The sequence below is a fragment of the Sedimentibacter saalensis genome (assembly GCF_007830175.1).
GTDB classification, from domain to species: Bacteria; Bacillota; Clostridia; order Tissierellales; family Sedimentibacteraceae; genus Sedimentibacter; species Sedimentibacter saalensis.
In genome coordinates this window covers 1-50736 of sequence record NZ_VLKH01000014.1, presented here as the reverse complement: position 1 = coordinate 50736, position 50736 = coordinate 1, and the positions used below count along the sequence as shown (strand labels likewise).

42 protein-coding genes, 12 tRNA genes and 2 rRNA genes are annotated in these 50736 nt (G+C 37.6%); 5 read left to right on the top strand and 51 right to left on the bottom strand.

The features are described 5' to 3' along the window. Window positions 1–110: 110 nt before the first annotated feature. Window positions 111–1250, bottom strand: a complete 1140-nt coding sequence (locus LY60_RS16990) for a M20/M25/M40 family metallo-hydrolase (protein WP_145086679.1) — start codon at window positions 1248–1250, stop codon at window positions 111–113. Between the two features lie 235 nt (window positions 1251–1485). Between LY60_RS16990 and LY60_RS16985 the strand changes: the two genes are divergently transcribed. Then, window positions 1486–4479 carry a transglycosylase domain-containing protein gene (locus tag LY60_RS16985; protein ID WP_212633504.1) on the top strand — a complete coding sequence of 998 codons (2994 nt, stop codon included), beginning with the start codon at window positions 1486–1488 and terminating at the stop codon, window positions 4477–4479. Window positions 4480–4568: 89 nt separating this feature from the next. On the opposite strand, the gene LY60_RS16980 is transcribed toward LY60_RS16985, so the two are convergent. The 20 genes from LY60_RS16980 to LY60_RS16885 form a co-directional block, all read right to left on the bottom strand. Further along, complete coding sequence (locus tag LY60_RS16980) at window positions 4569–5603, bottom strand: molybdopterin-binding protein (RefSeq protein WP_145086672.1); 1035 nt, start codon at window positions 5601–5603, stop codon at window positions 4569–4571. Window positions 5604–5654: 51 nt separating this feature from the next. After that, window positions 5655–6740 (bottom strand): DVU_1551 family NTP transferase, encoded by a 1086-nt coding sequence (locus tag LY60_RS16975; RefSeq protein ID WP_145086669.1) that lies wholly within the window; start codon window positions 6738–6740, stop codon window positions 5655–5657. Continuing rightward, on the bottom strand, window positions 6730–7536 hold the full coding sequence (locus tag LY60_RS16970; protein WP_145086666.1) for an electron transfer flavoprotein subunit beta/FixA family protein: 807 nt from the start codon (window positions 7534–7536) through the stop codon (window positions 6730–6732). Before LY60_RS16970 ends, LY60_RS16975 begins: the two co-directional genes overlap by 11 nt. A 34-nt stretch (window positions 7537–7570) precedes the next feature. Further along, window positions 7571–8104, bottom strand: a complete 534-nt coding sequence (locus tag LY60_RS16965; protein WP_145086663.1) for an ECF transporter S component — start codon at window positions 8102–8104, stop codon at window positions 7571–7573. Window positions 8105–8124: 20 nt separating this feature from the next. Then, complete coding sequence (locus tag LY60_RS16960; protein ID WP_170226286.1) at window positions 8125–8829, bottom strand: class I SAM-dependent methyltransferase; 705 nt, start codon at window positions 8827–8829, stop codon at window positions 8125–8127. A 37-nt stretch (window positions 8830–8866) separates the two neighbouring features. Beyond that, a complete protein-coding gene (locus LY60_RS16955) occupies window positions 8867–9397 on the bottom strand; it encodes a nucleoside-triphosphatase (RefSeq protein WP_145086657.1) in 531 nt (176 codons plus the stop codon). A 30-nt stretch (window positions 9398–9427) separates the two neighbouring features. Further along, window positions 9428–10459, bottom strand: a complete 1032-nt coding sequence (locus LY60_RS16950; protein ID WP_145086654.1) for an XdhC family protein — start codon at window positions 10457–10459, stop codon at window positions 9428–9430. After that, the gene (locus LY60_RS16945) at window positions 10447–11046 is read right to left on the bottom strand and encodes a histidine phosphatase family protein (protein ID WP_145086652.1); all 600 of its coding nucleotides are present in this window, start codon (window positions 11044–11046) and stop codon (window positions 10447–10449) included. Before LY60_RS16945 ends, LY60_RS16950 begins: the two co-directional genes overlap by 13 nt. Before the next feature lie 106 nt (window positions 11047–11152). Beyond that, entirely contained in the window at window positions 11153–12754 is a 1602-nt protein-coding gene (locus LY60_RS16940; protein ID WP_145086649.1) for an acyl CoA:acetate/3-ketoacid CoA transferase, read from the bottom strand. A 5-nt stretch (window positions 12755–12759) separates the two neighbouring features. Next, window positions 12760–14685 (bottom strand): AMP-binding protein, encoded by a 1926-nt coding sequence (locus LY60_RS16935; RefSeq protein WP_145086647.1) that lies wholly within the window; start codon window positions 14683–14685, stop codon window positions 12760–12762. 26 nt (window positions 14686–14711) lie between these two features. Continuing rightward, entirely contained in the window at window positions 14712–15962 is a 1251-nt protein-coding gene (locus tag LY60_RS16930; protein WP_145086644.1) for an L-lactate MFS transporter, read from the bottom strand. A gap of 63 nt (window positions 15963–16025) precedes the next feature. Then, on the bottom strand, window positions 16026–16229 hold the full coding sequence (locus LY60_RS16925) for a hypothetical protein (RefSeq protein ID WP_019230510.1): 204 nt from the start codon (window positions 16227–16229) through the stop codon (window positions 16026–16028). A gap of 16 nt (window positions 16230–16245) precedes the next feature. Next, on the bottom strand, window positions 16246–16773 hold the full coding sequence (locus LY60_RS16920; RefSeq protein WP_145086641.1) for a hypothetical protein: 528 nt from the start codon (window positions 16771–16773) through the stop codon (window positions 16246–16248). Window positions 16774–16782: 9 nt separating this feature from the next. After that, entirely contained in the window at window positions 16783–17187 is a 405-nt protein-coding gene (locus LY60_RS16915) for a YopX family protein (RefSeq protein ID WP_145086638.1), read from the bottom strand. Window positions 17188–17286: 99 nt separating this feature from the next. Beyond that, on the bottom strand, window positions 17287–19641 hold the full coding sequence (locus LY60_RS16910; protein ID WP_145086636.1) for a xanthine dehydrogenase family protein molybdopterin-binding subunit: 2355 nt from the start codon (window positions 19639–19641) through the stop codon (window positions 17287–17289). A gap of 2 nt (window positions 19642–19643) precedes the next feature. Further along, window positions 19644–20132: a (2Fe-2S)-binding protein gene (locus tag LY60_RS16905; protein WP_019230514.1), complete on the bottom strand. Its 489-nt coding sequence runs from the start codon at window positions 20130–20132 to the stop codon at window positions 19644–19646. 2 nt (window positions 20133–20134) lie between these two features. Continuing rightward, window positions 20135–21019, bottom strand: a complete 885-nt coding sequence (locus LY60_RS16900) for an FAD binding domain-containing protein (protein WP_145086633.1) — start codon at window positions 21017–21019, stop codon at window positions 20135–20137. 27 nt (window positions 21020–21046) lie between these two features. Next, complete coding sequence (locus LY60_RS16895; protein ID WP_145086630.1) at window positions 21047–22165, bottom strand: acyl-CoA dehydrogenase family protein; 1119 nt, start codon at window positions 22163–22165, stop codon at window positions 21047–21049. A 22-nt stretch (window positions 22166–22187) separates the two neighbouring features. Then, complete coding sequence (locus LY60_RS16890; protein ID WP_145086628.1) at window positions 22188–23327, bottom strand: acyl-CoA dehydrogenase family protein; 1140 nt, start codon at window positions 23325–23327, stop codon at window positions 22188–22190. A 257-nt stretch (window positions 23328–23584) separates the two neighbouring features. Continuing rightward, window positions 23585–25009: a sigma-54 interaction domain-containing protein gene (locus tag LY60_RS16885; RefSeq protein ID WP_212633503.1), complete on the bottom strand. Its 1425-nt coding sequence runs from the start codon at window positions 25007–25009 to the stop codon at window positions 23585–23587. Window positions 25010–25586: 577 nt separating this feature from the next. Here LY60_RS16885 and LY60_RS16880 point away from each other — a divergent pair. Then, the gene (locus LY60_RS16880) at window positions 25587–26609 is read left to right on the top strand and encodes a DmpA family aminopeptidase (RefSeq protein ID WP_145086622.1); all 1023 of its coding nucleotides are present in this window, start codon (window positions 25587–25589) and stop codon (window positions 26607–26609) included. Between the two features lie 56 nt (window positions 26610–26665). Here LY60_RS16880 and LY60_RS16875 read toward each other — a convergent pair whose 3' ends face one another. The 5 genes from LY60_RS16875 to LY60_RS16855 all read right to left on the bottom strand — a co-directional run bounded on the left by LY60_RS16875 (window position 26666) and on the right by LY60_RS16855 (window position 32133). Beyond that, window positions 26666–28285 carry an ABC transporter substrate-binding protein gene (locus LY60_RS16875; RefSeq protein ID WP_145086619.1) on the bottom strand — a complete coding sequence of 540 codons (1620 nt, stop codon included), beginning with the start codon at window positions 28283–28285 and terminating at the stop codon, window positions 26666–26668. Window positions 28286–28377: 92 nt separating this feature from the next. Beyond that, window positions 28378–29358 (bottom strand): ABC transporter ATP-binding protein, encoded by a 981-nt coding sequence (locus LY60_RS16870; RefSeq protein WP_145086616.1) that lies wholly within the window; start codon window positions 29356–29358, stop codon window positions 28378–28380. Beyond that, window positions 29351–30331, bottom strand: a complete 981-nt coding sequence (locus LY60_RS16865; protein WP_145086613.1) for an ABC transporter ATP-binding protein — start codon at window positions 30329–30331, stop codon at window positions 29351–29353. Before LY60_RS16865 ends, LY60_RS16870 begins: the two co-directional genes overlap by 8 nt. A 12-nt stretch (window positions 30332–30343) precedes the next feature. Further along, complete coding sequence (locus LY60_RS16860; protein ID WP_019230523.1) at window positions 30344–31192, bottom strand: ABC transporter permease; 849 nt, start codon at window positions 31190–31192, stop codon at window positions 30344–30346. After that, window positions 31192–32133, bottom strand: a complete 942-nt coding sequence (locus LY60_RS16855) for an ABC transporter permease (RefSeq protein ID WP_145086610.1) — start codon at window positions 32131–32133, stop codon at window positions 31192–31194. The genes LY60_RS16860 and LY60_RS16855 overlap by 1 nt, the downstream gene beginning before the upstream one ends. 230 nt (window positions 32134–32363) lie before the next feature. Here LY60_RS16855 and LY60_RS16850 point away from each other — a divergent pair, with 230 nt between their 5' ends. Both LY60_RS16850 and LY60_RS16845 read left to right on the top strand, forming a co-directional pair. After that, on the top strand, window positions 32364–33779 hold the full coding sequence (locus LY60_RS16850) for a serine hydrolase domain-containing protein (protein WP_145086607.1): 1416 nt from the start codon (window positions 32364–32366) through the stop codon (window positions 33777–33779). Between the two features lie 211 nt (window positions 33780–33990). Then, window positions 33991–35997 (top strand): sigma 54-interacting transcriptional regulator, encoded by a 2007-nt coding sequence (locus tag LY60_RS16845; protein ID WP_170226285.1) that lies wholly within the window; start codon window positions 33991–33993, stop codon window positions 35995–35997. A 222-nt stretch (window positions 35998–36219) separates the two neighbouring features. Here the strand turns inward: LY60_RS16845 and LY60_RS16840 are convergent, their stop codons facing one another. The 7 genes from LY60_RS16840 to LY60_RS16810 form a co-directional block, all read right to left on the bottom strand. Beyond that, window positions 36220–37725 (bottom strand): 4Fe-4S dicluster domain-containing protein, encoded by a 1506-nt coding sequence (locus LY60_RS16840; RefSeq protein WP_145086599.1) that lies wholly within the window; start codon window positions 37723–37725, stop codon window positions 36220–36222. A 28-nt stretch (window positions 37726–37753) separates the two neighbouring features. Beyond that, window positions 37754–38023: an NAD(P)H-dependent oxidoreductase subunit E gene (locus LY60_RS16835; RefSeq protein ID WP_145086596.1), complete on the bottom strand. Its 270-nt coding sequence runs from the start codon at window positions 38021–38023 to the stop codon at window positions 37754–37756. Between the two features lie 326 nt (window positions 38024–38349). Beyond that, window positions 38350–38814, bottom strand: coding sequence for a PPC domain-containing DNA-binding protein (locus LY60_RS16830; RefSeq protein ID WP_145086593.1), 465 nt, complete (start codon window positions 38812–38814; stop codon window positions 38350–38352). A 28-nt stretch (window positions 38815–38842) separates the two neighbouring features. Next, entirely contained in the window at window positions 38843–40057 is a 1215-nt protein-coding gene (locus tag LY60_RS16825; protein ID WP_281291884.1) for a dihydrolipoamide acetyltransferase family protein, read from the bottom strand. A 72-nt stretch (window positions 40058–40129) separates the two neighbouring features. Continuing rightward, window positions 40130–41098 (bottom strand): alpha-ketoacid dehydrogenase subunit beta, encoded by a 969-nt coding sequence (locus LY60_RS16820; RefSeq protein ID WP_170226284.1) that lies wholly within the window; start codon window positions 41096–41098, stop codon window positions 40130–40132. A gap of 15 nt (window positions 41099–41113) precedes the next feature. Next, a complete protein-coding gene (locus LY60_RS16815) occupies window positions 41114–42079 on the bottom strand; it encodes a thiamine pyrophosphate-dependent dehydrogenase E1 component subunit alpha (protein ID WP_145086584.1) in 966 nt (321 codons plus the stop codon). A 234-nt stretch (window positions 42080–42313) separates the two neighbouring features. Next, window positions 42314–43351 (bottom strand): alcohol dehydrogenase catalytic domain-containing protein, encoded by a 1038-nt coding sequence (locus LY60_RS16810; protein WP_145086581.1) that lies wholly within the window; start codon window positions 43349–43351, stop codon window positions 42314–42316. A 255-nt stretch (window positions 43352–43606) separates the two neighbouring features. Here LY60_RS16810 and LY60_RS16805 point away from each other — a divergent pair, with 255 nt between their 5' ends. Then, window positions 43607–44254, top strand: coding sequence for a Crp/Fnr family transcriptional regulator (locus LY60_RS16805; RefSeq protein WP_145086578.1), 648 nt, complete (start codon window positions 43607–43609; stop codon window positions 44252–44254). Window positions 44255–44386: 132 nt separating this feature from the next. Here LY60_RS16805 and LY60_RS16800 read toward each other — a convergent pair whose 3' ends face one another. The 18 genes from LY60_RS16800 to LY60_RS16715 all read right to left on the bottom strand — a co-directional run. Further along, window positions 44387–45208, bottom strand: a complete 822-nt coding sequence (locus tag LY60_RS16800; protein ID WP_145086575.1) for a methyl-accepting chemotaxis protein — start codon at window positions 45206–45208, stop codon at window positions 44387–44389. Window positions 45209–45340: 132 nt separating this feature from the next. After that, complete coding sequence (locus LY60_RS16795; protein ID WP_145086572.1) at window positions 45341–45754, bottom strand: DUF3795 domain-containing protein; 414 nt, start codon at window positions 45752–45754, stop codon at window positions 45341–45343. 292 nt (window positions 45755–46046) lie between these two features. After that, a complete protein-coding gene (gene speC / locus LY60_RS16790) occupies window positions 46047–48221 on the bottom strand; it encodes an ornithine decarboxylase (RefSeq protein WP_145086569.1) in 2175 nt (724 codons plus the stop codon). A gap of 145 nt (window positions 48222–48366) precedes the next feature. Then, on the bottom strand, window positions 48367–48774 hold the full coding sequence (locus LY60_RS16785; protein ID WP_145086566.1) for a molybdenum cofactor biosynthesis protein MoaE: 408 nt from the start codon (window positions 48772–48774) through the stop codon (window positions 48367–48369). Window positions 48775–49079: 305 nt separating this feature from the next. Continuing rightward, a tRNA-Arg gene (locus tag LY60_RS16780) sits at window positions 49080–49156 on the bottom strand. Between the two features lie 8 nt (window positions 49157–49164). After that, a tRNA-Cys gene (locus LY60_RS16775) sits at window positions 49165–49238 on the bottom strand. Window positions 49239–49253: 15 nt separating this feature from the next. Then, window positions 49254–49330: transfer RNA gene (locus LY60_RS16770), tRNA-His, on the bottom strand. Window positions 49331–49341: 11 nt separating this feature from the next. After that, window positions 49342–49415, bottom strand: a tRNA-Gly gene (locus tag LY60_RS16765). A 145-nt stretch (window positions 49416–49560) separates the two neighbouring features. Next, window positions 49561–49635, bottom strand: a tRNA-Gly gene (locus LY60_RS16760). A 5-nt stretch (window positions 49636–49640) separates the two neighbouring features. Then, window positions 49641–49725, bottom strand: a tRNA-Tyr gene (locus tag LY60_RS16755). 23 nt (window positions 49726–49748) lie between these two features. Next, a tRNA-Thr gene (locus tag LY60_RS16750) sits at window positions 49749–49824 on the bottom strand. Between the two features lie 5 nt (window positions 49825–49829). Beyond that, window positions 49830–49906, bottom strand: a tRNA-Asp gene (locus tag LY60_RS16745). Between the two features lie 26 nt (window positions 49907–49932). Continuing rightward, window positions 49933–50008 (bottom strand) — tRNA-Val (locus LY60_RS16740). Between the two features lie 30 nt (window positions 50009–50038). Further along, window positions 50039–50113: transfer RNA gene (locus LY60_RS16735), tRNA-Glu, on the bottom strand. A gap of 11 nt (window positions 50114–50124) precedes the next feature. After that, window positions 50125–50200, bottom strand: a tRNA-Met gene (locus tag LY60_RS16730). Window positions 50201–50245: 45 nt separating this feature from the next. Further along, window positions 50246–50320 (bottom strand) — tRNA-Asn (locus LY60_RS16725). A 57-nt stretch (window positions 50321–50377) separates the two neighbouring features. Continuing rightward, window positions 50378–50494 (bottom strand): 5S ribosomal RNA (gene rrf / locus LY60_RS16720). A gap of 53 nt (window positions 50495–50547) precedes the next feature. Further along, window positions 50548–50736, bottom strand: a 23S ribosomal RNA gene (locus tag LY60_RS16715); the annotation flags it as partial.

The following is a 50736-nucleotide window of genomic DNA, read 5'->3' as shown; positions in this document are numbered from 1 at the left end:
CAATAATATTTTTATTTGCGGGAGAGCACAAGGCTCTCCCCTACACACTGGAATTTCAGATTTCTCACTGATACCAAGTTTTTGTACATTCATTTCTATTAAAATAATTATCATTTAAAATATGTAAGCACCATTGTCATTGCTATTTTAAGTCCTGTTTCCATTCCGTCTATTTCAATCCACTCTCCTCTTGTATGAGCGCCAAATCCTTTGGCTGTACCAACAGTATTAGCCGGAATTCCAAGAGAAAGAGGAATGTTTGAATCCGTGGAACCGGCGCTTAAATCCAGTTCACCCTCATAGTAGTATTTTATAATTTCCTTATTCTTTTCCGTGAATGCTTCAAACTTATCTTTATTTATTTCTCCGCCGCATGGACGAATTCCCACAACTTCTACTGAAACACCTATGTTCATTTTTCTGTAGCTGTCAAGCACGGCCCAGAAAAAATCTTCCATTTGTTTCAGGCAGTCCTTGTCCACAGAACGAAATTCATAAAGCATGGATGCTTCTTCCGCAATAGTATTTACAGAAGTTCCTCCGCTTATTATTCCCACATTGTATGTTGTCTTTGCCTTTTCGGGAGCACGAACTGTATACAATGTCTGAATCATGGATGAAAGATAGTAAATTGCATTTTGATTGCCAAAATCCGAATATGAATGTCCTCCTTCGGTGGTGACAGTCACCTTGTACCTTTGAGAACCAACAGCCTTGTGAGTGCATGAACCTATTTCTCCATCCAGAGAAACAAATTCTGTAACTCTTGAGCCGTATGTTTCCATTATTTTTTTACTTCCCTTCAGGTTTCCAAGACCTTCCTCGCAGGAGTTAAGCACAAATAAAAATCCTTGTGTTGGTTTTAAGCTGTTCTGTGTGACATACTTGGCACACATCAACAGATTTACCACATTGGCAGTATCATCCCCCACACCTGGAGCATAAACTCTTCCATCCTTAATGACAACATCGAATTCTTCTTCGTCGTTGAAAACCACATCCAAGTGTGCCATGAATACGGTAATTTCTTCTGCATTATCGCAGTTTAAAGGATATACCACATTTTTAGCATCATCAATAAATACATTTTTTGCTCCATTTTTCTCAAGCCAATTTTTGCAGAATTCTGCTCTTTTTTCTTCCTTGTGGGATGGAGCCGGTATTCTTGCAAGCTCAACCAGTAAGTCCAGTGTTTCCTTGCTGCTGTCCTTTATGAAATTGAGCGCATGTTTGTTAAGTGCATATTTCATTTTATCTACTCCGTCTATAATTTATTATTTAGCACCAGTATAAATTGCCGGTAACATCATAATATTAATTGTTGCATTAAATATTATTATAATCAAATAATGCACTCCTTGCAACAGCAACTACCAATTTTTCTCACTATCCCCATGTCTGCATCATAATTTAATTTATAATGAGTAAAATGTATTGTTTGAGGGTATATAACATTTGAATGCAATCAGAAAGGACAGTGAGCAAATGGAAAATGATACTTTGGAAATAATAGAAAGTCAGGATACTAATAACAGCAATAATAAGGAAAAAAAGAAGAAAAATAAAGTCCTCCGCGCCATATTCATGATTTTTTTAATCATGTTGCTGACAGCGACTGCTGCAGGAGGTTTTATTTTTGGAATAGTACTTGGTATAGTAAAGACTGCACCGGAAATTGACCCCACCAATATTTTATCTACACTTTCAGAAAGTTCTGTCATAACAGACGAAAACGGGAACATTATTGAAAAAATTCATGATCCAAATGAAAACCGTGAAATAATACCGTTGGATGACATTCCTAAAAACTTAAGAAACTCTTTTTTAGCCATAGAAGACCACAGGTTTGAACAGCATTTTGGAATTGATATACAGCGCATCGCAAGCTCTCTTGTACATAACTTCCAGGTTGGAGATCCTACAGCCCAGGGTGCCAGCACAATCACTCAACAGCTTGTAAAGAATCTTTATCTTACAAACGAAAAATCCTTGGAGAGAAAAATAAAGGAAATTTACCTGGCACTTAAAATAGAGCGAATACTTTCAAAAAACCAGATACTTGAAAATTATCTGAACACTATTCCTCTGGGTCAAAGCTCCTACGGAGTGCAGACTGCTGCCCGCACTTATTTTTCCAAGGATGCAAAAGACTTAACTCTGGCAGAATGCGCCATGCTCGCAGGAGCAGCCAAAAGCACCGTTATATATGCTCCCTTTAGCCGATACAACATGTATGACCTTGAAAATATTCCGGAAGAAGATATAGTCGGATATGTTACTATTGGTTCTGTGCAGTATGCATGTGTCTTCAATCAGGATTCCAGAGACAGGCAGCTTCTTATACTTGATCGCATGCTTGAGCTTGGATACATAAATGAAGCTGAATACAATACTGCAGTCAATGAAGACATGCGTAGCGCTCTTAATCCCGGTCAAACTAAAATAGCACAGATTTCAACTCTGCCCATGGATTATGTAAAAGAAAAAGTAATTGAAGATTTAATGGAATATAAATCAATGTCCTACAAGGAAGCTGAAACCTATGTTTACAGAGGCGGGCTGACAATCACAACCACAATTGATGTGAACATTCAAAAATCACTGGAAGAATCATACAAGAACTTCTCATATTATTTCCTAGGCTCTGAGCCTTCAGGAGAAACCCCTGTAGGAGAGGAATGGAGGTATTTCAAGTGGGTTAACGGTGAAGCTGTGGGATGCCTTGATTCTCAAAAAAACGTATTGAACGAATACGGCCAGACAATTTTCTATAAGAAAGAAAACATAATGGATGAAGAAAACAATATTTACTTAAATCCGGATGAATACAGCTATGACCAGAGCGGATTTCTTGTTATAAGCTCTAAAAAATTCGATATATTTTCTTCAACCATAGACATTGTAGACTGTTACACCATAAACGAAGAATACAACTTTGTTTCCCACATTCTGGGCTCATTGAACATCGGAGATAACCTTCAGATTCTCGAGCAAAAGGGAACAAAGGGAAAATTTCTCATTACAAAGGATTTTCTTGACAAGAATAAGAATATTTTTAATGTTGGAGATGACAATGTACTCAGAATTTCGAAAGATTTCTTTTATTATCAAGACAACGGAATTGTTCAGCCACAATCAGCTGCTGTAATAATGGATTATAGAACCGGAAAGATTAAAGCAATGTTTGGAGGAAGAAATATTGAAGGAAGCAGAACGTTTAACCGTGCAGCAGATGCTGCAAGGCAGCCTGGCTCAACAATAAAACCATTGTCTGTATACCTTCCTGCATTAAATATGGGATATTCTGCTTCATACATATTGGAGGACCTCCCAAGAACAAATGAAGCAGGTGAAAGATGGCCGAAAAACTGGTTCGAACACAGGAGCGTCAAGTACTGGGGCAAGTTGACCTTGAGAAAATCCATAGAACAGTCAGTGAACACAAATGCAGTCAACATGCTTGAAAAAATTGGAACTCAAGCTGCAATTGAATCACTTACTAATTTTGGATTCATAGACACCGAAAATCCAAACAGCGATACATTCATTTCTCCTGAAGAAGATGCTGCCTTCAATGATGTAAACCTGGCATCTCTTGGGCTGGGAGGTCTTACAAAGGGATTTTCACCTCTTTCAATGACTGCAGCCTACGGAGCCATAGCAAATGACGGAGTCTATGTCGAACCAATAGCATACACAAAAATAACAGACAGCAAAGGCAACATCATCCTTGAAAACATACCTAAAACCCGTGTTGTATCAAGCCCGGAGGCAGCTTCTCTCATGAAGGACATCTTAAGAACAACTGTAACAAACGGACTTTCATACAAGGCAAAACTGCCGGCTGAAATGGGAATTGAAGCAGCAGGAAAAACCGGAACAACACAGGCAAGCGGAGATTTCTGGTACGTAGGTTTCACACCATACTACATAGGCGGAGTGTGGGTAGGAAACGACAACGTTCAAATGAAGCTTACCGGAGACAGCGGAGCCAATGCAAATCTATGGAGAGAAATTATGATACCTGTACACGAAGGACTGGAACCTGCAAAATTTGAACTCAATAAAAATTTAATTCCTGTGCAGGTTTGCAAGCAGTCAGGTTTGCTTCCAACAGAATATTGTTCACAGGACCCTCGTGGAAGTCAGGTTATAACTGATTACTTTGTTCCGGGAACCGTACCGTCAAAATATTGTGAGACTCATGTCAAGGCAGAAATATGCACAAATTCAAACATGCTTAAATCACAGTACTGCCCGGGAAATTTAATAGAGCAGCGCATATTTGTAACAAGGAATAAAACTTACGACCATTCATTCAGCGTCCAGGATGATGCGTACCAGTTGCCGCAAAGTGTATGCACGAGCCACACCCAGTGGCACTACGACCAGTGGCTGAATCAGCAAAATGAACCTGTTGAAAACAATGATGAAGAAATTCCTGCAGAAGGCGAAGTGGAAGAAGAACAAGAAAACTAACATTGGGACATAGGGGACGGTTCTTCGTGACCAAATTCATGATGGTCACGAAGAACCGTCCCCTTTGACTTACCTTTGATTTATTGACTTTACATTCCTTTGCCAAATCCGCAGTTAGGGTATGTACATGTTTCACAGTTTAGACATAGGCCGCCTTGACCTAGTTTGTCTATATCAGACTTATTAAGAATATCATCAGCCATAAGTCTTGGTAATATTAAATCAAAAATAGTCCTTTTAGAATACATTACACATCCAGGCAGACCTATTACCGGTATCTTTCTTCCCTGATAGCTGTAATATGAAACCAAAAGCATTGCTCCTGGCAGTACCGGTGCTCCATAAGATACTATTTCTGCTCCCGTATCCTTAATAGCCCCTGGTGTTCTGTCATCAGGATCTACGCTCATGCCTCCGGTGCACACAACAATATCCGAACCATTTTCAATAAATTTTATAATTGCAGCAGTAATTTCTTCTCTTTCGTCATCCACTATTGTCTGACCTATTACTTCCGAATCAAACTCACTAAACTTACTCACTATAACTGGACCAAAGGCATCTTTTATTCTTCCATGGAAAACTTCACTTCCAGTAGTTACAATTCCTATTTTTTTATGTTTTAAAGGCATAATTTTTAAAATTGGTTTTCCACCGCCTATTTCCTGAGCCTTTTTCATTTTCTCTTCTTCAATAACAAGAGGAATTACTCTTGTACCGGCTAATTTATCCCCTTTCCTGACAATTGTATTTCCATGCCTTGTTGCTATCATCATATCTCCAATACTGTTAACTTCGTATAGTTTTTCTTTGTCAACTTTAAACAATCCGTCTATTTCAGAAATTACTTCTATTTTACCCTCTTTTACTGCTGAAGGCTTCATGTATTCATTTTTGCAAATGCTGTACAATATATCAGCAGCCTCATTTTCATGAAGCATTCCATCCTGCTTTTCCCATATGTATATATGTTCCTTGCCTACTGAAAGAAATACAGGAATATCTTCCTTCTTAATAACATGCCCTTTTTTAAACACCACATCTTTTTTTACATCCTTGATAATTTGAGTAATATCATGGCACAACACCTGACCAACTGCTTCTTCAATATTTACTGATTTCATTTTGTCCTCCTGATTTATGTGTTATTTAATTGATTTATTGCCATTACACCTTTAACAGCCGAACACAGCCTCATACAAACTAATGGCCATATTCTTCTTTTCCCTGATGTTTCCTAATATCTCTTCATTACACTTGTAAAAATTTTCTTTTGCCAAAAATCTGTCTTCAATGGAAACCAGATTGCTTCCTTTTACCATTTTGTCAGCTAAGTACACAACTTCCTTTTCTGTCAAAATTTCTGGAATGTTTTCAAGTTTTACATGGTTGTATACGATTTTTGCTATCTCTTCATAACCCATGTCATTAAGCCAGTCGGCACCGATGAATGAATGACCTTTGCAGCCCTTTGCCACATCGTGCAAAAGTGCTGCTGCTAATACCGTCATTTGATCCAGATTAATTTCTCTTTCTCTCAATTGTTCACAAATTTTTAAAGATTCCATTGCAACTGCATATGAGTGAGATTTCACTTCTTCTGTGACTTTAAAATAATCCAGTATTTTTATACACAACTCAATTGATGGCACATTTCTTTTTTTGTTGTATTCAACCAGCTTAAAAAAATCCAGCGGTGTATCAGCATCCATAACTATTCCAGGGTCTGCGAAGGACATGTTCCTATATCCTGTCACTATATTATCAATTGCTCCTTGAAGGCCGTTTGTACCGTCGTGTTTTAAAATTTCTCTAACAGCTTCGCTACTCAGCAATATGGGATGGCCATTATTGCCTTCATAAGATGGCTGAACAATTTTCAAACTGTTGTTTTCCATTTCTTCAATCATTTTTTTAAGTGTGTGTTTCTGCACAAAAGGGCTGTCCGAAGGTGTTACAAAAATCATATCCACACTGTTTTTTAGCTCTTTTAAACCGATGCAAATGGAATCAAACATATGAGTATTTTTATAGTCATGGTTTCTCACTGTCTGTACATTACAATCAGCAAGCTTTTTCTCAATGTCATCAGCACGGTGCCCTGTTACTGCTACAATGTTTTTAATACCGATGTTCTGATAATTTTCTATTGTTGTTTCAATCATAGTCTTGCTTCCTATGTTCAAGAGGGGTTTATAGTCCTTCATCCTGGAAGATAATCCTCCTGCAACAATCACAGCACCAATTTTATCATATTTCATAATTCACCCTGCTGCCTTTCAGTTCCTTCAACAATTCATGCACAGCTTCTTCCTCGTCTTCGGTACAAATAAGCCTGCCTCTTTTTTTATGAGTGGGCATAAATATTTGCTTCACCCTTGTAGGAGAACAGCCATACCCACTGAAATTTATTTTGAGACCTAAATCATCTGCCGTCCACACTTTCACAACTTTTTTACCTGCATCCCGTATACCCTTTAATGACATGCCCCTGGGCTTGGTAAACTCATTTGATACTGTCAAGAGACACGGCATTTGCAAAAAAACCGTTTCGCAAGTATTTTCCAGTGCCCTTTTTGCAATTATTGACTTTCCATCATCTTCCACGTTCAGACTAACAATATTGGTTAATTGCGGCAAATTCAGAAGTTCTGCTAACTGCGGACCCACCTGTGACGAGCCGCCGTCTATTGTCTGCCTGCCAGTGAAAATCACGTTATAATCGCCTATTTTCCTAATTGCCGCTGATAAAACCTCAGCAGTCACTAAAGTGTCAGAATCAGCTAATGCTTCATCTGTGATTACAACTCCATCGTCTGCACCTAGTGCCAGACATTCAAGCACTGCATCCTTTGACTCTCCCGGGCCCATAGTCACTATTGTAATGTGCGTATCTTTTTGTGTATCCTTGATTCTTAAAGATTCTTCCAGCGCACTTGCATCATCTTTGTTTAATACATTGTAGAGATTTTCCACTACAATGCCATTATCATAGAAGAACCTTATTTTCTCCATATCAGGAACCTGTTTCACGCAAACAATAATTTTTAAAGACATACAATCACCTCATTCTAAGTGGTCATTAACTCAATTAACTTGCATGGGTCACTGATGATCTCACAATTCTTGAAACAACCATATATGCAAAATAACCTCCTGCAGCGCCGGAAAAAGCAGATGTCAATGTACTTACAACAACTGCAGCCAAAGGAAGATTCATCAGCAGTGCTGCCTGGGTTAATGCTCCGGCACTGTTGGCAATTGCACCAAGAATCATCATAATTCCCTTGTTGTATTCAAATTTCCCATAAGCAATCAAAAATAAGTCAATAGCTATTCCAGGAGGAAGGTATGTTATAAGTTTGATAACCGGCATGCTGGACGTGGCTATTGTTACAAATATTTGTACTGCACAAAACAATGTAGCTGTTCCACGTTTCCTGACTACGGCACATGCAGCCACAATCCAAAACATATAGTATATTCCGCCGATAATTCCTCCAGGCAGACCAATTGAGCTGGTTAAAAAGTTTGACAATATTCTTATGGGAACCTTTGAAACAGTTGCAGTTGCTGCTAACAATGAAATATAAATCATTTCTCTCAATTCAAACTTTTCTTTCATCTTCTTTTTCCTTCCTATTATTATATAATTATCATAACGCTTTTTTTGTTGTTGGGTAAGTAATACAAATCATTTATCCTGAGCAGTTTCCTGTTCAGCCAGTGAGCCACTTTTCTTTTGCATTCTTTAGGCAGATTAAAATAATGATATATGAAATCCACTGCTTCATGGCAGGTACTAAAGGGCTGGCCGAATTCAGCACCTGTCATTTCAATTTCATAATTAATATTCCTTCTGTCAAGAATATCAATGAAACTCAAGTAATTTAACTGTTCCAGATTTCTTATGTCTATTCCAAGTTCACGGTACAGTTCATCAACAGCAAAGTCACTCTTTGTGGTTGTTAATGGCAATACCAGTATCAAATGCTTGCTGACATGTTTGAGAATTCCATCAATATTGAATTCATTTACCAGTCCCATCATATAGCTTAAAAATACAACGTCATAACACTTTTTAAAATCATACTCTTCAAATGAAACATTCAATACTTCCAGATTTTCAAGCTTCCTTTTTTGTGCTCTTTCATTAAGCGATTCTACAACCAAAGAAGATTTGTCTATGGCGGTAACTTCAAATCCTTTTTCTGCAAACTCCAAGGAAAATCCTCCTCCACCGCAGCCAATATCCAAGACTGTCTTGCATCCGTCAGTATAAGGTTTTAACAGTTCTACGGAATTCTTATGATATCTTGTAAGTTTTTCTGATAAGAGATACCAATTCATACTTTTACTGTCCCAGCTGAATTTGGATGTATGATTTTTACAGCACAAACTTTTCTGAGAGTTCATGAGCAATTGAGTCTCTGTTTTTTCTAGTAACTGCAATCTCTTCCACATCCTTTCGTTTCCTTATGGAGTCCATAAAAGGTGTTGATAAAGTCTTTATGCACCCAATAATTCTATTATTGCTTGATAACACTTCATGAACTTTTTCTTGAAAACATATGGCGTTGTTTTCAAAAAAACCAAGTTCATCCATGATTATGAGTTTGTAGTCATTTATCAGGCAGCAATCAAGTATGGATGTTCCAAAGCTTTCAAATGTTGAGTCCATCCCCAGCCACATTTTTCCGTCAGGCGTGTATCCGATTAACCTTTCATAAATATCAGGTGTTTTCAGTTTATAGTTTATGGGTTCCATGTAAAATCCTGCTACCTTGCCGTTTCTTATGTATGCCTTTGTATAGAAGCCGCCGATTTCTTCTTTGTCAATTTCCATATTATTTACAATGTTTTGAATTATTGTGCTTTTTCCAACATTGATGCTGCCTGAAAGAAATAAGTGTTTCACTTAATCACTCCTCATACGCCATGCAAAATTTTATATTAAGGGCTCTACAAATATTTCCACAATGCCCCCGCAGACCATTCCTTCATCCTCTGCTTCTCGTCCTGTCATATCAACCTGTACAAGTTTGCTGACACCTTGGTCCATGCTTGAAAATGCAACCTGTCGAATGCCGGCTTCTACACAGCCTCCCCCAATTGTTCCTATCATGGTGCCATCCTTTAAAACTGCCATCTTAGTGCCAACTTCCCTGGGTGCAGAACCTTTTCTTGATACTATGGTAACCAGAGCCTTTGGAATTTTCTTAACACTTTCATCCATAATTCCATCTAACAGCTCATCTGAATATGTGCTTGACCCTGTTTCCTTATTCTTAACATCTATGATCTGAGCCATTATTGCAACTGCAATTTCAGCCGGAGTTTCTGCTCCAATGTCTAATCCTATGGGTGTATATACCTTATTTAATTTATCTCTGGAAATTCCTTCTTCCTCCAGTCCATTCAGAACTTTTCCGACCCTTACTTTGCTTCCTATCATGCCAATGTATGCATTGTCTTTATTTATTATTTTCTTTAAGCACTCCTGATCGTATCGATGGCCTCTTGTAACTATTATAAAAAATGTGCTGCTGTCTCCATTTATTCCGTCCAGTGCTTTCTCAAAAGGTTCGCAAACTGTAAAATCAGCACCTGCATTGATTGCATTGTTTACGAATGTAATTCTGTCATCAATTACCGTCACCGGTAAATCAAGCAGATTGCACATTTTAATTATTGATATTGATATGTGTCCTGCTCCGCATACTACAACACTGTATTTATTTTTCATGAATTCTATATATATTTTTTCACCGTTCATTTCTACTAATTGACTTTTTTTATTCTTGGGAATAATGCCAATTATACTTTTCCAGTTGTATTTTTCATTGTTTGTATATGTAATTTCTCCTTGAGACACTATTGCTTTTGAATTTGTATAGTCTCCCGTCATCACTGTGATTATAATATTGTCCTTGCTTGTTCCTGATTCTTTCAATGTTTTCAATTTTCTTAAAAATTCCATATAACACTCCTTTGCAGCTCATGATGTTTCACAACAAACTGTTTTACGCTGCCGTAATCAATTTTATAACTAAACGCTTCGCAGATGCTGATTCCTTCCACTGATGATAACATTGCTCTTATGACTCCTGCATGAGTTACTATTATTATGTTGCCTGAAGATTCATTCAATGTTTTGTACAATTCACTCATGGCACGACTTTGGCAGTCTTTTATGCTTTCTCCTCCGTCAACAACATAATTTTCAAAATCTTCACCCCTTTTTTTATATTCCTCAGGGTAAAGAAATTTAATTTCATCAAATGTGAGTCCATCCCACTTACCCATGTCTATCTCTGAAAATTCGCTTTTAATAATTGGAACTACTGCATTGTTTGCCAGAATTTCAGCTGTTTCCCGTGCCCTTTTTAAATTGCTTGAGTAAATGGAACTTATTTTCTTATCAGAAAAATAACTCAGCAGATTCTTTGCTTGTTCTCTTCCCTCATGGCTTAAAGGTATATCCAGTTTGCCAATGCAGAATTTCTTGCTGCTGCTGAAGGACGGCTGGCAATGTCTCACCACGTATATGTTGCGTACATTATCCATTCAATCACCCGTTATTTTTTTATTTACATAACGCTTGTCTAAAATTGTTAGAAAACCGAACATTAGCTCGATTTTCTAACTAAAGAAATAGTAGTTGAGAGCTTTTTTATTTGTTATTATCCATTATACCTTTTAGTTTTCCCCATTTTGGAAGGAACAGCTCTGGATTCATGAGTCTTGGTCCGCCTTCAGGAATTATTGGCATAAATCCCATTTGATCGATAATTTGAGTCTGCAAGTCTATTCCAGGAGCAATTTCTGTTAAAACCATTCCTTCTAAAGTTCTTTCAATCACGCATCTTTCAGTTATAAATAAAATTCTGTTGCCTTTCTTTAAAGATTGTTCAGCATTAAATGTGAGTTGAGGACAACTTTGAACAAATTTCTTAAATCTGCCTTCCTGTTCAATTACCATCTTGCCGTTTTCAACATTGCACTTCAGTCCGCCTGCAGTAAATGTTCCTACAAACAATGCATTCTTTGCAGTTGCTGCAATGTTGGCAAAACCACCAACACCCATAATCTTTCCATTCAAAAGACTTGTATTAACATTACCGTCCTTATCAACTTCACTTAAGCCGAACACACCTAAATCCAGACCGCCGCCGTCAAAGAAACTAAAATGGTCACCCTGATCACAGGATGCTTCAATGTTCCAGTGAGCACCAAAATCATTTCCTCCTCCCGGCAAACCGCCGATGCTTCCTGACTCGGAAATCATAGTTATTGCATTTGAGCATCCTTCTTCTGCCATGACATTTCCTGTATATGTTGGAGTGCCTATACCAAAATTACACTTGTAGCCCTGCTTTATTTCCATTGTCAATCTTCTGAGCATAACCTTTTTCTCATCCAATGGAATAGGATCCATGCTGCCTTCAAGAGGAACTCTGATTTCACCTGTAAATGCCCTGTTAAATGAAGTTCCTTGTGTTTGCATAATATCTTCAGGATGTTCAGCCACTACTATGTAATCTACATAAATACTTGGAACCTTTACCAGTTTTGGATTTAATGAACCTGCCTTAGCCAGAGACTCAACCTGTACAATTACAATTCCACCATTAGCTTTTGCTGCCTGAGCAACAGAAAGCATTTCCAAATTCAACGCTTCTTTTTCACAGGTTACATTGCCGTTTTCATCTGCAGTAGTTCCCCTCATAAGAGCTATATCAATAGGAATAGCCTTGTAAAAAAGATACTCTTCTCCTCTGAAATCAGGAATGTATTCAATAATTTCCTCGCCTTTTTCTTTTGTCAGCTGATTTAGCTTACCGCCGTCAAAACGAGGATCAATGAATGTTCCAAGTCCTGTCTTAGATAATAATCCTGCAGATCCTCTGCCTTGCTCATGGTAAAGTTGAATCAATGTTCCAAGAGGAAGGTTCCATGCCATAATTCTATTTTCATTTATTTGTTTTATAACAGTAGGTGATGACCCTGCATGTGAGCCTATGAATTTTGTCATTAGCCCGTCTACTGCCCATACACATTCTCCTCTTTCTCCCCTGGGTCCTCTTCCCCAGTTGCCTACACCTGCTGCATGAGTATGGGTGATATTATTTGGATGTCCTGTTTCATCAAATCTTTCTCTTACTGCCACTGCAACTTCTTCAGCCCATCCTGCCAAACCAAATGCTGCAGAACATACAGTCATATTGTCTTGAAATAAGGCAGCTGCCTCTTTTGCTGTTATAACTTTCGCCATAATCTTCACTCCTTAATTTTTTTTGAAATTCTTTTATTAACTTTTCCTTCTATGATTTCTGCAGCAATCTTTTTCAGATCTTTTTTTAAAACCTTACCTGTTTCTGACTGCGGAAACTTATCTATGAAGCTGATGTACTTAGGTATTTTGTTTGATGCAATTTTTCCCCTGCAATAATCTTTGATGTCTTTTTCAGTAATTGCTGAATTTTCCTTTAGTCTTATAAATACCATTATTTCTTCACCATTTAAATAATCGGGAACTCCCACGGCATGTACTTCCATCACGTCTTTATGAGTTACTATGAAGTCTTCAATTTCTTTTGGACTAATATTTTCACCGCAACGTATGATAATGTCTTTGCATCTGCCTCGGAGGCATAAGCAGCCGCTTTCATGAATGAATCCGATATCTCCTGTGTGAAGCCACCCTTCGCTGTCTATAATATTTTGGGTCTCCTCCACCATATGGTAGTAGCCCTTCATTACATTGTATCCCCTTACCAGGATTTCTCCGCTTTCTCTGTCTTTGACTTCCTGTTTTGATAATATATCGATTATTTTTACTTCAACTCCCGGTATGGGATGTCCTACAGAACTTTCATGGAATTCATCTCCTGCTTTTAGTGCACTCACGCAAGGAGAAGCTTCAGTCAGGCCATAGGAAGGTATTATATTTTTTATACCAAGTATGTTCTTTATATCCTTAAGCACTTGAACAGAAAACGAAGCACCTGCTATTATTCCGGTTCTCAATGATGATATATCATAATGTTCTTTCTGCACTTGCTCTATGCATGAAATAAACAAAGTAGGTACTCCTGAAAGGACTGTGCACTTTTCCTTTTCAATCAAGGAAAGGGTTATATCTGTTTTAAATTTATTAACCAAGACCATGGAACATCCTCTGCTGACAGCGGCCATAGTACAGGCTATGCTTCCAAAGCAGTGAAACAACGGAGCCAGAACGCACATTACGTCTTTGTTGGTCAATTCCATCAACGAAGCCATGGCATTTGCATTTTCTACTATGTTACCGTGGCTTAGCATCACACCTTTTGAATTGCCCGTACTCCCTGATGTATAGATTATTTGTGCAACATCGTCAACACATAGACTACTTTGCCTTTCATCAAGAAGTTCAGTCTTCAATTTTTCACCTTGTTCCAGAATATCGGCCCATCTGAATGTGCCGGGATATTCAACACCGCTTATGACTATTACGTTTTTTAGTTTTGGAAATCTCGGACATTTTAGTTGTCCCGGTATGCTTTCACTTAACTCTGGGCAAATTTTATACAGCAGTTCTATATTTTCAGTAGCCTTGGCTCCCACCTGCATGATCAGAGTATGTGTATCTGAGTTTAACAGCAGTTCTTCCATCCTAACTTGTTTTTCATAGGCATTCATGGGTATAAAAATTCCTCCTGCCTTAATGATTCCAAATTGTGATATTACAAATTCCGGTGAATTAACAGCCCAGACCGCCACATTATTACCTTTTTCCAATCCTATAGATATGAGCCCCTTAGCTAAATTTGTATATAATTGCTTAAAATCATGATACTTTATGCGCCTTTTTCCCGTATGGTTAATCAATGCTTCACACTTCGAATAAAAATCAGCAACATCGTCTGCCAGCTGAGGTATGGTTATATCAATAAAACTGGATATTACAACATCCACATACTGATCTGGTTCATCCGGGTTATAAACTCTTTTAGTGATCTTTACTGAAATTTTTTCCATACTCTTAGCAATTTTTTCAAATTCACACTCTATCCATGGCATTGGCCACTTCATTTTCAACGGTTCTGATACAAGAGCTCCTTCAAGTGTATATACCAGTTTTTGACCAACCAGGCTGCATGGTATACTGTCAACATGGACTATTTCAAATTTAATTCTCCTGCTGCTATCAATTATGCTCATATTTTCACACCCTTTACATCATACAATTACACTCTGGCAATCTTTTTCTCTTTTTCTAACTCTGATTTATGAATTTTTTTCACAATGTATGAAAATAAAATTCCGGAAATGCTCATTGCTGCAGCAATTAAAAATGCTTTCGTATAATCGCCGTTATTTCCGGCTTTTATTGTAGCTGCCATGATTGGACCAATATATCCTCCCAGGGCGAAACCGCTGAACATAAATCCGTAATTGACTCCATTATTCTTTGCACCAAAGCAGTCAGCTGTCAAAGCAGGAAATACTCCCATGAATCCTCCGAAGCAAAAGCCCACTGCCATTGTTACTGCCACAAACATTGCAAACTGTCCTGTTCCGACCATAGTCAGCATGAACATTGCTGCAGCCAGAATCAAGTACATTATAGGCAATGCATTGTATCTTCCGATTTTATCTGAAACTGCACCCCATGTGATTCTTCCTGCCATGTTTGCAACTGCAACTAAGCTTACTGCAAAAGCTGCTCTTTCAGCATTAACGCCTACAGTTTCCTGAGCTATAGGTGAAGCCTGGCTGATTATCATCAAACCGGAAGTCGCTCCAATTGTCAGCATCAACAGAAGTATATAGAATAACGGATCAGCTAGCATTTGTGACCATGACTTGTCTTTGCCTGTAACAGCTGATGTGGCTGTTGCTGCCGGAGGCTCCCAGCCTTCAGGTTTATAACCCTGAGGTGCTTTTTGAATGAATTGAGAACCAATGGTTATAATAAACAGGTATGCAATTCCTAAAACTTTGAAAGCATGCAGAACTCCGTAACTTGCAATCAGGCTTTGAGAAATCGGAGCCAGCAGAACCGGGCCAAAGCCGTAACCTGCTGTTGCGAGACCAGCCACAAGCCCTCTCTTGTCAGGAAAAAACTTAACAGTATTGGCAATGGTACAGCTGTAAACCAATCCCATACCTAGACCGGTCATTATTCCATAGCTTATGTATATCCAGGTTATTGATTTTGTGAATCCTGATAAGATAATTCCGCCGCCAAACAAAATTCCTCCGGCAAAAATTACCCATTTAGGCCCAAACATATCCTGAATTTTTCCGCCCGTAATCATGCAGACTGGGCTGATTGCGTTTGCTATTGTAAATGTCATTGCTGTTGCAGCAGCAGTCCAGCCAAACAATTTGCTCAAAGGGCCTGCATAAACACTCCAGGCATAACCCGACCCGATGCAAAGATTGATTAGCAAACTTGCTCCTAAGATAAACCACCTTTTCTTTTTTAAATCCATGTTAACCTCCGATTTTTATAAAATGATAAAGCATTATATAAACCTACCATGTAGGTCATATATCTAGTCCTCAACATGTTTTGATAAATTATTAACATTAAAAGTTACTTTAAAATCTTTAAAATCTTTTTCTTCGTCTATCTCGTGGCTTTGCATGAGCACCCTGGCACAAGAAGTCTTGCAGCTGGATGGGCAAGTTGCACACATATCATTTTGCCCAACTGGTTTAAACCTTGTATAATTTGTTTCAACAACTACCTTTCCCATTTTTTTATTCCTCTCATCAGGCTGATTCTGCTTCTGAACTGTAATAAACGGCCTGCCATACTCCTGCCATTTGCTCCTTGTTTTCTTCAAACAATTCGTTGACAGTATCATAATAGTATCTGTCACCGCTGAAATACATATTTATCTTATTCAGCTCTATAACCCATTTCTTTTGATCAGTGTCAAACCACACCAATGTATCTGTTTGTTTCTTGAAGAATTGTTCAACACCAAGATTGCTCATTTTCATAAAATCCTCTGCAGCAGGATTAGTCAGCTTGTCATATACTCTGTTTATTTCCATTTGAAATATTTTATCTGTATCCAATCTCCTGGCATACAGACAGTTTGCCCTGTCTATGAGCTTTAAGTATTGACCGCAGATTTCCAGCACATGTCCTACTCCATCCAGAACCTCTATAATAATTTCGTCATTTTCTTTCTTTGCTCTTCCTTCTATCTCGAACATATCATCTTCCAGATAAAAATCCATCTTTTTACCATCTATAATTTCCAGGAGGAACTCCTTTTCATCTATGCGCATGTTTCCCTCCTAATATCTATAGTTTATTAACTCTTGATTTTCATAAATATTGCCGATTATATCTATTTCATCTGCAATATAGTCTCCGCCCATCATGATTATTCCTTCTACAGATAACAGTATGAAACCCGAAATATCTTCACTCCAAATTATCTGATATATAGTATCTTGAATTTGCACTATGTCGCCTTCATATATTTCATTTTGATTCTTGTCAAACCATCCAGTTGACTGCATGGGGACAAATTCTATGGGATCTTTTTCCCTGAAATCATATATCTGCAAAACGCCGTATGACAGGTAACAATAAATAGTCTTTTTAGTGTCATCAGCCACATCCGGCTGCTCTAATTCTTCAGGAGCATACATTTTTTTTGCTTCATCGTCCCAAGCTCTAAATTTAAATTCTCTCATAACTACCTCTCTTATATTGCTCAACTATTTATATTTTAGGGTAAGCGGCAGCATTTAACTGCCGCTAAGGGTCTATCATGAATTTTCTTGCAAGCTTATTTATTTTGCCTTTTGTGCCTTGATTGCATTTAATACCTTTTCAGGTGTCAATGGCATTTCTGTAAATCTAACACCAATAGCATCGTAGACTGCATTGAATATTGCCGGAGCTGTTGGCTGAATAGGGCCTTCTCCTGATTCCTTGCCGCCGTATGGAGCTGACGGGTCATAAGCTTCAACAATATTTGCATCAATTTTTGGCATATCTCTTATTGTTGGCATCTTATAGTCATGAAGTGAAGGATTCAGGAATCTTCCATCAGGAGCTATCTGCATTTCTTCATACAATGCTTGACCTAATCCCATTTGGATTGAACCGTGAACCTGACCTTCAACGCTCATTGGGTTTATAGGCTGACCGCAGTCACCTGCTTCAGTTATTTTAACTACATTTACTTTTCCAGTTTCCAAGTCTATATCTACTTCAGCAACCTGAGCACTGAAACCAAATGTTGGAGAGTGTCCAATGTTACCTCCCTGCTGAATTCCTTTACGTCTAGGAGGAGTAAATTGTCCTGAACAAGTTAAAGGACCATTTGATTCGATGTACATTGTTACAACATCTGTCCACAGAACTTCTCTGTTTCTTCCTTTTTTTCCTTCACGTTCATATATTGAATAGAAGTATCCGTCCTTAACTGCTATTTCATCGCCTCTGCACTTTAAGATTGAAGCAGCTACAGGGAACAATTCAGCATTTATTTTTTCTGCAGCCTGTCTAATTGCCCAGCCTGTTGCAAATGTAAGACGGCTTGCAAATGTTCCAAGGTCGAATGTAGATATTTCAGTGTCTCTTGGGATTATCTTAACATCTTCTGTCTTAACACCCAGTGTTTCTGCTGCCATCTGAGCCATAACTGTATCAACACCCTGACCGATATCAGTAGCTCCGCAGAACAATGTAACTCCGTTTTCTTCATCTATTTTGATTGTAGCAACTGTATGTGGTTTGTAAGATAAATATAAAGTATATGATGTACCTGAAATATAGTAACCGCCTGAAATACCAATACCTTTACCATATGGCAGTTTCCCTTGTTTTTCAAGGAAGCCTGATTTTTCAACAGCTTCATCCAGACACTTCTTATATTCTGAATGAGGTACATACATCATGCTCTTTGCTGTATAACCGGATTCAACTGCGTTTAGTTTTCTTATTGCATAAGGGCTCATGCCGAAATGTTCAGCAGCTTCATCAAGCATCTGTTCCATAGCAAATCTTGGCTGAACACCACCAAGACCACGGTGTGCTCCGCATGTTGGTTTATTTGTGAATACTCTTTTACCATCAAACTTAACATTAGGAACCATGTAAGGAATATGAACCATGGAAGCTGTGTAGAACAACACAACTATACCCCAGCCAGAATAAGCTCCTCCATCCATCAAGTTATTGAAATCAACAGCAGTTATCTTTCCATCCTTGTCAAATCCCATTTTGAATTTCATGTAGCATGGATGACGACCATTGTTTGTTGCAAATACTTCGCTTCTTTCATATGTTATTTTAACAGGTTTTCCTATTTTTCTGGAAAGCAGTGCAGAGCAGAAATCTGCTTGTGAAGCAACACCCTTTCCTCCGAATCCACCGCCTATTAAAGGAACTGTAATTCTTATTTTGTTCATAGGCATTTCCAGCACTTTTGCCAATTGTTGATGAGTGTAGTGCGGAACCTGGCATGTTGCATACATATGTAATTTTCCTGTGTTTGGATCAAAATCTGAAATTGCAGATTGAGTTTCAATAAATCCATGATTTACATATGAAGAATAAAATTCCTTCTCAATTATGAAATCTGATTCTGCCAATGCTTTTTCAGGATCGCCGTAAACCTGAGTTCCTTCGTAAGCAATGTTGTTTGGATGATTTTCATGAATTCTCAGGTCATCTCTTTTAACAGCTTCTCTTGGATCCACAATTGCTTCCAAAACTTCATACTCAACCTTGATAAGTTCCAAAGCCTTTTCTGCTGTAGCTTCATCAAGAGCTGCAACTGCTGCGACGCCTTCACCCCAGTTACGAACTTTTCCCACTGCCAGTGCATGTTCATTAGCATTATGAGGCACTATACCATAAGGTATCGGGCAGTCTTCGCCTGTTATTACTGCCAAAACTCCATCAAGTTTTAGCGCTTCGCTGTAATCAATGCTCTTTATGTTTGCATGAGCATGAGGGCTTCTTAAAATTTTACCGTATGCCATTCTTGGTAAAACCAAATCATCTGTGTACTGAACTTTACCTGTAACCTTTGCAGGTCCATCCAAACGAGGAATACTTCTTCCTACTTCTGTGAACTCTCTTTGATATTCCTTGTAGTTGTTGTACTTATTTGATACTTCATACATTTTACCCATTTTTACACCTCCCCTTTAGAAAGAGCCTCTACATATGACTCGACTGCTTCAAGAATTAATACATAACCTGTGCAACGACATAGATTTCCTTCCAGTGCATGTTTAATATCTTCTTCTGTAGGCTGTGGGTTTTCATCTATCAAAGCTTTTGATGATAAAATCATACCTGGAGAGCAAAAACCGCATTGTACTGCCCCATGATCAAGGAATGACTGCTGCAATGGATGCAGCTCACCAGTTTCCTGGTTTGCAATTCCTTCAATTGTGGTTATTTTTTTGCCTTCGCTTGCAATTGCCAGCATCAAACATGATAGTTGAGCTTTTCCGTCTATTAACACAGTACAAGCTCCGCAGTCTCCCTGACCGCAGCCTTTTTTAGTACCAGTAAGACCTATTTGTTTTCTTATAACGTCTACAAGAAGATCTGTAGGAGATACCATTACTTCATAAATCTGATTATTAATATCTAATTTAATAATTTGTTTTTTCATCTTTACGCCTCCTTTGCAGCTTCATAAGCTTCTTTGACGAGTCTGCGTGCTAAAGCGCCTATTACGTCTTTTCTGTATTCCGCTGATGCTCTCACGTCTGAAATTGGTTTTGCTTCACTTTGAGCAGCTTCACCAGCTTTAGCAATGAGTTCTTCAGTCAAATTCTTACCAATCAGTACTTTTGGCACTGCTTCTGAAACCAGAGGTTTTATAGAAACTGATCCCATTACAAGCTTAACATTCTTTATGGTTTTTTTATCTTCTTCCAATTCAATGTTAGCAGCCATGTTTGCACAGTCTATTTCCATTGCATTTCTAAGACCAATGTGTCCATATCTGCATGCAGATTTTTTAACCGGCTCAGGAAGGATGAATTTATAAAGTATTTCTCCTTCTTTAAGAGCATTTTTACGGTTTCCTTGAATGAATTCTTCTATAGCGAGTTCTCTTTCTCCTTCAAGACTTGCTAATACAACTTTTGCTCCCAGAGCTGACAATGGAGCAGGAGTTTCAGCAGCCGGTGATGAGTGACAGCAGTTACCTCCCATTGTTGCCATAACTCTTACCTGGTTTGAACCAAGCTGGCTTACTGCATAAGTTAAAGCAGGATATTTTTTCTTAAGATCAGCATTAAATTCTATATCTACTAACTTTGTGCAAGCTAGAATTTCTGCTCCTTTACCTTCTTCACACTTAATGCCCTTTAATTCTTCCAAATCACTGATGTCAATTATTGCATCAGTCTTAATCATCTTTTCTTTCATTTGGATGATCAAATCTGTACCGCCGGCTAAGACCTTTGCACTGCTGCCTTTACCCTTTACCAGTTCTAATGCTTCTTTCTTACTTTTTGGTTTAAAATACTCAAATTCGTGTAAAATGTTCATTAAGGCACCTCCTTTAAATTTGGTAATCTATTTTAATAAATTGCCTGCTATGATTTTTTGTGGATATTCATTGATACTGTCAAAGTTAAACAATCCTCTGAGATCTCTGAAGTATCTTTCAATATTTGCTTCTCTGCTGTATCCTGTTCCGCCGTGTATTTGAACTGCATTTGTTCCTATTTCAAATGTTGCTTTCTGAGCGAACATCTTCAGATAAACAGATTCGTTCATATAATCTTCGCCTGCATCAACTTTCTTAGCAGCAGAATAAGCCAGTGTGTCTAAAGTATGAATTTTTTCTGCCATTTCAGCTAACATCCACTGTACAGCCTGCAGTTTGCTGATAGGAAAACCGAACTGTACTCTGGTCTTGCTGTGTTTTATTGATTCTTCCAATGCTTTTTTACCAATACCTACTCCAATGGCAGCATGAGCAATATCTGAAAGGGCTTGGATTTCATTTGCAATTTTTAACCCATCACCTTCCTTGCCAAGCAGCTGGCCTTTTGATTTGTTGAATTCCAGTTCTGCTGTAGGGAAAGACCTTAATCCAAGCTTATCGATGTTTTTTGCTGCTTTAACTTCATCACAGTCAACTATGAAAGCAGAAAGACCTTTTAACCCTTCTTCTGCATTTGTCTGTGCTATGACAACATACACATCCGCTTCCCCACCATTTGCCACCAGTGTCTTCTTGCCTGTGAGCAAGTAATATCCTTCTTCTTTAACTGCAACTACCTTATTAGCACCTGCTGCTATGGAAGCACCTGGTTCAATAAAAGCATATCCTCCCAGCTTATTGCCTGATACAATGTCCGGCAGGTAAGCTTTCTTTTGCTCATCATTTCCATACTTTTCTATGGCATGGGCTGCTGAAATAACATGAGCAATTGATATTACTGCAGCAGAACCATTTGCTTTAGCAAGCTCTTCAGCCATTACAGCTACACTTGTAAAGTCTGACTTGTTTCCGCCAAATTCTTCTGATACGGTCAATCCGAAGTAATTTTTATTTGCCATCTCTTTTATTATTTCTTTTGGAAATCTTGCATTTCTGTCATCTTCGTAAGCAATAGGCTCTAACACTGCTTTACTGAAGTCTGCCATACTCTTTCTGATTAATTGACTGTTGTTATATAATTCCATATCTTTTCACACCTCCCGCTTTCTATCTAAGCAATCCGCCTGATATAACAAGTCTTTGTACTTGATTTGTTCCTTCATATATTGAGAGAATTCTTGCATCTCTCCAAACTTTTTCGATTCCTGATTCTTTTGAGTAACCATATGAACCCATGATTTCCATAGCTGAGTTTGCTACGTTCATAGCCATTTCAGTTGCAAATAGCTTTGTAATCGCAGAGTGGTGAGAGTATGGCTGTTTATTGTCCTTTAAAAATGCTCCCCTGTAAACCAGTTGTCTTGCAGCTTCAACTGATGCTTCCATTTCTGCAATTTTAAAAGCAATAGCTTGTTGCTTAGCTAAAGGCTTAACCCCTTCAACTTGCTTTTTAACATAATCCACTGCCAAATCCAATGCTCTTTGTCCGCATCCTACTCCCTGTGCTGCAACCATTAATCTTCCGGAGTCCAACGTCTTCATGGCAATTTTCATTCCATCGCCTTCTTCTCCCAGCAGTGATGATGCAGGAACATGCAAATCTTCAATAACCAGCTCAACTGTCTGAGAACCTCTTATTCCCATCTTATCTTCAATCTTACCAACTCTTATTCCAGGTGTTCCTCCTTTTACAAGGAATGCACTCAGCCCCTTGCTGCCCAAGGTTCTGTCAGTTGATGCAAATACTACCATGGATGACTGCATATCAATTGCAAATCCTCCCTGCGTAATAAAGCATTTTGTACCGTTTAAAATATATTCATCGCCTTTTCTTTCAGCTGTAGTTGCTACGGCACCGGCATCAGAACCTGCTCCAGGCTCCGTAAGTGCGAATGCACCATATTTTCCTTCCAAAATAGGTCCGAAATGTTGTTTTTGCTGTTCCAGAGTTCCTGAAATCAAAAGTGGATATGAACCAAGGTTGTTTGCTCCAAACCCGGTTGCCACCCCTACATCGCCATAACCTAATTCTTCCATGACAATGGCACAGCTTTTTGTATCAAGCTCAATACCTCCAACAGCTTTAGGGGCAACCAAGGTAACCAGTCCGGTTTTGCACCATTCTTTAAAGAGCTCTTCTTGATATTCACCTTTATCGATCAACTCAAGGTTCGGAAAAATGTTTTCGTTAACAAATTTACGAACTCTTTGTTGAAGTTCCAGTTGTCTGTCTGTGAAATCAAACATACTATTACCTTCCTTCTTTAAAATTTGATATAATTTGTTATTTTCTTAACGCAATAAATTAAGAGCAAGGACTGTGCCAAGTCCATGACTGATAATATTTTTACATTTTATTCAAGCATGCAAATCCACATAAATCAACCTACATATAGGTTAAAATATATTTACACCCGTAAAATAAAAACAAAAATTCGACAAAAAAACAGTGTACACCATGTGTACACTGTAAACTTTATTGACACTTTTTTGTTAATGTTTGTTTACATTACTTCTTCTATTTCAATATTATATTTTCGTAATTTTTGATATAGAAGTGTTCTGGATATTCCTAATTTCTTAGCAGCTTTTGATTTATTATACTCACACATCTCTAAAACATCTAAAATTGTACTTTTTTCTATGTTGTTTTTCTTGTTCATAAGCATCAGTGGTGAATCGTTCTCATTACTGCTTGACATTTCTTCATTTGCAATTCTGTTTCCGGAGGTAAAGGCCTCATATGATTCGAATTTTTTAAAGTCTTCCAAACTTAAGTTGCTTTTTCTTGAAACATTCATTGCTTTTTCTATGACATTTTGAAGCTCCCTGATATTTCCCGGCCAGTCCCTATACTTTAGATATTCTATTGCCTTGTTTGAAATTCCGTCTATTTCCCGGCCAACTTTATTACTTATTTTCTCGATCATATTATCAACCAAAATGGGTATATCTTCTCTTCTGCTGCGAAGAGGAGGAATTACTATATTTATGATGTTTAGTCTGTAGTATAAATCACTTCTAAACTGATTTCGCCTTATCATTTCCCTCAATGAAGTGTTTGAAGCTGTAATAACGCGGGTATCAATTGGTATGCTTTCGCTGGATCCTATTCGCTCAATTTCCTTTTCCTGAAGAACTCTCAGCAGTTTTGGCTGCATGGTCATATCCATTTGATTTATTTCGTCTAAAAAAATACTGCCTAAATGAGCAATTTCGAACTTCCCCTTTTGTCCTCCCTTTTTTGCACCTGTAAATGTTCCTTCCTCATATCCAAAAAATTCTGACTCCATCAAGCTTGCCGGTATTGCTGAGCAATTTACCTTTACGAAAGGAAATATATTTCTCAGGCTACAGGCATGTATGGAGTGCGCCACCAACTCCTTACCCGTGCCTGTTTCACCTTCTATTAACACAGTGGAATTTGATGCGCCTGCCTGGTAAATGTGTTCCTTGAGCAATTTTACAGCATCGCTTTTTCCAATAATATCATCAACACTGTATTTTACTCCGCTTCGTTTCCTCATTTCACCCTTTAAAAACTCATACTCAGCGGTTATTGACTCCAATTTTTCAGAAAATGCAAAGGCTTGTTCCATGGATTCAAATGAAGAGTAAATAAAACAGCCAATAACTTCGTTGCTGTTGAAAATCGGATAATAAGTCATTACTCCCGGAAGGCTTGTACCATCCTTTTTTTTAATGAACATATCCGCAGTTAAAACTTTCCCGGATGTTATGGCTGCAATAGCTCTGGAACCTTCGATAATTTCATGAGCATATTTTCCCAAAGCCTCTTTCTCAGAAATACCGGTATCGTGCTGCCACATTTTGTTAACAAAGGTGTATCTTGCATACTTGTCTGTAATTGCTATGATTCCTGCTTGTTCCAATATAAGTTCAATACAATGCATAGGTACATTTAACACTTCATTACCCCCAAATCGGCTTTTGTTAATAGTTTATCATAATTTTCAATATTTTGAAAGCATTTTATATATACTTCTTTAAAGTTTATTTTAATGCCTCTCAACATGTGGCTTTTTATGTTAATTCTGTGTCATAAAACAGTTATAATCTTTGGAATTTCCAATGTTATTAAAACAAAGTATAGCCAATGCTCAGTTAAAATATTAGTTGACGAAAAATAATTTAAAATGAAGTATATTGTTAAACTTTGTCTCTAACTTCAGACATAGGGGACGGTTCTTCGTGACCATCTAATATGGTCGCTGAGAACCGTCCCCTATGTCTCAATCGGTTAAAACAGGACAAAAGTATGATAATCAGGACTAAACAAGTAATTTTCATGCCACTGCATAAGATTAATTTTAAATTTCCTTAATTTATAAGTTTTTTCCAGCCTCCAACAGCCTTTTATTAATTATTGTGATCATGAAAATTGGCACAAAAAATGCAATAATCATATTAGACAGTCTTCATGAGAACATACGAAATAAGGTTTGTTTATATTGATTTCAGAAAGAATATACCAAGGAGGATAAAATGGGTCTACCGATTAACAGTGGCTTAAATTTATATGAAAAACATAGAAAGGGAATAAAAAATCTTATTACTGATGTAAAAGGTGTCAAAGTCGGAAATGTAACTCTGCAAAGAGAAAATGTAAATACAGGTGTTACTGTTGTATTTCCCCATGAGGGAAATGTTTTTCAAGATAAAGTTATGGCTTCATCTGCTATACTTAATGGATTTGGAAAAAGCATGGGCTTAATACAGGTGGAAGAATTGGGAACAATTGAAACTCCAATTATTATGACCAATACTCTCAGTATTGGAACTGCAGCAACAGCCTTGACAAAATATATGCTGGAGCAAAACAATGACATTGGTATTACAACCGGAACTGTAAATTGTCTTGTCACAGAATGTAACGACGGAAGATTAAATGACATCAGAGGTCTTCACATTACAGAAGAGGATGTATTAAAAGCTCTTAATTCACCATCAGAGTACTTTGAAGAAGGAGCTGTAGGAAGCGGAACAGGAATGTGCTGCCTTGGTCTTAAAGGCGGCTTAGGTTCTGCCTCCAGGCTCGTAAATGTTGATGGTCAAGAGTTCACCATAGGTGCATTGGTAATGTCAAACTTCGGTTCTTCAGGAAACCTGATAATCGGCGGAGACCACATGGGAATAAAAATAAAAGGAGTACAGGACATTAAAAAGGATGAGGGCTCTATTATCATTATTATAGCAACGGACATTCCTCTAAGTGAAAGACAATTAAAAAGAGTAGCCAGAAGAGCTGCTATTTCTCTTGGAAGAACAGGTTCCTACATGGGAAACGGCAGTGGTGATGTTGCCATAGCATTTACTACTGCAAACAGGGTTCCCCACTACAGCACCAAAGACATCCTTGAAACAAAGATGTTTTTTGATGACAGCATAGACAAGATTTTCGAAGCTTCTGTAGAAGCTGTTGAAGAAGCAATCATTAGCTCGCTTTACCATGCGAAGACCACTGTAGGATATCTTGAAGAAGTAAAAGGATTAAGAGACTATTTATAAATTTTTCAGAATATAAAAATGGCAAGGGCGCAAGCACTTGCCATTTTATTATGCAATTATTTTACATTTCTGAAATTGCCGTTTGCATCAGTAACTACATCTCCAAGATAAAAGCCACCTGTAGGTGTGTGTACGATTCCCTGTATTTCAGATCTCCAGCAACGATATCCGTTATTGTCAATAAGAGGAATAATTGTACAATAATCAAACAGCTTTTTCTGTATAGCAGTTATTTGTTCTGTTATTTCATCGTAATCAACAGTCTTTCTTGCTGCAGCAACCATTGCATTGTAGTTTTCAGGATCAGGATTTGTACATTTAGCATTTCTGTTGCAGAATTTATCTACCAGCAGGAATGGCTCTGACCATCCTAGACCTAAGTATGCCATTTGGAAATTGCCGTCAACAACATCCTGGTTAACATATGACCAGTTTTGTGTCTTAATCTTCATGTCTATACCAACTGCCTTCAAATCTATTTGAAGTGACTGAGCAACTTTCTTTGGTGTTTCTGAATCTCTGCAATCAAATTCAAATGCTAAGTTACTTCCATTTTTATCTACAAACCCGTCATTGTTTGTGTCTGTCCATCCTGCATCTGCCAGCAGCTTTTTGGACAGTTCAGGGTCATATCCATAATTTGTGTCATAGTAATCAACTGCTTCTTCTGAATAATTCAGACATTTTCGAAGTACCAGACTGTGTGCAGGTTTTTCAAATTCACTTAAATAACTTCCCAGATTGTCTCTGCTTATAGCATGGATAACTGCTTTTCGAACGTTAATGTCCTGGAAAATAGGATCAGTCATGTTAATTTCAGCGTAATTTACTTCTGCTCCATATGCTTCAAACATATCAATATTATCTGCACTCTTCAGTTCTTCATAATATTCTGAAGGAACTGTTGACAAAACATCATAGTCGCCGTTTTTAACACCCTGTGCAAATGTAAAGCTTTCACCTGAGAACACAACCTTTATGGTTTTTACAGGAGATGGTCCCTGATTTTTAAGCATTGGGTTATGAGTTTTATATCCTTCATTTGCTTTTAAGATAGCATATGCTCCAGGCTGATATTCATCAAGATAATATGCTCCGTAAGGATGACATCCCCACAATTTGTCATCAGCAGACATATTTTCAATTTCATCTTTGTCCATTAAACCTACAAAGCAGCTTTGGAAATTATACTGCATATCTGCCTGGTAATCGCTCAAATGAACAATTACATTGCGTCCGTCAACTTCCATGGACTCAATAGTTTGGTATCCTTCTGCATATGGGCTTACTTCCAAACCATATTCAACGCTGGCAATAAAGTCCTCCGGTTCAACCTGCTCACCTGTGGAGTACTTCATACCCTCAGGAAAAGTAAGTGTCCATGTCAGTCCGTCTTCGCTCCACTTAGAATCTGAAGCTATTCCAGGAAGCACAGCTCCTGTATCCGGATCCTTTTCAAGAATAGGGTCTGCCAAGAGACACTGCATGTCATTCCAGGATGATACCTGGAACAGGTCCACGCCTTCCCATGCTGAATCTTGAATTATCAATGTCTGACCTTCTGCAGGTACTTTGGAAGCTTCATTTCCTGTTCCTGTGCTGCACCCGGTTAAGCCTGCAAGGGAAATTACTAAAGCAAGAATTAAAGCAAATGCGACAAACTTATTTTTTTTCATTTTTCCTCCTCTAAAGCAAAAATTTTGTATTTATATAAGGCTGTTGCGTTAAAGATTACATAAATATACTTAATGCAACAGTTCCAATATATTTAAATATTTTTCACAGCAGCATATTTATGGCAATCAACCTGATGTCCGTCAGGAAGAACAATTATTTGTGGGGATTCCTCCTTGCAGTGTTCTGAAGCATATGGACATCTTGGGTGGAAGTGACAGCCTGATGGAAGGTTAATTAAACTTCCGGGATCTCCCTGCATTATATATTTTTCTTTATCCCTGTCATGAGGGTCCATAATGGGAGAAGCCGCCATCAAACCTTCTGTATATGGATGTTTAGGATTATTTATTACTTCTTCTGTAGGACCAAATTCCACAATTTTTCCCAGATACATTACTGCAACCCTGTCGCTTATGTATCTTATTACATTCAAATCATGAGTTATAACAAGATATGTCAGTCCAAAGCTTTCCTGCAAATCCAAAAGCAGATTAAGTATTTGTGCCTGCACTGAAATATCAAGCGCAGAAGTAGGTTCATCCAAAATCATAACTTTCGGATTAAGAACTAAGGCCCGTGCAATGGCAATACGCTGTAATTGACCTCCCGATAATTGATGAGGATAGCTGTTTAGGTATCTGACATCCATTTTTACGAGCTCTAAAGAGTCAATAGCCTTTTGCCTGGCAGTTTTTTTTGGCATGCCATGGAGTATTAATGGTCTCATAATAGAATTCATAACCGTGTCACGGGGGTTTAAATTTGATGCTGGGTCTTGAAAAACAACTGCCACTTCAGTGCGCAATTTTTTCATTTCATTTCTTGTAGCCTTAGTCAGATTTACCCCGTTAAAAACAACGCTTCCGCCGGTAGGCTTTGTAAGGTTTAACAGCACTCTGGCCAATGTAGTTTTTCCGCTTCCCGATTCTCCAACAAGACCGATTATTTCACCCTTGTTGATTTTTAGGTTAACATCATCAATTGCCTTTACATAAATCTTTTTTGTGCTTATTCCTTTACTGATTGTAAAATATTTTTTCAGGTTTTTTAATTCGATTACTTCTTCACTCATTATTCCTCACCTCACCTTCTAAATGACAATAAAATGAATGAGACTCTGTAACAACTTTTCTGCCAGGGTCTTTAGATTTGCATATGTCCATGACAAATGGGCATCTGTTTTCAAATCTGCATCCTGATTTGATTTCTGTGAGCCTTGGAACACTGCCATCTATTGTCTGCAAACGGCCTTCTGATTTTGCCCTTCTCGGCAATGCCTTCATAAGCAGTCTTGTGTACGGATGTTTTGGATTGTCAAATATGTCAAATACAGTTCCCTGCTCCACAACTTCTCCTGCATACATAACCGCTACTTTATCGGCAACCTCTGCAACCAACCCAAAATTGTGAGTGATCAGCATGACTGCAGTATTAAATTCATCTCTCAAAGTTTTTATAATACTTAATATTTGTGCTTCAATAGTTACATCAAGTGCAGTGGTAGGTTCATCTGCAATTAATAATTGAGGAGTTCTTGAGATCATCATGGCAATCATCACACGTTGTCTCATCCCCCCTGACAATTCATGAGGAAAACTAAGAGCACGTTTTTTAGCATCAGGCATTTTAACATCATTGTAAATTTTTATAACTCTGTTCCAGGCCTCTTCTTTTGAAACATTGTCAAGCATTATCCCTTCTGCTACCTGAAATCCGGTAGTATAAACAGGATTTAGAGAATCAAGAGGGTTTTGAAATATCATTCCTATTTCCCGTCCTCGAATTTCTTCAAGCTGCTTTTCCGTATAATCATTTAAATCTTCACCGTTAAAAAATATATTTCCTTTTATAATTTCATTGTGTTCAGGCAAAAGTCTTAGAATAGAATGGGCTATTGTAGATTTTCCGCATCCGGATTCCCCCACAATCGCAAAAATTTCTCCTTTGTTAATTGTAAATGAAACATTTTTGACTGCTGACAAATATCCGCCTTTAACCTTGTAATCTACACTTAATTTATTTAACGCAAGCAATTCTTCGTCCATATCCGTCTCCTTCTATTGTGATTTCATTCTTGGGTCAAGCAAATCCCTAAGACCTTCACCCAAAATATTAAATCCAAATACTGTGTAAACCAGTGCTAATCCAGGGAAAATGCACAGCCATGGTCCGCGTGATATAAAATTTATTCCTTCAGAGACCATGAGACCCCAGTCAGGTGACGGCGGTTGTGAACCAACTCCAAGAAAACTAAGTGTAGTTGTTGACATGATAGTGCCCGGCAATTGCATAGATACAGTTACTATAAGTATTGGAACTATATTCGGCAAAATGTACCTGAACATAATGGCTATTGATTTTTCGCCGAAAGATATTCCTGTTTCAATGAACGCCTGATTTTTAATAGACATTGTTTTTGCTCGAACCATTCTTGCGTATGATGCCCAGTTTACAATTGCAATGGCAATTATTGCATTTGTCAGACCTGACCCTATGATAGTTACAACAGCAAGAGCCATGATCATTCCGGGAATACACCATGTCAAATCTGCCACAAAAGTAAGGCATCTGTCAGCCAATCCGCCAAAATATCCGCATACCAAACCTATTGTTACACCAAACACCAGCTGAAGGCCTGCCCCCAGCAATGCAACCTGAAGAGTAATTCTGCTTCCGTAAACAATACGGCTGAACAAATCTCTGCCCATATTGTCAGTACCTAATATGTACTTTGCGCATGGAGAAACCAGAATATCTTTGGGATGTGCTTCATCAAAACTAAATGGTGCAATTTGTTTTGCAAATATGGCCAATACTATTACACTCAATACCATTACAAAACCAAGTACAAAATTTCTATTTTTATAGCATGAACTTATAAATTCTTTAGATGGACTTTCATTCATTATTTGTCTCCCCCTGTAACTGAAATTCTAATTCGAGGGTCTAAGATGCCCAGAACTATATCGCTTAAAATATTGCAGATTATTGTAAGTACGGTAATTATCAGTATGCATGCTTGTACGACGTTGAAATCCTGTTGAATTATTGAATTTATCATCAAATTACCCATACCAGGTATACCAAATATTTTTTCGATTACAATATATCCAGAAATCAACCACGGCAATGACATAAACATATTTACTGTTATTACAATCAATGAGTTGCGAAGCACATGTCTTTTTAATACTGTATTGTTATCCAGGCCCTTTGCGTAAGCAGTTGTCACGAATTTTTCACGCAAGACATCCAACGCTTCAGACTTAGTCAAACGAATGGTACTGGCCAGTCCTCCAATTACGCCTGTCGTTACGGGTAAAATATAATTTTTCCAGGATTCATAACCGCTTAGAGGCAGCCACTTCAGCTTGACTGCAAAAACCAGCATCAGTAAAACTGCTAACCAAAAAGACGGTATTGCTGTAAAGACCAAAGATATATTTACTGTAATTCGGTCAAAAAAGCTGTCTTTTTTATACGCACACATAAGACCCAGAGGAATAGCTACAATTGTGCTTATTAACATGGTTGTAACTGTAAGCTTCAGACTGATTGGAATGCAATTTTTAAGTAATGACCACACAGCTATTCTGTACTTGTATGAAATTCCAAAATCCCCATGAAAAATAATGTTCGTCATCCATTCTGCATATTGAACAAGCAGCGGCCTGTCTAATCCATACTGAATCCTTAAGCCCTCCAGATTTTCTGCCTTAACCAATGGCCCTGCCATAAGTGTCACAGGATCGCCCGGCATCAGATACAGCATGCTGAAAACCAGGAATGATACACAAAATAAAAGCACCACTCCCATTCCCAATCTTTTAATTATGTAGTTTCGCATGAAAGAAACTCTCCTTTTTTAATTTTTGCATCATAGTATTGTAAACGTTTTTTTGTATAGTCTGTTGTGCCTCTCCTTAATTTTTAAGAGTACATCACACTAAACTATATTTTATATTTGCAATATTTATGCCAAATTTTAGAAGTTTTCCAAGCAAAATATATTTATTGACAGCAGATTTTCTTTGTTGTACCATTTGCTTAAATGTGGAAATTAATAGGGGGATTATAATGTACAATACAAAACAACTTGATGAGTATTTAGAAAAACTATTTGAGGAAAAACAGTATCCAAGTATTTCTGTATGCATCAGAGGACCTGAAGGCATTATATTTGAAAAAGGTTATGGCTACTGCGATATGAATAAAACCAAGAAGGCAGGAACTGACACCATTTATGGCATAGCCTCAATGAGCAAGTCTATGACTGCACTTGCATGTGCAATTCTTGAAACTGAAGGAAAATTAAGTTTCTCAGACCCGGTAACAAATTACTTTCCGAATTTTTCCATTCCCGGCACTCCGCGTGAAAGCGTAACCCTGCGTCATTTGGCAATGCATACGGCAGGTATACCTCCTATTCCCCCATTGGAATGGTCTATCGTAATGAACACGTCAGGAAGAGATTCTGATGCCGCACGTAAGCTCAGAGAAAGCTCTCCTAACAAAATGGATACTATTGATGATATAATAGATTACATTTCAAACAGCGGAGCATATGAACCCTTGGGAGCTCCCGGTGAATGCATGAGCTATTCAAATGATGCTTATGCACTTTTGTCTTATGTTGTTGACCAAGCTGCAGGAATGACGCTTGAAAAATTTCTTGAAGAAAGAATATTCAAGCCTCTCGGTATGAGTCGCACAGTGCTTGATTTAGACGGCAAAGAAGCTGTTGCTTTAGCAAACGGTGATATTGCTGATTTGTTTGATTTAGATGATGAAGGGAAGCTGTATGCAGATCAAATATGGTCCGTTCTACCTCCTTACCGCGGTTGTGCCTGCGTGAAGTCCACAGCCAGAGACATTACAAAATACTATCAAATGCTTTCACAACACGGTATTTTTGAAGGAAGGCAAATTATAGACCCACATGCAGTGGAAATACTCATAGGCCATGAATTTCCTGAAACACGTTACCCATTTTATTGCTTTGGATTAAATAAAAGAACAAAAAATGGAAAAGTCATTTGTGAACACTCCGGTGGACTTCATGGCGTTTCAACTCATGGAGGTTTAATTATGGGCGGTTATTCAATGACGGCTTTATGTAACCAGGGAGATGTTTCTGCAGAGCCTTTTGTATGGGCATGCTATAATTTAATATTAGGTCTGCCTCTAAACACATCTCATGCATTTGCAATACCTTCAGGAAAAAAATTCAGCATGCCTGAGGCAGTTGTTGGAACATACATAAGCAGAGAAGCTGTGCCTTCATATTGCATTGTAACACAAGATGATGATTCCAATTTAGTTGCAAATTATTATGATGAAAACTTAGTATTGCATTATTGTGAAGAAACACTTTTCAGCGCAAGAACTGCTGATGACCCAGACACACAGCGAACTACCATGAGGTTTCTAATAAGAAACGGCAAAGCATGGGGAGTGAGATGCTACACCAGGGTTTTTCAAAGAATTAATTAAAATAATTTTTTAAAATAAATTTTAAAATATTTTTTTAAGAAAATATATTAATTTTTACATCAAAATATCAGGTCTTAACAAGTCACAACTCATTTCATCCTGATATTTTGCATATAATTTTAATAAAACTTGTTTTGATTATTGAGATTTTAGTTAATAAAGTTGAAAATTTTTTAGTAATACTATTGAAATTATGATAATGGAGACCAATATGAAAAAGGTTGCAATTATTTATAAAAACAGTGATAATCAGGAAGTTATCACATATTTAAAAGATAATCTTGAGAAGATTTTTGAAAATTATTTAATTGTTGAAAATTATTATATAAATGAGCTTCCCATCAATTATAAAATTAGTGCAGATGCCTATATACTCACGGATGGAACAATGCTTTATCCTCTAAAAGATAAAATTACAAACTATAATAATATCATAATCATGCACAGGAGTCTAAAAAAACAGCCGCTTTATGAAATCTCTCGTATTCCGAAAAATACAAATGTGCTTGTAATAAATGACACATATGAAACAGCCGTACAAACACTATGTTCCCTTTACGAGTTGGGGATGAATCATATAAATTTAGTTCCCTATGACCCTAAGGATGCAGCTAATTCAAAATACAAAGATTTTCAAATATGCATTACTCCAAATGAAGTTCATCTAGTTCCTGATTACATACACAAAATTATAAATATCGGTTACAGGGAAATAAGTTTTGATACGCTGGTCAGTCTTATGTTCAGGCTGGATTTGGATTTTGAACTGACAAACAGAAATTTGGTAAGACATATAAAATCCATAGCTGAGCCGGATATTTACTTGCATAACAACTATTTGAACAATTTCGTAAAAAATCATGTTTTTGACAGTGTAATAAACGATCTTCCCACAGCTCTTATTATAACAAATGAAAAATATCACATTCTTTTTTCAAATAATAAGGCAAAAGTATTGTTCGACATAAAAAACACAAGCTCTGACATTCCTCTTTCTGATATGGTGGGTCATGAGTTGTTTACAAAGCTAAAACAAGAAATAACGCCTAAAGATGGCATTGTATTTAATGAAACAAACTATTTCGTTGAGAAAACACCCATAATGCTCATGGACGAAGTAATGGGTTACTATATTATTTTACAAAACGAAAAGGATTTGAGGGATATTGAAATCAATGCCAGAAAAATATTGGCAAAAAAAGGGCTTTGCGCAAAATACAATTTTTCAGACATAATACATGTTTCCCCTGCAATGAAAGAATGTATTGTTACTGCAAAAAAAGTAGCACTAACTGATCATACTGTACTCATAACCGGTGAAAGCGGAACAGGCAAGGAACTGTTGGCACAGTCAATACACAACTATTCTCAACGCAAAAACATGCCATTTGTTGCCATAAATTGTGCAGCACTTCCGGAATCACTGCTTGAAAGTGAACTTTTCGGATATGAAAGCGGTTCATTCACCGGGGCAAGAAAAACAGGGAAAATCGGATTGTTTGAACAGGCAAATGGAGGTTCAATTTTTCTTGATGAAATAGGAGATATTTCTTCTAATCTTCAATCAAGACTTCTTCGTGTTTTACAGGAACGTCAAATCATGCGTATAGGCAGCGACAGGATGATAAATATTGATACGAGAATAATTGCTGCCACAAACAAGGACTTAGTCAGTGAGGTTGAACAAGGTAACTTCAGGCGGGATTTGTATTATCGTCTTAACGTAATATCCATATGTATTGAACCTTTGAAAAAAAGAAAAGAGGACATACTTCCTCTTATGTCAAGTTTTTTGGGTCAAAAATACAACCAACTCACTGATTCTGATAAAGACATATTGTGTACATATACCTGGCCAGGCAACATACGTGAACTTGAAAGCGCCGCTATACATTATAACACTCTGTCCATGCTGCCGAAATATTTATTGAATTCTCCTGTTGAACCAATTATGGTTAATAAGACTATAAGTTACATGGATGACAATTGTATTGAAATGGAAATTCTAAAAATAATTATGGAAAACACACAATTTTCTCATGGAATAGGACGAATGCAGTTAAACAGTTGTTTAAAATCATTACAAATATACATTGGAGATGCAAGCCTTCGAAATGTACTTCATGGCTTAGAAGAAAGAAACCTCATATCCATATGTAACGGCCGAGGCGGTACTAGAATTACTGAAAAAGGAATTCAAAAAATAAAAAGTTCATAAAATGGAAAAAGGGACCATGTCCCCTCAGACTTATGACAAACCTAATTTCTAAATACTGTAGGGGCGGATATTGTATCCGCCCGAAGTTATTAATACAAACAAAAAATTGTTATTTGCGGGAGAGCACAAGACTCTCCCCTACGAACTTAGATTTCAACATCACCCAATTACCAATATTTTTAATTAAAATGACTTTGTCATCAACCTGAAAGGACTTTGTCCCTACTTACTTCTTAATTTTTCATCAATAGTGTCATTATCAAAAGGTGTTTCATATTCTGACTGATTTTTAAACTCAGTTACTGCTTTTCTAACCCTGTTTAATGAAGCTATTGTTCCGGGTCCGCCAATACATCCGCCTGAGCATGCCATACCTTCAAGCAAGTACCCGTTCTTTTTACCTGCTTTTGCCAATCTCATAAGCTTTACGCACTCATGCAATGTAGATGCACCTTCAACATTTATTTCCCTTGAAGGATCAATTTTTAAAGCAGTATTTTTTACTGCTTCTGCAACTCCGCCTGCTATGGCATAGCCTCTTCCCAGTGTGGAAGCATCTTGTATATCTTTAGACACCTCTATTTCTGATAATTCTATTCCTTTAGCAACAAACATACCCATAAGTTCCTCGTATGTTATTACAAAATGCACAAAATCCTTAACATCTTCTCTCAATGCTTCTAACTTCTTAGAAATGCAAGGTCCTATAAATGCAATTTTTGCCTCCGGATCCTTGTTCTTAATATATTTTGCAGTCTCAACCATTGGTGAAGCAGAATCTGAAATATACTGGTATTGATCCGGAAATAATTTTTGAACCATGATTGTCCAGGAATTGCAGCAGCTTGTTCCCATGTAAGGATGTTCTTCAGGTACTCTTTCAAGGAATTCTTTTGCTTCACGCAAAGTTGTAATATCAGCTCCAAGACTTACCTCTACTACGTCTTCAAATCCAAGCTGTTTTATACCCTCGAATATTTGAACCGGCGTTGCCAATGGTCCAAACTGCCCCAAAAATGACGGAGCTATAATAGCATATATATGGTTGTTGTTTTTTAGTGCTTTCACAAGCTGATAAATTTGCGACTTATCAGAAATTGCTCCATAAGGACACTGAATAATGCAATTTCCGCATGATACACATCTGTCCACATTGATTTTAGCTCTGCCTAAATAATCACTTTCTATTGCATTAACACCGCATGCTGCGGCACAAGGCCTTTCATATTTTACAATTGCGCTGTATGGACATGTTTCCTTGCATCGGCCGCATTTAATGCATTTATCCTGATCGATAATTGCCCTGTCCTTTCCAATAGAAACTGCATTTACAGGGCATACATTTGTGCAGGGATGTGCCAGACACTTTCTGCAATTGTCTGTAACATTATAAGCTTTTGTTGGACACGCTTCACATGCAAAGGAAATTACATTTACTAAAGGTTCAATAAATTGAGTTTCATCCACATCTGCTTCAGAAATTCCGTCAGTAACACGATGGTAGTCCGTTGGTTTTCTTACGTCTAATCCTAATGTAAGTCTTAGTCTTTCGTCTACTATTGCTCTTTCTCTAAATATGCTATCTCTATATAATGCTACCTCACCAGGTAAAATCTCAAAAGATGATTTTTCTAATTCACTTAAATCTGTACCATCGTATGCCATTTTAGCAATTTTTGCAAAAACCTGCCTCCTAATATTAATTAGATTAACATAGCTTTCTTTCATTATAATTTCCTCCTTTAGTTACAATACGTCACTTTCTCATTTTGTTTACAATTTTCTCCATTACAGTCTGACTTGTGGCGTTAAACATAATCTCGTCATCTATAACTACTACAGGAGCTACTTTTTCAGCAGTTTCTTTGCAAAATCCTAAACATTTAATTGCTTCTACTTCTAACTCTTCATCATTATAGTTATCTGCATCTTCACTGATAATGTCCTTCAAGTCATCTATCTGATCTAAAATTCCCATTGAACCCAGCAACGTACAGCTTGAACCTACACAGACTTTTACCTTCATAATTTCCTCCAAATATTCTTATTTTTTTCGCTCTTTTTTTATATTATATAATATAAAAGTGTATTTTTCCATATAAATATCAATAAATTAACATGGTAACTTTTGACCTATTATTAAAACTTTTACGTATGATATTCTTAAAAGAAAAAGTGGACGATTGGCGTGAAATATCAATTATTATCGTTCCTTACTAAAATAATAAAGACTCATATTTATGAGTCCTTACTTGTATTATAATGTTGCACCGTTAGATTTTTTAACCAACGACCTTCCGGTTCGCAGCTAATATATAACTAGGCTAACGGTGCAGCTTTTGGAGGCATATATTAATTCTGTATAGGCGTAAATAACATCATGCCTCGTTCTTCATCAAATTTTCTTGCCATATAGATGTTTTCAAACTCTTCAATGATTACTTCCACTGTAATCAGGACATGATTTTCCTTTACTAAATGTCCCGCATATGACTTGCCTTCACCGTCAGCAAATGCCCCATGAATATGGAGTGACACATTCTTGTCATCATCATCACATATAACACCTGATAGGCTTATTAGCTCAATACCGCCTTCTAGCACTATTGTGTCGCCGTATCCATATCCACCGGGCTTTTCAGGAAATGGTGCAGGATCACAAAATGAAGCTTTGCTTAAACTTCCTATTCCGGAAACAATTACACCATGCTTTATGTTGTATTGTTCACATAGCATTGTAATGCCCTCAATAATATCTTCACCGGCTTCAAGCCTTACAGCATAAACGTTTTTAACTATCCCTTTTGCGCTTTTCATATAAACCTCCTAATAGGAATTTGAAAATTTATACCATGATTAACTCAGGATTTTCAATATATTCCTTCATGTCATACATAATCCTGCCTACCTCAAGACCGTCAAATACCCTGTGGTCAAATGTAACAAATAAATTCATCATAGTCCTTATGCAAGGTTCATCATCAACAACAACCATTTTTTTAACTGAGCGGCCAAATCCCATGATAGCAACCTGCGGCGGATTAATTATAGGTGTTGCTATATCAATAGGGAATATGCCTACATTAGAAATTGTAAATGTTCCCCCTGACTGCTCACCATTTAATAACTTACCGTCTTTGGCTCTTTCAACAAGGTCCTTCAAGTTATTGCTGAGTTGCGACAATGTCATCCTGTCAGCATTCTTAAGAACAGGTACCATAAGACCTGCTTCTGCGCCTACAGCTACAGAAAGATTCACATATGGATATGTTGTTATTTCTTTACCGTCAAATGTAGCATTGGCAAGGGGATGTTTTTTCAGTACTTTAACAGTAGCCATGGCAAGCAGGTCATTCATAGTAACCTTACATCCTATAAAATCCTTCTTTTCTGTAAGTATTTTTCTCATGTCGTTCAATTTTGTCACGTCAACTTCCACTGCAGCTGATGACTGTGCCATATTTTGAAGACTTTCGTACATGTTTTTTGCAATTGAACGTCTTACACCGGTCAAAGGTATGATTTCAGGACTACCATATATTTCGCTTTGAGCAGCATTGGCTTCTATATTTGCAGCCTTGGCAGTTTCCATGTTCTTAATGTAGTCATCAATATCCTTGGCAACAATTCTACCGTTAGGTCCTGTTCCTTCAACTTTCTTTATATCAATTCCCGCTGAAGCAGCAAGTTTCTTTGCCAGACCCGTTGCTTTTATGTGTCCGCTGCTTGTGACAGATGATGTAACTTGTTTTGCTTGTGGTTTCTCAACATTTTCCTTGTCAACTTCAAATTCGTTGTTTCCAGCATTTGGTTGAGACTTTGAAATAGTTTTATATTCTTCTAAAGTTTCAGCAACAATAGCTGTCACATTTCCAACTGAAACAACATCTCCTGGTTTTGCAACAATATGTAAGTATCCGTCTGCAGTACACTCAAAATCCATAGTTGTTTTCTCGTTTTCTATTTCAAGAATTGAGTCACCCTTCTTAACCTGAGTGCCCTCTTCAACTTTCCACGTTACTATGGTGCCTTCTACCATAGTTAAACCTGCCCTGGGCATTAGCAATTCAACACTCATATATTTTTATGTTAACGAATGAAGCGTTAACCATCCTCCTTTTTAATTTATTCATTAAAACAAACTTTCCACTGCAGAAACAATTTTATTTGCATCAGGAATACAGAATTTTTCCAGTGCTATATTGTACGGCAAAGGAACATCCAAAGCTGCAACCCTCACAATTGGCCCATCCAATTCATCATACATTTCTTCCTGAAGCATGGCTGCAAGCTCAGCACCGATACCGGCAGTCTTGTTGCTTTCTTCTACCACAACCACTCTGTGTGTTTTTCTCACAGATTCAAAAACAGTTTCTTTGTCAAAAGGAACAAGTGTCCTCGGGTCTATAACCTCAATGCTAATCCCTTTGTTTGCAAGAATTTCTGCTGCTTCAAGAGTTTTCTTAACCATGAGTCCCACAGCAATAACAGTTACATCTGTTCCTTCTCTTTTAATGTCTGCAACACCAAAAGGAATTGTGTACTCTTCGTCAGGAATATTTTCTTTTGTCTGATAAAGCTGTTTATGTTCAAAGAAAAGAACAGGATCGTCAGAACGAATGGCCGTCTTAAGAAGCCCCTTTGCATCATATGCACATGAAGGGCTAACAACTGTAAGACCTGTAGCATGCATGTACAGACTTTCAAGACAGTTTGAATGTTCAGCTCCTGCACCAAAGGAAGAACCCATGGCACTTCTTACAACCAGTGGAAGTTTAAATTCAGGTCCATGCATATATCTCCATTTGCCTACGCAATGGAACAGCTCGTTGAATGCAACCAGTGAAAAATCCGCATACATCAATTCAACGCATGGTCTTAGTCCTGTAACTGCAGCACCAATGGCACTTCCAATTATGGCAGTTTCAACAATAGGTGTGTTTTTTACCCTGTCAGATCCGAATTCTTCAAGGATTCCTTTTGTTATACCAAAAATATTTCCCATTTGTGCAACATCTTCGCCATATAAAATTACATTATCATCTTTACGCATTTCTTCTTTTATAGCATCGCCAATTGCCTGTCCGTAATTTACCAGCATATTAATTCCTCCTCATTATTTAACATACAAATATTCATAAATTTCTTCTTCAGGGGTAGCAGGGCTTGCCTCCGCAAATTCAATGGCCTTATCCAGTTCAGCATTTATTTCTTCACGGATTTTAGCTATTTCACCTTCTGTTATAAAATTGTTTTTCAACAGATAATTTTCCATTTTTTCAACGCTGTCTTTTTTCATCCATTCTTCAGTCACACTTGCATCACGATATTTCATCTGGTCACCTTCAAAGTGTCCTCTCCATCTGTATGACTTGGCTTCAAGTATGGCAGGACCCTTTCCGCTTCTTACGTATTCTTCAAGTTCCTTGGCACCTTCATATACATCCAGCACATCTGTGCCGTCAACTATTTTTGAAGGTATTCCATAGGCTTGAGCTCTGTCTGCTCCTGGATTAGCTACGGGTGAAGCTTCTGAAACATGTGTGGAAATAGCAAACTGATTGTTTTCGCATACGAAAAGCACCGGAAGTTTCCATGCAGAAGCAAGATTCATCGCTTCATAAACAGCTCCTCTGTTTGCAGTTCCGTCTCCGAAAAATACATATACCATATTGTCAGTTTTATTTTTTCTGATAGTAAGGCCTGCGCCTACGCCTACTGCCATGTCACTGCCTAATGTTCCTGAAAAACCAAGCATTCCTTTGCTCAGCAAAGCCACGTGGTTTACTCCGCCTCTTCCGCCTGAATTGCCGTCTCTTTTACCCATAATTTCAGAGAATACTGTATTTAAGGGAACTCCTATAATTGCTGCTGTGCCAACAGGTCTATGAGAAATTTTATAATAATCGCCTTGTTTTCTTGTGGCAAGAGTTCCTACAAAAGTAGCCTCCTGACCTACTCCGCTGTGAATATGTCCTGGTACTTTTCCCAGAGCGTAAATCTCTACTAATTTTTCTTCAAACAATCTTAATTCAACTAATTCCTTATAGAGCTCAGTTAAAAAATCCTTTGAATAATCCATTATGTTCCTCCTTGTAATATTTAATATAATTTTTAAAATCCTTATAATTTAAGAAGCATAGATTTGCTTTAGGTTGATGACAAAGTATATATTTGGACGTTGTCATTCTGAGGCAAGACGTAAGAATCTCATACTTCAACAGTTTGAGATCCTTCACTATCGTTCAGGATGACAGCGTCAGGCTTTGTCAATAGACTGAAGCATAGATACGCATGCTTTTATAAAACTAAAATTCTACGGTCTCAGCAAAATTTTCAGTGCCTGTCCCGACGCCAGCAGTTCAAATGCCTTATCAAACTCTTCCATTGGCAGGATATGACTTACACAGCCGGATACATCCATCCCTGAGTCAAGCAGTCCTTTCATAACCTTCCATGTATGATACATTTCACGTCCGCTGATTCCAATCAGATTAACTCCTCTGTAGAATGTCTCTGTAAAATTAAGAGGAACTTCACGGTTCGGCAGTCCTCCAACCACAATAGAACCTCCGGCACGAATGTATTTTGTAGCTGCCTGTATTCCTCCTACGTTGCCGGAGAATTCCAGCACCACATCCGGTCCAAGACCTTCACACTCTCTTTTCATTTCTTCTACAATGTCACAGCCGATTGGATTTAAAACCAGATCTGCTCCCATTTTGTATGCTGCTTCAGCACGGTAGCTGTTAGGTTCCACGCATATAACTTTTGCAGCACCAAGTTTTTTTGCAACGGTGGCAGCCATGAGACCTATTGGTCCGCAGCCTGTTATTGCCACAATCTTTCCGCCCAGCTCAACTTTCGTGGCAGCGTGAACAGCAACGCCAAGAGGCTCCAGCATTGCATTATTTTCCTCTGAAACAGCAGGATTGCAAACATACGCATTTTCTGAAGGTATTGTCACATATTCAGCAAAGCAACCATCTACATGAACACCTATGGCTTTTGTATTAACGCATAGATTTTCTTTGCCATCAAGGCATAAGGAACATTTGTGACATGCTATGTGACTTTCAGCTGACACCAATTGTCCAATTCTTTCTTTGCTTACACCTGGTCCAACCTCAATAATATTTCCACAGAACTCATGTCCTATGGTAGTGGGCGGAGACATACGTTTCTGGGCAAATTCTTCCCAATCCTTAATATGAATATCTGTACCGCAGATGGCAGTCAAGTGTACCTTTACAAGTACCTCTCCCGGTCCTGGTGATGGAATAGGCTTCTCCCATAATTCCAAATTACCTGGTCCTGCACTTACCTTTACAATGCATTTCATAGTTTTATTCATACTTCACCTCTTTAAAATAATAGTCATATCCTGATACAAGCATTTAAATTTAATTATTTTCTGTTTAATGGCAGTATATTAAAAAAGGACTATTTAAAACCTTAATAAAACTTTTGATTAAAAATTATCCTTTATTGCCTATATATTTTCAAAAAAATGTAAACGTTTTTACTCTTTTGTGATATAATAACATAATAACTTAAAACCAATTGTAGTATTTGTTACATTTGATAAATAACTATTATAGGAGTACATATGATACAAGAAAATAAAGATATTGAATTAAATGTTGCTGAAATATTCAGATTATTCGGACATGCTCAACAATACTCTCCCGGAGAAATAATCTTTCAAAAGGGTGATTCTACAGATAAAATATATTTTGTAGCAAAAGGTCGTGTAAGGACATATTGCCTCAATGAACGGGGTGATGAAATAACACTTTTTTACATTGATGAAAATCAGCTTATAGGAAGTGAACCTCTGTCTAATATTCAAAAACGAAAAATCAGCGTTGATTCTGTTACTAATGTACAGCTATACTCCATGAATGCTAATGTATTTTTGGAAAAATGCATAAAAAACAAAGTATCAATTCTTAACTTAATGGAATTTTTTATTAATAAAATAATAACATTATCAAATTATATATGTTGTAATCGTTTTATGAAAAACAATGAAAAGTTAGCTTATTTTTTATACACTAACTGTGCAGGTGATGTAGTCCAATATACCCATGAACAAATTGCATTATTGACCGGTATGAACAGGGTCTCCGTAACGAAATTATTGAATACTTTTTCAGATGAAAAACTGATCTCCCAGCATTACAAGGAAATCAGAATTCTTAATATGAAAGGTTTAGCAAGTATCTTTAATTCCATCGGCTACTTCATAGACTGACATGAGAGGAAAAGTTGTGTTTGTTGCTGCTGTCAGAGGGGGCGTGGAAAAATTTCGAATAATATAAGGGGACAGTTCTTAGGGATTGAAAAATACTGTCAATCACAAAGAGCAGTCCTCTTATGTCTGTTCTTATATTAAATTTTCAGCCATATCCACCAATTCTGACGACATATGTGTCAGGGCTTGAGTTGCTGCGCTGACTTCCTCGGTAGCGGCTGCTATTTGGTTTAATATCAAAGATAATTCCTGGCTTGTCTTGTTTACCTTACCATTTTCTGTTTTCAATTTTTCTAATATATCTGTTATCTTTTTAGTAGAGTTTGTACTATTCTCAGCTAATTGACTTATTTCAGAAGCAACAACTGTGAACCCTCGTCCTGCATGTCCTGCATGCGCTGCTTCTATTGAAGCATTAAAACCTAAAAGCTTGGATTGTCTTGCTATGTTATAAACAGTATCAACTATCTTATCCGTTTCCATGACGGATTGCAGGTTAACCTCTGAAACCTGTTCCATTTGATGGCTTAAGCCAGCTACCTTTTCTAATCCTGCTGCATTTTCTTCCATTGCAGCAGTTATCTGTTCTATTGTTGTTGATAAATTTTGAGCCATATCTATCAGTTTTTCTTTTGCATCTAATGATTCAGCAACTATGATACAGCCGAAAACTTCATTACCATCTAATAAAGGTATCGCCCTGCCCATATATGGAACTCCGTAAACTTCACGAGGAACCTGTCTTATAACCGGATTTCCTGAATTTATGGCTTCCATAGCAACAGAACCTTGTTTAAGAATTTCACCGTTATGAAGATTTAAATTTATTGTCTTTCCGGGACTTGCTGCTACAATCTTTTCTGTGTCGCTTACAGCAATATTAAAATCTGCCGTCACTAAATTTTGAAAAATACCGATCAAATTTCCAAGTACCTCTAGATATTCTTTTTTCATTTTCCCTCCACCATATAAACTTAGTTGATTACTTTTTCTTAAGTCATATATTGATTATATCGACAAAGAACACAATTTGTTTATGCTTAACAATACATAACACAATCTTTATGATATATTTTTTTCATGAGTTTATTTAACTTGTTCATTGCATTTAAGACACGTTGTCCTATGTACGGATACTATATTTCCGCAGTTAGGACATCTCCACCTCAATTCCTCATTGGCAAGGAATTCATCAATGCCGTGTTCCTTTATATAATTAAGGTTTTCAAGCATACTCATATGATATTTTGTTTTATATCTCTTGTCTAACTGCTTAAGCCTTCTGCAGGGCATCTTTTCACATTCAAAGCAGAATCCTGACTTGCTTTTCTTTATTTCAGGGCAATTTATAATTATACAGCTGATACTGCCTTTTGTTACATATCTTATGTCAATTTCATTTCGGCATCCTGCGCACTTATTTTTTTCTCTTTGATATCCGATGCATAGTCTGCAGTTCATGCCACATGGTGCAATAAGTTCTTTTTTCATTTCATTCATATTATCACCACCTGAACCTGGCTGGTATAAAGACTAGCCATTATTTAAGAAGGAACTCAACTTTTGTTAGAAGTTCACTTTCGGGTATATCCTGCGGAGATCCATAGTTATATAATAATTTTATACTAAATTTTGCAAATTACAATATATATTTAATTAGAAAGAAATTTAATATAACTATATAAAAACAGTATCCTGTTTTGTCAGAATACCGTTTTTCATAATCAATTTTTATATATGCTACTTGTAAAAAATAGCTCCGACAATTTCGGAGCTAATAAAATTCTTCATTTTACTTTTGAGTTTCTTTTCTATCTAATACATACCCATATCCTTTAATGGACCCATTTTCTTTTTCCAGATAAACTCCTTGTATTTCAGGAGCAAAGCCAGGAAATTTATTTATGAGTTCTTCAAGTATGAGAAAATATTTTTGAGCTACTTCATTCCATCTTTCTCCTGGAACTACGCAGAAAATACCTGGAGGATAAGGCAAGGCACCTTCTAATGCTATTTCACCGAGGATATCATCAAGTTTTACCAATTTAGCATTGTTCCTTGTAAGTTCATTATCAGCTTCCCATGGAGTCATTGCGCGTTCTGGGAAATAATCTGCTCTGAACAATTGTTTTTGACACACCTTTGCATCCTCGTTTCTGTAGAAGTCATGCATTTCCTGACATAATTGTCTTATTGTATAATCCTTGTAGCGTTCTTCGTATTTTCTGTAAAGTTCCGGAAGCACTTCACTAATAGGTACGTCTTCATTTATGATTTTTTCAAAATCTTCTAATTGTGTAACAAGTATTTCCATTTTCTCAGGAGTCTCGGCCGGTGTCATTAAGAACAGTATTGAATTGAAGTCATTCTTTTCAGGAATTATCATACTCTCTCTCAAGTAATTTGCAAGTATGACAGCAGGAATTCCGAAGTCTTCATATTCTCCGGTTTCAGCATTGATGCCGGGAGTTGTGAGCATAAATTTATTTGGGTCCACAAAATATTGTTTTTCCCCGTAGCCCTCAAAAGAGTGCCATTTCTCTCCGGGTTTAAATTCAAAAAATTCAATTGAATTTGCTATTTCCTCAGTATCATATTCTTCCCATTTCATGCCTCTTATAACTGGAGGTATGAAAGGTTTTAACAACTTGCATCTCTTAATTATTTCTTTTCTTGCATTAACACCGGTTTTGATGCACTCAGCCCATAAGTGCCTGCCTGCTTCTCCGTCCTGCATTCTTGCATTGACATCCAAAGATGCAAATAGCGGATAGAAAGGACTTGTGCTTGCATATGTTCTGAATGAATTGTTAAATCGTTTATGATCAATGTATCTCTTTTGGTTTCTGATATGATTATCTTTTTTATGAATATATGAAGCCTGAGAAAACCCTGCTTGTTGTTTGTGAACAGATTGTGTAACAAAAATTCCAGGGTCGTTTGCATTAAGCTCTAACAATAGCGGTGAACAGTCTTTCATCATAGGAATAAATTGCTCATATCCAACCCATGCAGAATCAAACAGAATATAGTCGCAAAGCTTTCCAATCTTATCTACAACCTGTCTTGCATTGTATATTGTTCCGTCATATGTTCCCAATTGGATTACAGCAAGACGGAACGGCCTTTCAGTATCAGCTTTATCCGGGTCAGTCTTTCTTATCTTATTTCTTAAATATTCTTCATTAAAACAATGTTCGTCTATTCCCCCGATAAATCCAAATGGATTACGAGCCGTCTCCAAAAATACTGCATTACCTCCTGCCTGCATCAAAGCCGCTGTGTATACAGACTTATGATTGTTTCTGTCAAAAAGCACAAGGTCTCCAGGGGCAACCAATGCATTAATGGTGATTGTATTTGCGGTACTTGTCCCGTTCATTACAAAATAAGTTTTATTTGCATTATATATTCTTGCAGCATTAATTTGAGCATCTGCAGGCGGACCTTCATGAATCAACAAATCTCCAAGTGCAACATCCGCATTGCAAATGTCAGTAAGGAATATATTTTCACCATAGAAATCAAACAAGTATCTGCCGGCAGGATGTTTCTTGAAATATTGTCCTCCCTGATGACCCGGACAATTAAACTTAACATTGTGCATCTCCATATAATTGGCCAATGATCTGAAGAATGGCGGCAACACCTTTTCCTGATAATCACTGGCAATTTTTTCAATCTTATAGCTGTTCTTTTCTAAATTTTCTAGAGTTCCATCAAGTATTGTATATCCCTTTTCCAGCAAGTTTGGTTTTATTCTATCATCTTTTCTTGCAATAATAATAATCGGAATATCGAAATTTGTATTTTTAACCTTTTGAATCCATTTTATATCTAAATCCAAATCCATCAATACAACTGCTGCAATATCAGTAAAATCTGTCTCTTCAACTAATATAATATCTCTGCCTGACATTACATAAGCCATAGCTGTTCTTGAACAAGCGATATTTAGCGGTTTCATAAATTATCCGCTCCTTTCACCCGAAATATATTGTATTTTTGATAACTTTATCATAAGTTATTTTTACCCTATAATAGTATATTTAATCTTAGTAGATAAAAATAAAAGGTTCTTTTAAAACAAGACGGCTTATTTCTCCTATGTTCTATTTATTTTCGATTTCAGTAACACATTCGCTTTTGATTTTTCCTACCAGAAATTGCAGAGCATCAACAACATGTGGTCTGATGTCGCCTCCAATAAGCACATACATTATGTCATCACCCAACTGAAGATGCCCTTCATTCAGCCAAACCCTAACATGGAAAATTCCATTCATCTTATAAGTTTCATCAATGGCTGCTTCAACCTTAGCAGCATCATATGTAAATTCCATGCCTTTTACCAAAGAGCCATCATCAATTCCTTCACGCACCTTAACTTTGGGGGTTTGGCGAACAACGCCATTATGAACTAAGAACATTCCTTCCTGTAAAGATGCCGGATCTTTTTTTGCTTCTTTAAGCCATTCATCAATGGATGGTGATTGCTTTTTTAATTTTTCATCAATCATACACCGTTCTCCTTATACGTTAATTAACAATAATATAAATTTAGAAGTATTTTTATCTCCTTGTTCATATGAAAAGTTCCTTGTTTCACTTTTTATCAAATAAGTTATTGTAACCGTGTGCCTTATAATATAATATAGTTGCCTCAAATCATAAAGTCAAGACATTTACAATTAGCTTGCAATTTATAACGAAAAGAATGAAAAATATAACATTTTCAACAGATATTTTTTATATAGAACATTAGATAAATAAGTGGATAAAATAAAAAAGACCCACATTTATGAGTCTTTACTTGTGTTGCTATTGGTGCACCGTGAGGGATTCGAACCCACGACCTTCCGGTTCGTAGCCGAACACTCTATCCAACTGAGCTAACGGTGCAAGGTTTTTGGAGGCGCCATCCAGATTTGAACTGGAGATCAAGGTGTTGCAGACCTATGCCTTACCACTTGGCTATAGCGCCATATTAAATAATAAATGGGGTGAATAGTGGGAGTCGAACCCACGACCTCCAGAGCCACAATCTGGCGCCCTAACCAACTAGGCCATATCCACCATAAAAATTTTGGAGCGGGTGAAGGGAATCGGACCCTCGCGACCAGCTTGGAAGGCTGGGGCTCTACCATTGAGCTACACCCGCATAATGTATTATGATATTTGTTTTTTCTAGTTCATGTGAGTAATAGTTTCCCTGACTAAGCGATTCGCACCAAATCGTAAATCTTGATTTGGGCTCTCTGCTTATACCATTGAGCTACACCCGCATAATAATTATATAATTTTGATGGAGCGGAAGACGAGATTCGAACTCGCGACCCTCGCCTTGGCAAGGCGATGCTCTACCACTGAGCCACTTCCGCAAAATTGGTGGAAGAGATTGGATTCGAACCAATGAAGGCGGTGCCAACGGATTTACAGTCCGTCCCCTTTAGCCACTCGGGAACTCTTCCTCAATAATTTTATATTTAGTTAATGGAGCTGGTGAAAGGACTTGAACCCTCAACCTACTGATTACAAGTCAGTTGCTCTACCGATTGAGCTACACCAGCATAATTGGCGACCTGGAAGGGGCTCGAACCCTCGACCTCCAGCGTGACAGGCTGGCATTCTAACCAACTGAACTACCAGGCCGCAATTTTTTCTTGTAATTATTCAAATGGTGGGAACTATAGGGCTCGAACCTATGACCCCCTGCTTGTAAGGCAGATGCTCTCCCAACTGAGCTAAGCTCCCATGCTTGTTTCTTTTTTATTCTAATTTAAATGGTGACCCTACCGGGATTCGAACCCGGGTTATCGCCGTGAAAGGGCGGTGTCTTAACCGCTTGACCATAGGGCCTTAATTTTTTTTGGTAGCGGGAGCTGGATTCGAACCAACGGCCTCCGGGTTATGAGCCCGACGAGCTTCCAACTGCTCTATCCCGCGACGATAATCGTGTTGCCAATTAAGTGGCCCTATTATCATGTATTTTGGCTCCGAGGGTGGGGCTCGAACCCACGACCTACCGGTTAACAGCCGGTTGCTCCACCATTGAGCTACCTCGGAACAACCTAGATATTGAATCCATTATGTAGCTTGCAATCTAATTCACAAATTTACATAACCCGGCGACGTCCTACTTTCCCAGGCAGTTTCCCACCAAGTATCATCAGCGCTAAAGAGCTTAACTTCCGTGTTCGGGATGGGAACGGGTGTGTCCTCTTTGCTATAGTCACCAGATTTATGAAGGCAGAACCTTCAAAATTACATAGGAAAATTTGATTGACATTTTTGAGGTCAAGACCTCGACCTATTAGTATTGCTCAGCTGAATGCATTACTGCACTTACACATGCAACCTATCAACCCGTTAACGTATCGGGGGTCTTACTCACTTGCGTGATGGGAAATCTTATCTTAAGGTCAGTTTCGCGCTTAGATGCTTTCAGCGCTTATCTGGTCCAGACTCAGCTACTCAGCTAT

What these genes read in the sequence shown, in the direction of transcription:
- LY60_RS16950 (WP_145086654.1), bottom strand. Translation starts at nt 10,459, where the DNA reads ATGGAATTTTTAAGAAAATTGAAAACATTGAAAGAATCAGGAACAAGC.
- LY60_RS16915 (WP_145086638.1), bottom strand. Translation starts at nt 17,187, where the DNA reads ATGAGAGAATTTAAATTTAGAGCTTGGGACGATGAAGCAAAAAAAATG.
- LY60_RS16895 (WP_145086630.1), bottom strand. Translation starts at nt 22,165, where the DNA reads ATGGAATTATATAACAACAGTCAATTAATCAGAAAGAGTATGGCAGAC.
- LY60_RS16820 (WP_170226284.1), bottom strand. Translation starts at nt 41,098, where the DNA reads ATGCTGGTAAATTACGGACAGGCAATTGGCGATGCTATAAAAGAAGAA.
- LY60_RS16970 (WP_145086666.1), bottom strand. Translation starts at nt 7,536, where the DNA reads ATGTCTTTAAAAATTATTGTTTGCGTGAAACAGGTTCCTGATATGGAG.
- LY60_RS16805 (WP_145086578.1), top strand. Translation starts at nt 43,607, where the DNA reads ATGATACAAGAAAATAAAGATATTGAATTAAATGTTGCTGAAATATTC.
- LY60_RS16785 (WP_145086566.1), bottom strand. Translation starts at nt 48,774, where the DNA reads ATGATTGATGAAAAATTAAAAAAGCAATCACCATCCATTGATGAATGG.
- LY60_RS16910 (WP_145086636.1), bottom strand. Translation starts at nt 19,641, where the DNA reads ATGGGTAAAATGTATGAAGTATCAAATAAGTACAACAACTACAAGGAA.
- speC (WP_145086569.1), bottom strand. Translation starts at nt 48,221, where the DNA reads ATGAAACCGCTAAATATCGCTTGTTCAAGAACAGCTATGGCTTATGTA.
- LY60_RS16845 (WP_170226285.1), top strand. Translation starts at nt 33,991, where the DNA reads ATGAAAAAGGTTGCAATTATTTATAAAAACAGTGATAATCAGGAAGTT.
- LY60_RS16855 (WP_145086610.1), bottom strand. Translation starts at nt 32,133, where the DNA reads ATGCGAAACTACATAATTAAAAGATTGGGAATGGGAGTGGTGCTTTTA.
- LY60_RS16850 (WP_145086607.1), top strand. Translation starts at nt 32,364, where the DNA reads ATGTACAATACAAAACAACTTGATGAGTATTTAGAAAAACTATTTGAG.
- LY60_RS16875 (WP_145086619.1), bottom strand. Translation starts at nt 28,285, where the DNA reads ATGAAAAAAAATAAGTTTGTCGCATTTGCTTTAATTCTTGCTTTAGTA.
- LY60_RS16860 (WP_019230523.1), bottom strand. Translation starts at nt 31,192, where the DNA reads ATGAATGAAAGTCCATCTAAAGAATTTATAAGTTCATGCTATAAAAAT.
- LY60_RS16795 (WP_145086572.1), bottom strand. Translation starts at nt 45,754, where the DNA reads ATGAATGAAATGAAAAAAGAACTTATTGCACCATGTGGCATGAACTGC.
- LY60_RS16810 (WP_145086581.1), bottom strand. Translation starts at nt 43,351, where the DNA reads ATGAATAAAACTATGAAATGCATTGTAAAGGTAAGTGCAGGACCAGGT.
- LY60_RS16825 (WP_281291884.1), bottom strand. Translation starts at nt 40,057, where the DNA reads ATGCCCAGGGCAGGTTTAACTATGGTAGAAGGCACCATAGTAACGTGG.
- LY60_RS16945 (WP_145086652.1), bottom strand. Translation starts at nt 11,046, where the DNA reads ATGGATAATGTACGCAACATATACGTGGTGAGACATTGCCAGCCGTCC.
- LY60_RS16975 (WP_145086669.1), bottom strand. Translation starts at nt 6,740, where the DNA reads ATGAAATATGATAAAATTGGTGCTGTGATTGTTGCAGGAGGATTATCT.
- LY60_RS16900 (WP_145086633.1), bottom strand. Translation starts at nt 21,019, where the DNA reads ATGAACATTTTACACGAATTTGAGTATTTTAAACCAAAAAGTAAGAAA.
- LY60_RS16930 (WP_145086644.1), bottom strand. Translation starts at nt 15,962, where the DNA reads ATGGATTTAAAAAAGAAAAGGTGGTTTATCTTAGGAGCAAGTTTGCTA.
- LY60_RS16960 (WP_170226286.1), bottom strand. Translation starts at nt 8,829, where the DNA reads ATGAATTGGTATCTCTTATCAGAAAAACTTACAAGATATCATAAGAAT.
- LY60_RS16965 (WP_145086663.1), bottom strand. Translation starts at nt 8,104, where the DNA reads ATGAAAGAAAAGTTTGAATTGAGAGAAATGATTTATATTTCATTGTTA.
- LY60_RS16835 (WP_145086596.1), bottom strand. Translation starts at nt 38,023, where the DNA reads ATGAAGGTAAAAGTCTGTGTAGGTTCAAGCTGTACGTTGCTGGGTTCA.
- LY60_RS16870 (WP_145086616.1), bottom strand. Translation starts at nt 29,358, where the DNA reads ATGAGTGAAGAAGTAATCGAATTAAAAAACCTGAAAAAATATTTTACA.
- LY60_RS16830 (WP_145086593.1), bottom strand. Translation starts at nt 38,814, where the DNA reads ATGAAAAGCGCAAAAGGGATAGTTAAAAACGTTTATGCTGTAAGGCTT.
- LY60_RS16800 (WP_145086575.1), bottom strand. Translation starts at nt 45,208, where the DNA reads ATGAAAAAAGAATATCTAGAGGTACTTGGAAATTTGATCGGTATTTTT.
- LY60_RS16985 (WP_212633504.1), top strand. Translation starts at nt 1,486, where the DNA reads ATGGAAAATGATACTTTGGAAATAATAGAAAGTCAGGATACTAATAAC.
- LY60_RS16925 (WP_019230510.1), bottom strand. Translation starts at nt 16,229, where the DNA reads ATGGGAAAGGTAGTTGTTGAAACAAATTATACAAGGTTTAAACCAGTT.
- LY60_RS16815 (WP_145086584.1), bottom strand. Translation starts at nt 42,079, where the DNA reads ATGGATTATTCAAAGGATTTTTTAACTGAGCTCTATAAGGAATTAGTT.
- LY60_RS16935 (WP_145086647.1), bottom strand. Translation starts at nt 14,685, where the DNA reads ATGAGCATAATTGATAGCAGCAGGAGAATTAAATTTGAAATAGTCCAT.
- LY60_RS16880 (WP_145086622.1), top strand. Translation starts at nt 25,587, where the DNA reads ATGGGTCTACCGATTAACAGTGGCTTAAATTTATATGAAAAACATAGA.
- LY60_RS16890 (WP_145086628.1), bottom strand. Translation starts at nt 23,327, where the DNA reads ATGTTTGATTTCACAGACAGACAACTGGAACTTCAACAAAGAGTTCGT.
- LY60_RS16905 (WP_019230514.1), bottom strand. Translation starts at nt 20,132, where the DNA reads ATGAAAAAACAAATTATTAAATTAGATATTAATAATCAGATTTATGAA.
- LY60_RS16990 (WP_145086679.1), bottom strand. Translation starts at nt 1,250, where the DNA reads ATGAAATATGCACTTAACAAACATGCGCTCAATTTCATAAAGGACAGC.
- LY60_RS16840 (WP_145086599.1), bottom strand. Translation starts at nt 37,725, where the DNA reads ATGAAAGAAAGCTATGTTAATCTAATTAATATTAGGAGGCAGGTTTTT.
- LY60_RS16920 (WP_145086641.1), bottom strand. Translation starts at nt 16,773, where the DNA reads ATGCGCATAGATGAAAAGGAGTTCCTCCTGGAAATTATAGATGGTAAA.
- LY60_RS16865 (WP_145086613.1), bottom strand. Translation starts at nt 30,331, where the DNA reads ATGGACGAAGAATTGCTTGCGTTAAATAAATTAAGTGTAGATTACAAG.
- LY60_RS16980 (WP_145086672.1), bottom strand. Translation starts at nt 5,603, where the DNA reads ATGAAATCAGTAAATATTGAAGAAGCAGTTGGTCAGGTGTTGTGCCAT.
- LY60_RS16940 (WP_145086649.1), bottom strand. Translation starts at nt 12,754, where the DNA reads ATGGCGAAAGTTATAACAGCAAAAGAGGCAGCTGCCTTATTTCAAGAC.